This window comes from Marivivens sp. ABH4_498, assembly GCF_056160585.1.
Genome location: NZ_JBSWXL010000008.1, coordinates 1 through 56,355 on the forward strand (window position 1 = coordinate 1; position 56,355 = coordinate 56,355).

The 56,355-nt window shown below is 54.4% G+C and carries 59 protein-coding genes and 1 pseudogene (1 of these 60 only partly in view); 22 read left to right on the top strand and 38 right to left on the bottom strand.

The window, feature by feature from the left end:
• The 3 genes and pseudogenes from ACXAGA_RS14205 to ACXAGA_RS14215 form a co-directional block, all read left to right on the top strand.
• Positions 1–305, top strand: a pseudogene (locus ACXAGA_RS14205) (3D-(3,5/4)-trihydroxycyclohexane-1,2-dione acylhydrolase (decyclizing)); the annotation flags it as partial.
• 1 nt (position 306) lies between these two features.
• Positions 307–1,101, top strand: a complete 795-nt coding sequence (gene iolB / locus ACXAGA_RS14210) for a 5-deoxy-glucuronate isomerase (RefSeq protein WP_475118136.1) — start codon at positions 307–309, stop codon at positions 1,099–1,101.
• On the top strand, positions 1,101–1,877 hold the full coding sequence (locus ACXAGA_RS14215) for a TIM barrel protein (RefSeq protein ID WP_475118260.1): 777 nt from the start codon (positions 1,101–1,103) through the stop codon (positions 1,875–1,877). The genes iolB and ACXAGA_RS14215 overlap by 1 nt, the downstream gene beginning before the upstream one ends.
• 41 nt (positions 1,878–1,918) lie before the next feature.
• Here the strand turns inward: ACXAGA_RS14215 and ACXAGA_RS14220 are convergent, their stop codons facing one another.
• Genes ACXAGA_RS14220 through ACXAGA_RS14255 form a run of 8 tightly spaced genes read right to left on the bottom strand, consistent with a single transcriptional unit; the run spans position 1,919 to position 10,066 of the window.
• Complete coding sequence (locus ACXAGA_RS14220; RefSeq protein ID WP_475118137.1) at positions 1,919–3,064, bottom strand: alpha-hydroxy acid oxidase; 1,146 nt, start codon at positions 3,062–3,064, stop codon at positions 1,919–1,921.
• The gene (locus ACXAGA_RS14225; RefSeq protein WP_475118138.1) at positions 3,064–4,407 is read right to left on the bottom strand and encodes an FGGY-family carbohydrate kinase; all 1,344 of its coding nucleotides are present in this window, start codon (positions 4,405–4,407) and stop codon (positions 3,064–3,066) included. The genes ACXAGA_RS14220 and ACXAGA_RS14225 overlap by 1 nt, the downstream gene beginning before the upstream one ends.
• Positions 4,404–4,718 (bottom strand): L-rhamnose mutarotase, encoded by a 315-nt coding sequence (gene rhaM / locus ACXAGA_RS14230; RefSeq protein ID WP_475118261.1) that lies wholly within the window; start codon positions 4,716–4,718, stop codon positions 4,404–4,406. Before rhaM ends, ACXAGA_RS14225 begins: the two co-directional genes overlap by 4 nt.
• The gene (locus ACXAGA_RS14235; RefSeq protein ID WP_475118139.1) at positions 4,718–5,701 is read right to left on the bottom strand and encodes an ABC transporter permease; all 984 of its coding nucleotides are present in this window, start codon (positions 5,699–5,701) and stop codon (positions 4,718–4,720) included. Before ACXAGA_RS14235 ends, rhaM begins: the two co-directional genes overlap by 1 nt.
• The gene (locus ACXAGA_RS14240) at positions 5,698–6,675 is read right to left on the bottom strand and encodes an ABC transporter permease (RefSeq protein WP_475118140.1); all 978 of its coding nucleotides are present in this window, start codon (positions 6,673–6,675) and stop codon (positions 5,698–5,700) included. Before ACXAGA_RS14240 ends, ACXAGA_RS14235 begins: the two co-directional genes overlap by 4 nt.
• On the bottom strand, positions 6,676–8,190 hold the full coding sequence (locus tag ACXAGA_RS14245; protein ID WP_475118141.1) for a sugar ABC transporter ATP-binding protein: 1,515 nt from the start codon (positions 8,188–8,190) through the stop codon (positions 6,676–6,678).
• Positions 8,191–8,239: 49 nt separating this feature from the next.
• The gene (gene rhaS / locus ACXAGA_RS14250) at positions 8,240–9,232 is read right to left on the bottom strand and encodes a rhamnose ABC transporter substrate-binding protein (protein ID WP_475118142.1); all 993 of its coding nucleotides are present in this window, start codon (positions 9,230–9,232) and stop codon (positions 8,240–8,242) included.
• A gap of 30 nt (positions 9,233–9,262) precedes the next feature.
• Positions 9,263–10,066 carry a DeoR/GlpR family DNA-binding transcription regulator gene (locus ACXAGA_RS14255; protein WP_475118143.1) on the bottom strand — a complete coding sequence of 268 codons (804 nt, stop codon included), beginning with the start codon at positions 10,064–10,066 and terminating at the stop codon, positions 9,263–9,265.
• 188 nt (positions 10,067–10,254) lie between these two features.
• On the opposite strand from ACXAGA_RS14255, the gene ACXAGA_RS14260 reads away from it, so the two are divergent.
• Both ACXAGA_RS14260 and rhaI read left to right on the top strand, forming a co-directional pair.
• Entirely contained in the window at positions 10,255–12,357 is a 2,103-nt protein-coding gene (locus ACXAGA_RS14260; RefSeq protein WP_475118144.1) for a bifunctional rhamnulose-1-phosphate aldolase/short-chain dehydrogenase, read from the top strand.
• A gap of 9 nt (positions 12,358–12,366) precedes the next feature.
• Entirely contained in the window at positions 12,367–13,632 is a 1,266-nt protein-coding gene (rhaI, locus tag ACXAGA_RS14265; protein WP_475118145.1) for an L-rhamnose catabolism isomerase, read from the top strand.
• Positions 13,633–13,671: 39 nt separating this feature from the next.
• On the opposite strand, the gene ACXAGA_RS14270 is transcribed toward rhaI, so the two are convergent.
• Complete coding sequence (locus ACXAGA_RS14270) at positions 13,672–14,070, bottom strand: VOC family protein (RefSeq protein WP_475118146.1); 399 nt, start codon at positions 14,068–14,070, stop codon at positions 13,672–13,674.
• 3 nt (positions 14,071–14,073) lie between these two features.
• Complete coding sequence (locus ACXAGA_RS14275; RefSeq protein ID WP_475118147.1) at positions 14,074–14,667, bottom strand: glutathione S-transferase family protein; 594 nt, start codon at positions 14,665–14,667, stop codon at positions 14,074–14,076.
• Between the two features lie 139 nt (positions 14,668–14,806).
• Between ACXAGA_RS14275 and ACXAGA_RS14280 the strand changes: the two genes are divergently transcribed.
• Positions 14,807–15,730 carry a LysR family transcriptional regulator gene (locus ACXAGA_RS14280; RefSeq protein WP_475118148.1) on the top strand — a complete coding sequence of 308 codons (924 nt, stop codon included), beginning with the start codon at positions 14,807–14,809 and terminating at the stop codon, positions 15,728–15,730.
• On the opposite strand, the gene ACXAGA_RS14285 is transcribed toward ACXAGA_RS14280, so the two are convergent.
• Genes ACXAGA_RS14285 through ACXAGA_RS14300 form a run of 4 tightly spaced genes read right to left on the bottom strand, consistent with a single transcriptional unit; the run spans position 15,709 to position 19,156 of the window.
• On the bottom strand, positions 15,709–16,758 hold the full coding sequence (locus ACXAGA_RS14285) for a 4-oxalomesaconate tautomerase (protein ID WP_475118149.1): 1,050 nt from the start codon (positions 16,756–16,758) through the stop codon (positions 15,709–15,711). The genes ACXAGA_RS14280 and ACXAGA_RS14285 overlap by 22 nt on opposite strands.
• Positions 16,751–17,422, bottom strand: coding sequence for a 4-carboxy-4-hydroxy-2-oxoadipate aldolase/oxaloacetate decarboxylase (locus tag ACXAGA_RS14290; RefSeq protein ID WP_475118150.1), 672 nt, complete (start codon positions 17,420–17,422; stop codon positions 16,751–16,753). Before ACXAGA_RS14290 ends, ACXAGA_RS14285 begins: the two co-directional genes overlap by 8 nt.
• A 1-nt stretch (position 17,423) precedes the next feature.
• Positions 17,424–18,392: a VOC family protein gene (locus ACXAGA_RS14295; RefSeq protein WP_475118151.1), complete on the bottom strand. Its 969-nt coding sequence runs from the start codon at positions 18,390–18,392 to the stop codon at positions 17,424–17,426.
• Between the two features lie 32 nt (positions 18,393–18,424).
• A complete protein-coding gene (locus tag ACXAGA_RS14300; RefSeq protein WP_475118152.1) occupies positions 18,425–19,156 on the bottom strand; it encodes a PIG-L deacetylase family protein in 732 nt (243 codons plus the stop codon).
• 143 nt (positions 19,157–19,299) lie between these two features.
• Here ACXAGA_RS14300 and ACXAGA_RS14305 point away from each other — a divergent pair, with 143 nt between their 5' ends.
• From ACXAGA_RS14305 to ACXAGA_RS14325, 5 genes are all read left to right on the top strand, one after another.
• Complete coding sequence (locus ACXAGA_RS14305; RefSeq protein WP_475118153.1) at positions 19,300–20,478, top strand: LysR family transcriptional regulator; 1,179 nt, start codon at positions 19,300–19,302, stop codon at positions 20,476–20,478.
• A 116-nt stretch (positions 20,479–20,594) separates the two neighbouring features.
• Positions 20,595–21,566 (top strand): TRAP transporter substrate-binding protein, encoded by a 972-nt coding sequence (locus tag ACXAGA_RS14310; protein WP_475118154.1) that lies wholly within the window; start codon positions 20,595–20,597, stop codon positions 21,564–21,566.
• Between the two features lie 6 nt (positions 21,567–21,572).
• The gene (locus tag ACXAGA_RS14315; RefSeq protein ID WP_475118155.1) at positions 21,573–22,076 is read left to right on the top strand and encodes a TRAP transporter small permease; all 504 of its coding nucleotides are present in this window, start codon (positions 21,573–21,575) and stop codon (positions 22,074–22,076) included.
• Between the two features lies 1 nt (position 22,077).
• Positions 22,078–23,382, top strand: coding sequence for a TRAP transporter large permease (locus ACXAGA_RS14320; protein ID WP_475118156.1), 1,305 nt, complete (start codon positions 22,078–22,080; stop codon positions 23,380–23,382).
• Positions 23,383–23,555: 173 nt separating this feature from the next.
• Positions 23,556–25,691, top strand: coding sequence for a malate synthase G (locus ACXAGA_RS14325; protein WP_475118157.1), 2,136 nt, complete (start codon positions 23,556–23,558; stop codon positions 25,689–25,691).
• 36 nt (positions 25,692–25,727) lie between these two features.
• Here the strand turns inward: ACXAGA_RS14325 and ACXAGA_RS14330 are convergent, their stop codons facing one another.
• Positions 25,728–26,600, bottom strand: a complete 873-nt coding sequence (locus ACXAGA_RS14330) for an NAD(P)-dependent oxidoreductase (RefSeq protein WP_475118158.1) — start codon at positions 26,598–26,600, stop codon at positions 25,728–25,730.
• A gap of 211 nt (positions 26,601–26,811) precedes the next feature.
• Here ACXAGA_RS14330 and ACXAGA_RS14335 point away from each other — a divergent pair, with 211 nt between their 5' ends.
• Complete coding sequence (locus ACXAGA_RS14335; protein ID WP_475118159.1) at positions 26,812–27,633, top strand: Rossmann-like and DUF2520 domain-containing protein; 822 nt, start codon at positions 26,812–26,814, stop codon at positions 27,631–27,633.
• A gap of 73 nt (positions 27,634–27,706) precedes the next feature.
• On the opposite strand, the gene ACXAGA_RS14340 is transcribed toward ACXAGA_RS14335, so the two are convergent.
• The 6 genes from ACXAGA_RS14340 to pqqA all read right to left on the bottom strand — a co-directional run bounded on the left by ACXAGA_RS14340 (position 27,707) and on the right by pqqA (position 32,153).
• Positions 27,707–28,750, bottom strand: coding sequence for a YeeE/YedE family protein (locus tag ACXAGA_RS14340; RefSeq protein WP_475118160.1), 1,044 nt, complete (start codon positions 28,748–28,750; stop codon positions 27,707–27,709).
• Between the two features lie 283 nt (positions 28,751–29,033).
• Positions 29,034–30,119, bottom strand: coding sequence for a pyrroloquinoline quinone biosynthesis protein PqqE (gene pqqE / locus ACXAGA_RS14345; protein WP_475118161.1), 1,086 nt, complete (start codon positions 30,117–30,119; stop codon positions 29,034–29,036).
• Positions 30,116–30,391, bottom strand: coding sequence for a pyrroloquinoline quinone biosynthesis peptide chaperone PqqD (gene pqqD, locus ACXAGA_RS14350; protein WP_475118162.1), 276 nt, complete (start codon positions 30,389–30,391; stop codon positions 30,116–30,118). The genes pqqE and pqqD overlap by 4 nt, the downstream gene beginning before the upstream one ends.
• Positions 30,388–31,134 (bottom strand): pyrroloquinoline-quinone synthase PqqC, encoded by a 747-nt coding sequence (gene pqqC, locus ACXAGA_RS14355; protein WP_475118163.1) that lies wholly within the window; start codon positions 31,132–31,134, stop codon positions 30,388–30,390. Before pqqC ends, pqqD begins: the two co-directional genes overlap by 4 nt.
• Positions 31,131–32,027 (bottom strand): pyrroloquinoline quinone biosynthesis protein PqqB, encoded by an 897-nt coding sequence (pqqB, locus tag ACXAGA_RS14360; RefSeq protein WP_475118164.1) that lies wholly within the window; start codon positions 32,025–32,027, stop codon positions 31,131–31,133. The genes pqqC and pqqB overlap by 4 nt, the downstream gene beginning before the upstream one ends.
• 27 nt (positions 32,028–32,054) lie before the next feature.
• Positions 32,055–32,153, bottom strand: coding sequence for a pyrroloquinoline quinone precursor peptide PqqA (gene pqqA, locus ACXAGA_RS14365; RefSeq protein WP_066013526.1), 99 nt, complete (start codon positions 32,151–32,153; stop codon positions 32,055–32,057).
• Positions 32,154–32,560: 407 nt separating this feature from the next.
• Here pqqA and ACXAGA_RS14370 point away from each other — a divergent pair, with 407 nt between their 5' ends.
• The 9 genes from ACXAGA_RS14370 (at position 32,561) to ACXAGA_RS14410 (ending at position 41,336) form a co-directional block, all read left to right on the top strand.
• Positions 32,561–33,406: an AfsR/SARP family transcriptional regulator gene (locus tag ACXAGA_RS14370; protein ID WP_475118165.1), complete on the top strand. Its 846-nt coding sequence runs from the start codon at positions 32,561–32,563 to the stop codon at positions 33,404–33,406.
• Positions 33,407–33,500: 94 nt separating this feature from the next.
• Entirely contained in the window at positions 33,501–34,328 is an 828-nt protein-coding gene (locus ACXAGA_RS14375) for a hypothetical protein (protein ID WP_475118166.1), read from the top strand.
• Between the two features lie 6 nt (positions 34,329–34,334).
• Entirely contained in the window at positions 34,335–34,805 is a 471-nt protein-coding gene (locus ACXAGA_RS14380; protein WP_475118167.1) for a hypothetical protein, read from the top strand.
• The gene (locus ACXAGA_RS14385) at positions 34,802–35,545 is read left to right on the top strand and encodes a hypothetical protein (RefSeq protein WP_475118168.1); all 744 of its coding nucleotides are present in this window, start codon (positions 34,802–34,804) and stop codon (positions 35,543–35,545) included. Before ACXAGA_RS14380 ends, ACXAGA_RS14385 begins: the two co-directional genes overlap by 4 nt.
• A gap of 10 nt (positions 35,546–35,555) precedes the next feature.
• Complete coding sequence (locus tag ACXAGA_RS14390; protein ID WP_475118169.1) at positions 35,556–35,912, top strand: hypothetical protein; 357 nt, start codon at positions 35,556–35,558, stop codon at positions 35,910–35,912.
• A gap of 54 nt (positions 35,913–35,966) precedes the next feature.
• A complete protein-coding gene (locus ACXAGA_RS14395) occupies positions 35,967–36,815 on the top strand; it encodes a hypothetical protein (RefSeq protein WP_475118170.1) in 849 nt (282 codons plus the stop codon).
• Positions 36,815–38,524 (top strand): S8 family serine peptidase, encoded by a 1,710-nt coding sequence (locus ACXAGA_RS14400; RefSeq protein WP_475118171.1) that lies wholly within the window; start codon positions 36,815–36,817, stop codon positions 38,522–38,524. The genes ACXAGA_RS14395 and ACXAGA_RS14400 overlap by 1 nt, the downstream gene beginning before the upstream one ends.
• A gap of 62 nt (positions 38,525–38,586) precedes the next feature.
• Positions 38,587–40,002, top strand: a complete 1,416-nt coding sequence (locus ACXAGA_RS14405) for an OmpA family protein (protein WP_475118172.1) — start codon at positions 38,587–38,589, stop codon at positions 40,000–40,002.
• 194 nt (positions 40,003–40,196) lie between these two features.
• On the top strand, positions 40,197–41,336 hold the full coding sequence (locus ACXAGA_RS14410) for an HWE histidine kinase domain-containing protein (RefSeq protein WP_475118173.1): 1,140 nt from the start codon (positions 40,197–40,199) through the stop codon (positions 41,334–41,336).
• Here the strand turns inward: ACXAGA_RS14410 and ACXAGA_RS14415 are convergent.
• From ACXAGA_RS14415 to ACXAGA_RS14485, 15 genes are all read right to left on the bottom strand, one after another.
• A complete protein-coding gene (locus tag ACXAGA_RS14415) occupies positions 41,333–42,298 on the bottom strand; it encodes an amidohydrolase family protein (protein WP_475118174.1) in 966 nt (321 codons plus the stop codon). The genes ACXAGA_RS14410 and ACXAGA_RS14415 overlap by 4 nt on opposite strands.
• Before the next feature lies 1 nt (position 42,299).
• The gene (locus ACXAGA_RS14420; RefSeq protein ID WP_475118175.1) at positions 42,300–43,256 is read right to left on the bottom strand and encodes an NAD(P)-dependent oxidoreductase; all 957 of its coding nucleotides are present in this window, start codon (positions 43,254–43,256) and stop codon (positions 42,300–42,302) included.
• Positions 43,232–44,524, bottom strand: coding sequence for a TRAP transporter large permease (locus ACXAGA_RS14425; RefSeq protein ID WP_475118176.1), 1,293 nt, complete (start codon positions 44,522–44,524; stop codon positions 43,232–43,234). Before ACXAGA_RS14425 ends, ACXAGA_RS14420 begins: the two co-directional genes overlap by 25 nt.
• Positions 44,521–45,021, bottom strand: a complete 501-nt coding sequence (locus ACXAGA_RS14430; protein ID WP_475118177.1) for a TRAP transporter small permease — start codon at positions 45,019–45,021, stop codon at positions 44,521–44,523. The genes ACXAGA_RS14425 and ACXAGA_RS14430 overlap by 4 nt, the downstream gene beginning before the upstream one ends.
• Before the next feature lie 45 nt (positions 45,022–45,066).
• On the bottom strand, positions 45,067–46,038 hold the full coding sequence (locus tag ACXAGA_RS14435; protein ID WP_475118178.1) for a TRAP transporter substrate-binding protein: 972 nt from the start codon (positions 46,036–46,038) through the stop codon (positions 45,067–45,069).
• 49 nt (positions 46,039–46,087) lie between these two features.
• Positions 46,088–47,017, bottom strand: a complete 930-nt coding sequence (gene kce, locus ACXAGA_RS14440; protein ID WP_475118179.1) for a 3,5-dioxohexanoate:acetyl-CoA acetone transferase — start codon at positions 47,015–47,017, stop codon at positions 46,088–46,090.
• 3 nt (positions 47,018–47,020) lie between these two features.
• On the bottom strand, positions 47,021–48,025 hold the full coding sequence (locus ACXAGA_RS14445) for a branched-chain amino acid ABC transporter permease (RefSeq protein WP_475118180.1): 1,005 nt from the start codon (positions 48,023–48,025) through the stop codon (positions 47,021–47,023).
• Position 48,026: 1 nt separating this feature from the next.
• Entirely contained in the window at positions 48,027–48,887 is an 861-nt protein-coding gene (locus tag ACXAGA_RS14450) for a branched-chain amino acid ABC transporter permease (protein ID WP_475118181.1), read from the bottom strand.
• A gap of 1 nt (position 48,888) precedes the next feature.
• Positions 48,889–49,590 (bottom strand): ABC transporter ATP-binding protein, encoded by a 702-nt coding sequence (locus ACXAGA_RS14455; protein ID WP_475118182.1) that lies wholly within the window; start codon positions 49,588–49,590, stop codon positions 48,889–48,891.
• A complete protein-coding gene (locus ACXAGA_RS14460; protein WP_475118183.1) occupies positions 49,583–50,311 on the bottom strand; it encodes an ABC transporter ATP-binding protein in 729 nt (242 codons plus the stop codon). Before ACXAGA_RS14460 ends, ACXAGA_RS14455 begins: the two co-directional genes overlap by 8 nt.
• Positions 50,312–50,315: 4 nt before the next feature.
• Positions 50,316–51,581 (bottom strand): ABC transporter substrate-binding protein, encoded by a 1,266-nt coding sequence (locus ACXAGA_RS14465; protein WP_475118184.1) that lies wholly within the window; start codon positions 51,579–51,581, stop codon positions 50,316–50,318.
• Between the two features lie 50 nt (positions 51,582–51,631).
• Positions 51,632–52,558 carry a 3-hydroxyacyl-CoA dehydrogenase family protein gene (locus tag ACXAGA_RS14470; RefSeq protein WP_475118185.1) on the bottom strand — a complete coding sequence of 309 codons (927 nt, stop codon included), beginning with the start codon at positions 52,556–52,558 and terminating at the stop codon, positions 51,632–51,634.
• 3 nt (positions 52,559–52,561) lie between these two features.
• Positions 52,562–53,353 carry an SDR family NAD(P)-dependent oxidoreductase gene (locus tag ACXAGA_RS14475; RefSeq protein WP_475118186.1) on the bottom strand — a complete coding sequence of 264 codons (792 nt, stop codon included), beginning with the start codon at positions 53,351–53,353 and terminating at the stop codon, positions 52,562–52,564.
• A gap of 2 nt (positions 53,354–53,355) precedes the next feature.
• Positions 53,356–53,700 carry a cupin domain-containing protein gene (locus ACXAGA_RS14480; protein WP_475118187.1) on the bottom strand — a complete coding sequence of 115 codons (345 nt, stop codon included), beginning with the start codon at positions 53,698–53,700 and terminating at the stop codon, positions 53,356–53,358.
• 63 nt (positions 53,701–53,763) lie between these two features.
• Positions 53,764–54,600: a cyclase family protein gene (locus ACXAGA_RS14485; RefSeq protein ID WP_475118188.1), complete on the bottom strand. Its 837-nt coding sequence runs from the start codon at positions 54,598–54,600 to the stop codon at positions 53,764–53,766.
• A gap of 228 nt (positions 54,601–54,828) precedes the next feature.
• Here ACXAGA_RS14485 and ACXAGA_RS14490 point away from each other — a divergent pair, with 228 nt between their 5' ends.
• Complete coding sequence (locus ACXAGA_RS14490; RefSeq protein WP_475118189.1) at positions 54,829–55,599, top strand: IclR family transcriptional regulator; 771 nt, start codon at positions 54,829–54,831, stop codon at positions 55,597–55,599.
• Here ACXAGA_RS14490 and ACXAGA_RS14495 read toward each other — a convergent pair.
• Positions 55,596–55,883, bottom strand: a complete 288-nt coding sequence (locus ACXAGA_RS14495) for a DUF1330 domain-containing protein (protein ID WP_475118190.1) — start codon at positions 55,881–55,883, stop codon at positions 55,596–55,598. The two genes, ACXAGA_RS14490 and ACXAGA_RS14495, sit on opposite strands and share 4 nt — an antisense overlap.
• On the bottom strand, positions 55,880–56,355 hold the 3' portion of the coding sequence (locus tag ACXAGA_RS14500) for an arylesterase (RefSeq protein ID WP_475118191.1). Its footprint extends 187 nt past the window's final position; only the last 476 of its 663 coding nucleotides appear in the window; its start codon lies off the right edge, out of view; the stop codon is at positions 55,880–55,882. The genes ACXAGA_RS14495 and ACXAGA_RS14500 overlap by 4 nt, the downstream gene beginning before the upstream one ends.

Genomic DNA, 56,355 nt, shown 5'->3' on the forward strand with positions numbered 1-56,355 from the left:
TCGAAGTGCAGCCAGAGATCGACTACGTCATGCACGCAGCATCGATGGGCGCGCATGCGGTCAAAGCGGCGAACACCGACCAGCTAGAGGCTGAAATCATAGCCGCGCGGACCCGCAACATCCCGACCGTGATCGTCATCGACACCATCGCCAAAGACTTCCCCGGCACCGGCATCGAAACCACCGCTGGTTCCCACGGTTACTTCTGGGACGTTGCAGTCCCACAGGTGTCAACTCGTGAAAAACAACAAAAACGGTTCGAAGAATACCTCGGACAGATCATGCAACAATCGCTGGTGAACTGATATGGCAGACCTACTGAAAAAACCGTTCGGTACACACGGAAAAGTCCACGAAATCACCCCGCAGTCTGCGGGGTGGCGCTATGTCGGATTTTCGCTGTACCGTTTGCGTGCGGGTGAATCCATCGCCGAGGCGACCGGTTCGAACGAAGCCATTCTGGTCATGGTCGAAGGCAAAGCCACGATCAACGCCGCCGGTGAAAACTGGGGCGAATTGGGCGAACGGATGAACGTTTTTGAAAAGACGCCTCCGCACTGCCTGTATGTGCCAAATGATGAAAACTGGGACGCGACCGCGACGACAGATTGCACGATTGCTGTCTGTCTGGCGCCTGGCAAATCGGGCCACAAAGCGCGCAAGATTGGCCCAGACGGCATCACCCTGACCCAGCGCGGCGAAGGCGTGAACACGCGCTACATCAACAACATCGCGATGGAAAACGAAGACTACTGCGACAGCCTATTGGTGACCGAAGTCTTTACCCCCGCTGGCCACTGGTCGTCGTTCCCGTCGCACCGCCACGACGAAGATGATTTTCCAAATATCACCTATCTGGAAGAGACCTATTACCACCGGATCAACGCCGAAGGCGGTTGGGGCATTCAGCGCGTCTACACCGACGATCTGACCCTGAACGAAACCATGGCTGTTTATGACGGTGATGTCGTCTGCGTCCCACGTGGTCACCACCCCTGCGGTGCGCCCCACGGGTTCGAGATGTACTATCTGAACGTCATGGCCGGTCCACTGCGCAAATGGCGGTTCATCGCCGCGCCAGAAGTCGAACATTTGATGTGATGATACGTGCACTGAACCAAAAAACCTGTCGCACACTGTCATTTCCAGACTATCTGGACATGGCGGTGGCGACAGGCTGCGGCGGCATCGAGGCTCGCAATGACCTTGGCCGCCCAATATTCGATGGGATGGACCCCGCTGCTGCAAAAGCGCTGATCGCCGAAAAAGGTTTGCACCTTTTTGGCGTATCCGAGGTTTACGGGTTCAACGTTTGGTCCGACGATATCGCTCAACAGATAACAGATTTGGCGCAGCTGGCGGATGCCGCTGGGGCACAAACCATGTCTTTGATCCCGACGGTGGACGATCGGCCAACGCTGACCATTCGTGAAACACTGCGGGAACTCATGCCCATTTTCCGTGGTCTATCTGTCAAACCACTGATCGAACCGATTGGGTTTGAAACGTCTTCGATCAAAGGCAAAGCAGATTTGGTCGCCGCAATTGATGAAATCGCGCCAGAGATGTTCGCGATCGTGCATGACACGTTCCAGCACACAATTGCGAACGAAACCGAAATTTTCCCTGACCATACCGCAATGGTCCATATTTCGGGAATTTCGGATCCTAAGATAGCACTGGATTCCGGCGCAGATGCGCACCGCGTATTTGTTAATCCGGATGACCGTTCCGCTGCGATCCCGCAAATTCGGGCGTTTATCGAACGCTGTTACACAGGCGCGTTTTCGTTCGAATGCACAGAGCCTGCGGTGATTGATATCGAAAATGGCGATCTCATTCGTGGATCGTTCGAATGGATCGAAAGCCAGATTTGATGGCCCGCCCCAATTGGGGCGGACGACCACAAACAGATCGATCAGCGGAACCGCAACATATCGCGGCTTAGCTGATCAATCGACGTACAACCCATCAACTGCATATCCCGCACCAATTCATCGCGCAGCTTACCGACCGCGCGTTCGATACCCGGTTGTCCAGCCGCGGCCAATGGAAACAGATAGAACCGGCCCAGACCAACCGCCTTTGCGCCCAGTGCAAGCGCCTTGAGCACATGGGTCCCCCGCTGGATCCCGCCATCAATCATCACATCCATACGATCACCGACCGCCTGCACGATTTCGTCTAGCTGATCAAAGGCCGTCCGCGATCCATCCAACTGACGGCCTCCGTGGTTGGACAAAACAATTCCCGTACAGCCGATATCTGCCGCACGGATCGCATCCTCCACGCTCATCACGCCTTTTAGACAAAACTGCCCATCCCATTCACGGACCATTTTTTCAACGTCGTCCCAGTTCATGGACGCGTCCAGCATATCGTTCAGATATTTGCCGATGCTAACTGGATCGCCTTTGATATCGATATGCTTTTCCAACTGGGGAAGACTGAATTTTTCATGGGTGACATAGTTGATCCCCCACTGCGGTTTCAGAACAAAATCCAGCATCCCGCGCAGATTCAGACGCAGAGGGATCGAAAATCCAGTCCGCAAATCACGTTCGCGATTTCCGCCCGTAATGGTGTCCACGGTCAGCATCATGACCTTGATACCGTTGTCTTTCGCGGCCTGCATCATCGCGGAATTCAATCCGCGATCTTTGTGGAAATAGAACTGATAGCACTGCGGATTGGAATGCTTTGCCGCCAATTCCTCCATCGCGACAGTGCCAATGGTGGACACACCGAACATCGTTCCGAATTTTTCAGCCGCCGCCGCAGTCGCCCGTTCCCCCTGATGGTGGAACAGACGCTGCAATGCAGTTGGCGACAGATAAACAGGCAGATCAATTTTCTGGCCCATCACCGTCGTCGACAAATCCACATTTTCGACACCGCGCAACACATTCGGCACCAAATCGACGCGATCAAAACTGGCCGTGTTTTCCCGCAGGGTTAGTTCATCGTCCGCGCCGCCTGCGATGTAGTTGTACAAAGGCGATGGCAAACGACGTTTTGCCAGTTTTTGAAAATCGTGAAAATTATGGCAATTTGAAAGACGCATCAGCTTTCCTTTAGCAGTCGAGCCCAATCTTGAGCATATTGGGTAAATCTATCATCAACGGGATTTTCGATGGGTTTGGTTTCGGGGCTTTGCGGGCTATCCATAGCCAACAACGCGGCGCCAACACTAGTCCCTGTTGCCGAAGCGGCAATCCGCACATTTGGACGCAGCGCCGCAAGCATCTGCAGATAGTCGGTGTTACGACCAAACGGACCTTCGACAATCACAGGGCCCGTGGCATCGATCAGCGACAAACAGGTGTCCGTCATCAAAGCAAGATAATAGGACAGCGCGATCATTTCCTGACCGGCGGTCGCTGGCGTTTTGGACCAAGCCATCTGACGCCCAATAAATGGCCCCGACGTAGGTTCGACCGCTGGCAACAGGTGGATACCATCTAAAACAGCGTTTCGATCGGCATCGGTCGGTATTATATCGCGGCCCGCGCGGATCAGTTCAAATTCGCGCCCGCCCATAAAACGGGCCGTTGGGACCGCCTGCCCCAACGCATTCACATTGATTAACGTATCGCGAGACGGGTCCAGTGTGGGAACCGTGCCGCCCATGGACATACAAACCACCCAAGTGCCCGTAGACACGACAGAAAATGGCCCCTTCGCGTCCAATAAATACGGATACAAAGACGCGTTTGAATCGTGAATGCCGCAAACCACAGGAGTTGACGCTGAAAGACCCGTTTGTTCGGCGACTTCGGCCCGAACAGTCCCCAATATGTCGGTAGATTTTCGTGCTGGTGCGATCAGGTCCGCGATGCCCAGATCATTCACCAATTTTGAATATTGGCCCGAATGCGGGTTCCACAGATCGGTGTGACAGCCCAAGCTTGTCACATCGGTCGCCACCTGTCCTGTCAACCGATACCCCCAATACTGCGGATAGGTGACAATGGACGCAACGCGATCGCGCAGCGATGGATCATTTGCGAACAGCCAATGCAACTGCGCCCCCGCGTTCAACCCCATCGCCAATCGCGGAGACCCTGTTTCAGCAAACTCGGGACGCAGGACATCATAGCCCTTGGGATCCAATCCGCCAAATTCGTAATCCAACATCGGGATGGCCTGCCCGCCTTGATCGATCAACGTGACCGCCGCGCCATGCGTGGTAATGCTGATTGCATCAACGCCATGCTGCGATTGGAACTGCGCCAGCGCATCAACGAAAAAACCCCAATGCCCGTCCAGATCAAAATGCGGATACGGTCCGTCGGTCAAAACTCGGTTTGGACGGGTAAGAACTGCGATTTCTTGCAACGTCGTGCTATCAACCAACGCCAGCTTGGCATTGGTTTTACCGACATCAATGACAGCAATATGAGTCATGGCATGTGAAAGACGTTGATCAGCGGGGTCGCCACAGGTTCGTTGTTTGGGTGGGTCGCCATGATATCTGCCATATGCGCCCACCATTTTTGCATGACTGGTTGGTTTGGCAGGTCGTCCATGCCGTGATCATCCGTGCGCCATAAAACGCCGAACAACACATTCGTATCGGCATCCAGATGGATCGAATAATCCGACACGCCCGCCTGTCTCAGCAGATCAACCAATTCAGGCCAGATTTCATCGTGACGACGTTGGTATTCGTCCAACTGACCGTCGTGCAGCTGCATTTTGAACGCGTATTTTTGCATCATGCCCTCCACATCGCCCATAGGCGCGGCAGTGCGATCACACCGATCAGCAGTGCGCCGATAAAGATCGACATGACGATACCGGGTACGTTCAACAGACCCAAACCAAAGGTCACCATACCCATAACAAAGGCCGCGATCACAACGCCTGGAATAGACCCCGATCCGCCCAAGATATTGACGCCGCCCAAAACGACCATGGTGACGACCTCTAGCTCCATCCCCAACCCGATGGACGGGCGGGTGGACCCTAGGCGCGATGTCAAACACACCGCCGCAACGCCGGACATTAGGCCCGTTAGAACGAACAGGATGAATTTGACGCGGTTGACGCGGATACCTGAAAATAACGCTCCTGTCGCGTTATTGCCAATGGCGTACACCGCGCGGCCAAAGTTGGTTTTGTGTAGCAAAACACCATAAATCACGGCCAAAACAACGAACAAAACGAATTCAAAGCTGATCACCCAGAACACGTATCCCTGCCCGAAAAAGGCAAAATCGCTTGGGTAACCACGGAACGCCTGATCGCCCAAAACGATATAGCTGATGCCGCGAAATAGGCTCATTGTACCGATGGTGACCACGATGGACGGCAGGCCCATCACCGTGACCAAAACAGCGTTGAACGCGCCGCAGATAACCCCGACGGACAGGCCCGTCAGAACAATGGTCAGCGTGGTTACATCAAACTGCGCCACGGCCCCCATCGCGGTCGATGACAACGCGATGATCGACGCGACCGACAGATCGATTTCACCCGCCACGATCAACAGCGCCATGGCAAAGGCAATCATCGCCTTTTCCGTAAAATTGAATGTCGCGTCAGACAAGTTCCACGCATTAAGAAAATAGGGGGACGCAAAACTGTTCGCGATGAAAATCCCGATAGCGACAGCCAACAACAGGCTTTCCCAGCTTTTGATCCGTTTCTGAAACGGCGATTGCAGGCGGTCGGGAATGATGCGTTCGACGTGGCTCATTGGGTGGCCTCTGCTTTTTTCAGGATGATGCGGCCTTTGGTGCGGCCAGCGCGGGTGTTCACGGCGATTGCGATAATGATGGCAGAGCCAGAGATCGCCATTTGCCAAAACGGGCTGATATTCACGACAGGCAGCGCATTTTTAATGACGCCCAGAAACAGCGCGCCCAGAACGGCTCCGCCGATGGACCCGATGCCGCCGGAAATGGCGATCCCGCCAATAACGCAAGCGGCGACCACGTCCAATTCAAACCCCAGCGCGATATCGACATAGGCCACCGCATAGCGCGACACCCATAGGTATCCGACCAACCCTGCCAAAGCGCCCGAAAAGGTGAACGCCCAGAACTGCGATTTACCAACGTTGATGCCCGTATAGACCGCCGCGTGCGGATTGCCGCCGACAGCGTAGAAAGACCGCCCCAGCGTCGTCCGCGTCATGATCGTAAAGAAAATTACGGTCATCAAAATAGCAGTCCAACTTAGCATAGGCAGGCCCAACAATTCAGCCCGCGGGAATGCCTTGAACGCGGGGGACATTTCGTGGGAATTGACCCATTTCCCGTCGGAAATCAGGAAAATGATACCACGGAAAATGGTCATCGTACCCAAAGTCACGACGATCGGCGGAATATCCAATTTCCACACAAGGATGCCGTTGAACGCACCCAAAATCGCGCCCAGACCGATGGCCACGGCCACGATCACAACGACAGGCACACCCGGCACCGCGACGTTGATCATAGCGCAAACCATCCCCGTCAGCGCCAGATTGGCGGCAACCGACAGGTCGATACATTTGGTCAGAATGACAATCATCTGACCAATCGCCAGTAGGATCAGGGGCGACGTGTCATTGAACACAGCAACCAGATTGGATGGCGCAACAAACGCCGGAAAACGGGTCGCGACCAGACCCAGCAGCACGACAATCGCGCCAGTCAGGATCATTTCGCGGGATTTAAGGATATTCATCTACGCCTCCGCAATGCCCGCAGCGTGGCGGACCAGAGTTTCGGGGGTCATGTCATCGCCGGACACTTCGGCGGCGATACGGCCTTCGCGCATGACAATCACGCGGTCGGACATGCCTAGGACTTCGGGGATTTCGGAACTGACCATGATGACGGCCAACCCTTGGGACGCCAGTTCAGCCATGAAATCATGAACGGCGGCTTTGGATCCGATATCGATGCCTTTGGTCGGTTCGTCCAGAATGATGACTTTTGGCTTTGTTGCCAACCATTTAGCGATGACGACTTTTTGCTGGTTGCCGCCCGACAGATTGCCCACAGGGGTATCCAAAGACGCCGCGCGCAAATCCAAACGCTGGGTATATTCACGCGCCATTGCGAATTCTTCGGCCAGTCGAATAAACCCGTTTTTCGACGTCTTTTTCAGCGACGCAAGCGACACGTTTTGAAAAATCGGCATGGGGCGAATAGCGCCTTGCAAACCGCGATCTTCGGGGACGTACACGATGCCAGCCTCAACTGCAGCCGCGGGGGACCGGATGACGGTGATTTTGCCGTCGACTTTCGTCACGCCTTTGGACGGTTTGGTGATGCCGAACAGGGACTGCATGAATTCAGACCGCCCTGCCCCAACCAGACCGTAGAAACCTAAAATCTCGCCTCGGTGCAGTTTGAAATTGATACCTTCGAATTCGGTCGGGTGGTCATAACCGACGACTTGCAAAACTTCGGTCCCCAATAGGCTTTCGCGTTTTGGAAACACCTGATCAACAGACCGGCCCACCATCATCTGAACCAATTCGCCTTCGTTAATGTCGGCGATTTTGCCGTTGGCGACATACTGACCATCGCGGAAAACGGTGTAGCGATCGGCAATTCGGAAAATCTCGTCGAATTTGTGGCTGATAAACAGGATCGCTTTGCCCTGTGCCTTTAACTGATCGACCAGATCGTAAAGTTCGTGAATTTCCTTGTGCGACAGCGCTGCGGTGGGTTCGTCCATGATGACAACCCGCGCATCAATCGACAGCGCGCGCGAAATCGCAACAAGGTGTTTCGACGCAATACCCAGATCGCGCAGACGCGTTTGCGGATCAATGTCCGCGCCGATGCTGCGCAAAATTTCAGTCGCGCGGCGGGTTTGGGTTTTCGTGTCGATCAAACCCCATTTGGTTTTGGGCGCGTGACCCAAGAATATGTTTTCGGCAACCGTCAGATCGTCAAACAGGACGGTTTCCTGATGGATCGCTGTGATGCCATGGGCAGCGGCGTCTTGGGCGGTCGGAAATGTAACCTGTTCGTCGCCCACATAGATCGCGCCGCCATCGGGCTGATAGATGCCCGTCAAAATCTTAACCAGCGTGGATTTACCCGCGCCGTTTTCCCCGACCAGCGCAGTCACCTGACCCGGAAATAGGCCAAGCTGCACCTGATCCAGCGCCTTAACGCCCGGAAATGTTTTGGTTATTCGGTCGAGCCGCAAAACCGGCGCGTCCGTTGAAACACGTTGTTGCATTGATAGTCCAATAGGCGGGCCGGCACCCATGATGCCGACCCTTGGGAGATTAGAAAATGTCGACGAAGTCAGCGATGTTCGATGCGTCGTACACAAACGGATCGGCCATAGCGCCCGAGTTGGTGTCATCCAACGTTACTTCGCCCATGCGGCCCATCGGGATCGACGCGCCTGGTTCTGCGGTTGCTTCGCCAGTTGCCAGAGCGTGCGCAATCATTGCAGCCGAATAGCCCAGATCAATCGGGTTCCAGATCGCAAAGGATTTCGATGCACCCGATTCAATCGCGCCAGCCATTTCCGATGGCAGACCCAGACCTGTCACGTTGATTTCGCCTGCTTTGCCAGCATCAGCTACGGCCTGCGCAGCCGCCACGATACCAACCGAAGTCGGCGCGATGATCGCGTCCAGATCAGGATAAGACTGCATGAGGCCTTGGGCTTCGCGATAGGATTTATCGGCAAGGTCATCGCCATAAACAGTCGCCACGACTTCGACGCCTGGGTAGTTGCCCATGACTTTGTTCATTTCGTCGATCCAGATGTTCTGGTTCGTTGCAGTCGCCGAAGCGGATAGAACCGCGACTTCGCCGCCCTCTGGCAGATGGTCAGCCGCCAGTTTGATGATCATATTACCGATCAGTTCGTTCGACGATGGGTTCAGGTGCATCATGCGGCCTTCGGGGGCGACGCCAGAATCCCACGAAATTACGGTGATGCCGCGCTGCATTGCACGTGCCAGCGCAGGTGCAACCGCATCAGGGTCGTTTGCGGAAATTGCGATCGCATCAACGCCTTGGGCGATCAGGCTGTTGATCACTTCGATCTGGCCTTCGGCGGTGGTGTCGGTCGGACCGGTGTAAATGATTTCTACATCGCCCAGTTCGGCAGCAGCCTCTTCGGCGCCTTTTGCAGCCGCTTCAAAGAAACCGATGCCCAGTGCTTTTACCACCAGTGCGATGCGCATGTCTTCGGCCTGTGCAGCCGTACCTGTAAACGCAGCCGCAACAGCCACAGTCGACAGAATTTTCTTCATTACACTCATTGTATCCTCCCTAAAGTGTAACCAGCGGGTCTAAGAGGCCGCCTCCTCTGCTTCCGCAGCCTCGACAGGGGCTACGATCAGCTTAACCTCTGCTGCCTCCAACATGGCGGCAGTTTTGTCCGTGATGCCTTCGTCGGTGATCACGGTGTCGATCCGGTCCAGCCCACACAGCACAAGGCTGCTGCGCTGATCGAATTTCGAACTGTCCACCAAAACAACCAATTCATCCGCCTGACCGATCAGTTTCTGTTCGGCTTGAATCAGCAGCGGGTCCGCCTCCATCAGACCCAGCGGTCCGATGCCTTGGGCGCCCATGAACATGCGGCGGGCATAGAAATTGCGGGTCACGTCATTTTCAAATGGCGACAACACAATGTTCTGTTCGCGGTAAATAACCCCGCCCGACAGCATGATGGTGTTTTTGGTGTTCTTCAGCAGATGTTCGGCAATCGGGAACGAATTGGTGAAAACCTGAACACGGCGCGTGGCCAACGGATGCACCATCTGGAACGTCGTTGTGCCGCCGTTGATGATGATAGGATCCCCGTCATCGCACAATTCAACGGCTGCGCGCGCGATTGCTTGTTTCTGCTTGATATTGATCGTTTCGTTGATCGAAAATGGCCGCCCCGCCAGCCCAACCACTTGTGGTGGGGTCAAAGCTTCGGCGCCACCGCGCACACGGCGCAGTTTCTTCGTTTCATGCAACGTCGCAATGTCGCGACGAATGGTGGCTTCGGACGCACCGGTCAGGCCACACAGGTCAACCACCGTCACGACCGGACGGTCCTGAACAGCAGATAAAATAACCCTATGGCGTTCTGTTTCGTGCATTGAGTCCTCCCTCGGATTTGGATGTTGCGGGATTTTGACGCGCATTGTCAATCATTAAAAATCATTTTCAATCATTCTGCAGGTGCAAACGATCTTTTATGATTGTTTGTGATTGACATTCGGTCGCAGTCTCGTCAGTTTTGATTGGAAAGTTATTACCGCGTTTTTCAACGCGAAGGGAGGATATCATGTCGAATTCCGGTGCAAATCAGCGCCTTGTTAACGGTTGGGATGACGCCAAAGCCGCATCCATGTCCGAGTCGGAAAAACTTTTGTACCGCTCGAATTTGCTGGGCTCCGACAAACGGATCACCAATTACGGTGGCGGCAACACATCGGCAAAAGTCATGGAAAAGGACCCTTTGACTGGGGAAGAGGTAGAGGTTCTGTGGGTCAAAGGGTCGGGCGGCGACGTCGGTTCGATCAAAATGGACGGGTTTGCCACCCTATACATGGACAAACTGCGCGCGCTGAAAGGCGTCTATCGCGGCGTCGAATTCGAAGACGAAATGGTCGGCTATCTGCCGCACTGCACGTGGAACCTGAACCCGCGCGCGGCATCCATTGATACCCCGCTGCACGCTTATGTCCCGCGCAAACACGTAGACCATATGCACCCAGATGCGATCATCGCGATTGCAGCATCCAAAAATTCGCGCGAACTAACGGCCGAGATTTTCGGCGATGACATCGGTTGGCTGCCTTGGAAAAAACCAGGCTATGAATTGGGCCTGTGGTTAGAAAAATTCTGCGTCGAAAACCCGAATGCCAAAGGCGTCGTGCTGGAATCGCACGGGTTGTTCACTTGGGATGATGACGCAAAGACGTGTTACGAACTGACGCTGGACATCATCCAAAAAGCAATGGACTGGTTCGCCGACAAAACCGCAGGTCAGTCCGCATTTGGTGGCGCTATTCACACGTCGCTGGACGCAGATGCCCGCCGCGCTGTTGCCGCGAAACTGATGCCTGCGATCCGCGGCATGGTGTCGGGCCAACAGCATATGGTCGGTCATTTCGACGATCAGGATGCGGTTCTGGAATTCGTAAACTCCAAAAACATGGAGCCTTTGGCCGCGCTAGGCACATCCTGCCCTGACCATTTCCTACGCACCAAAATCCGCCCATTGGTGGTGAATTTTGACCCAGCCAAGAATAACATCGACGACGTGCTGGCGGGTCTGCCCGATCAGGTTGCCGATTACCGCGCGGACTATGCGGCCTATTATGACCGCTGCAAACACGATAACTCCCCTGCTTTGCGTGACCCGAACGCGGTGGTCTATCTGGTGCCAGGCGTTGGCATGATCACCTTTGCCAAAGACAAAGCAACTGCGCGGATCTCCGGCGAATTCTATGTGAATGCGATCAACGTGATGCGCGGATCGTCGGCTGTGTCCGAATATTGCGGCCTGCCCGAACAAGAAGCGTTCGACATCGAATATTGGCTGCTAGAAGAGGCGAAGTTACAGCGCATGCCAAAGCCGAAATCGATGGCGGGCCGTGTGGCATTGATCACCGGCGGCGCGGGCGGCATCGGCGCGGCAACGGCCCACCGTTACCTGACCGAAGGCGCATGCGTCATGCTGGCCGACATCAACGAAACGGCATTGGAAGAAGTGCGCGCAGGTTTCGCGAAAACGTTCGGTGCTGATGTCGTGCGCACCGTGCAGATGAACGTCACCGACGAACAGGCGATCATTGACGCCTATGCCTATACAGCAGTCGAATTCGGCGGCGTTGATATTCTGGTGTCGAATGCGGGCATCGCGTCGTCGGCGCCGGTCGAAGAAACATCGCTGGATCTGTGGAACAAAAACATGGACATCCTGTCCACGGGTTATTTCCTAGTCAGCCGCGAAGCGTTCAAGGTCATGCGCCAACAAAACATCGGCGGATCGATTGTCTTTGTTGCATCCAAAAACGGCTTGGCGGCATCGCCAAACGCGTCGGCCTATTGCACGGCCAAGGCATCTGAAATCCATCTGGCCCGTTGTTTGGCGCTAGAAGGTGCAGATGCAGGCATCCGCGTGAACGTCGTGAACCCTGATGCCGTCCTAAAGGGTTCGAAAATCTGGGAAGGCGAATGGCTGGAACAGCGCGCAGGCACCTATGGCACGGACAAAGAAGGCCTAGAGGAAATGTACCGCAATCGTTCTATGCTAAAACGGTCCGTCCTGCCCGAAGACATCGCCGAAGCGGCCTATTTCCTTGCGTCCGAAGCATCGGCAAAGTCCACTGGCAACATCATCAACGTTGACGCTGGCAATGTCCAAGCGTTCACACGCTAAGGTGCGGCTATGAAGACCTTTATCGAATCCGAAAACGCAAAACGCATCGACGATCTGAATGCCGATTACGATGCCATCTGCGAACAGCTGGATCGCCGCGGTATTGACGCCGCAGCGATCAAAGAACGCGCAAAGACCTTTGGTGTTGCTGTCCCGTCATGGGGCACCGGCACCGGCGGCACCCGTTTCGCTCGTTTCCCGGGCGAAGGCGAACCGCGCGATATTTTTGACAAACTAGACGACTGCGGTGTGATCCACACCCTGACCCAAGCCACGCCAAAAGTGTCCCTGCACATTCCATGGGACAAAGCCGACCCAAAGGCCATGCTGGAAAAAGCAGGCGAATACGGTCTGGGCTTTGACGCGATGAATTCGAACACGTTCCAAGATCAGCCCGATCAGGAACATTCGTATAAATTCGGGTCGCTGTCCCACAATGATGCCGCGACACGTCAGCAAGCCGTAGATCACAACATCGAATGCATCGAAATCGGCCAGGCCATTGGGTCGAACGCGTTGACCGTGTGGATCGGCGACGGATCGAATTTCCCTGGTCAAACACACATGGGCCGTCAGTTTGATCGCTATATGGCGTCGATGCAGGACATCTATGGCGCGCTGCCAGATGACTGGCAGTTGTTCAGCGAACATAAAATGTACGAACCCGCGTTCTATTCCACTGTCGTACAGGATTGGGGCACATCCCTGATGATCGCACAGGAATTGGGTGACAAAGCCAAATGTCTGGTCGATCTGGGCCACCACGCGCCGAACGTGAACATCGAAATGATCGTGTCGCGCTTGATCCGCGCAGGCAAATTGGGCGGCTTCCATTTCAACGATTCCAAATACGGGGACGATGATCTGGATAGCGGCACAATCGACCCCTACCGCATGTTCCTAGTTTGGAACGAACTGGTCGATGCAGAAAGCCCTGACCTGAACCTGTCACATATGATCGATCAATCGCATAACGTGACCGACCCGATCGAAAGTCTGATGATTTCCGCCATGGAAATTCAACGGGCCTTTGTTCAGGCATCGCTGGTCGATCGTGAGGTTCTAACAGGATATCAGAACGATAATGATGCGCTGATGGCATCGGCAACCCTGCGCCGCGCCTTCCGCACGGACGTTGAACCGATCCTGCAAATGGCGCGTCTGGAAACGGGCGGCGCGATTGACCCGATCATGACCTATCGTCAATCGGGGTATCGTGCGCAGGTCGCCAGCATCCGCCCCAAAGTATCCGGCGCGGGCGGCGGTATCGTGTGATAAATGAAAGGCCCGATTGATCATCCAATCGGGCCTTTTTTATAGGATTTCGTTAAACTCTAACACGTTACCATCTGGATCGCGGATAAAGATAACCCGCCGGCGATCGCTATAAATCACAGGCCCTTCGGTGATTTTGATCGCATTATCGTCAAACATCGCGATCAAATCATCCATATCGGTCACCACAAATGCCGCATGGGTAAATCCCGCCCATTTGATGGGTTCGTCTTGCAACACGTTGCGATTGTCAGGTCGCTTTGCACCATTGAAAATCAGGTTGATATAAACGCCCGCGTCATTGACCATTTCATTCGCATGATATTGCGGCAGGTTCTTTTCTTCGCGCCAACCAAGTGATTGGTAAAAAGCAATCGCACGATCGCGATCAGTGACGCGTATCCCGACGTGTTCATAGCGCGTGATCGAAAACCCCATGATTTACAGTTCTGGCATGGTGACGAAACGCGGCAAAGATTTGATGCGGTCGATCCATGCCGCGACATTCGGATGATCGCCCACGGGAATGCGGCCTTCGTGACCCAGTGCGACGTAGGGGAAACACGCAATATCCGCGATTGTTGGCCGATCTAGCGCCAGCCATTCCTTGCCCTCTAGCTGGGCCTCTAGCAGCGTTAGCACGCGTTTTGCTTTTTCGACGGCCAGCCCGTGGTCCAATTCATATCCGAATTTGTCGTGCAAACGCGCGTCATTCGGACCGCGTGCAATTTCATTTTCGGCCATCATTACCCACTCCATGACCTGAGCCATCGATGCGGCTTCGGTCGGCAGCCACGCTTCGCCGCCGTATTGACGCGCAAGGTAAATCAGAATGGCCTGACTGTCGCGTAGGGTCAGCGCGCCGTCCGTCAAAATCGGGATTTCACAAAATGGGTTCATGTCCGACAATGGCGGCCGTTTATGAGCGCCACCCAAAAAATCAACTGGGATCAGTTCATAGGACTGACCAATCAGCGATAAAAACAGGCGTACTTTGTAACAGTTACCCGATAGTTCTAGGTCGTATAATTGCATCGTTTTCCTCCCAATCGGTGCAAGTGTTGCCGCATCTAAACGTTAAGGCGACAGGACTAAGGTAGTGTTTCGCCTTTGCACGCATTCCGATAGTCGGTTGTAACGGATTGTATGTTTCCGATTTTTGGAAAGGTCGTAGATGGACAAATTGCGCGCCATGCAAGTTTTCAGCACCGTCGCAAGGGCGGGCAGTTTGTCGGCCGCAGCCCGCGAAATGGACACGCCCCTGACAAACATCAGCCGCCAGCTTAGCCAGTTGGAACATCACCTTGGCGTTGCATTGATAACGCGTTCGGCCCGCCGAATGGAATTAACGCCCGAAGGCCGCGAATATCTGACGGCCTGTCGTTTGATCATCGACGACATCGATCAGGCCGAGGCGCGAATTTCGGGGCAAATCAGCGCGCTGAACGGCACAATCACAATCACTGCGCCTGAAACCTATGGCAAAATGCATATCCTACCAATCGTCACCGATTTTTTGGAACAGCATTCCAATATCGATATCCGTTTGCTGTTACAGGATCGTCGGGTTGATATGATCGAAGAAGGCATCGATCTGGCTGTCCGGATCGGAACCCTACGCGATTCAGGTCATTTGGCGACATTTATCGGAACACAGCGAATGGTGACCTGCGCCGCGCCATCATACCTAGCCCGACACCCTGCGCCGCAAAATGCGACAGACCTAAACAATCACGTCTGCATTTGTTTTGCTGCACCGCCCAGTGGGCTGCGTTGGGTCTATGACCATTCCGAACACGGCCGCAAAACGATACGGGTGCGGCCCCGCCTTACTGTCAACTCTGCCGAAGCCGCCGTTCGCGCGGCAATTAACGGATTGGGCATAACGCGCGTCATCGGGTATCAGGCGGCAGACGCCATAGCAAAAGGCCAATTGGTTCCCGTTATTCCCGATGCGGACAATACCGAAATTCCAGTAAACATTTTGCGCTGGCCAAACCGAACCGCCCCACGCCGCGTTACCGCGTTTATAGAATTTGCTGCAGCTAGATTGCGTGCCAACGCAAACGCGACCGTTTACCCGAAAACCAGTCCCTGAAACAGTTTTCGCGCTGTACGTAACGTCCCCGCCCCTATCACAGCACCGTTTTCATCACGTCTAATCACGACATCAGCAGCGCCGGTCGGATGTTCGATGGAAAACACGTCGCCTTTGGGCCAATTGGCCAAATCCGCCGCCGGAGAATTCGGTAAAGTGCAGGCCGTCGCGACAGATACAGCCGCAAAAACGCCGATCGTTGCGTGACAACGATGAGGGATAAAGCTGCGCGTGTTAATGGCACCACCGTTTTGTGCAGGGCTGACCAATGTCATCTTAGGCACTGATTTTCCGGCCACATCGCCCAACCCCATCATGGGGCCAGCCTTAAGCCGGATCGCTTCGATCTGCGATTTCAGTGAAATGTTAGAATCTAATTCTTCGCGACTTTCATATCCGGTCAAACCGAATGCATCGGCACGCATGACAACAATGGGCATTCCATTATCAATCAACGTGCATTGGACGTCATCAATCAGGTCAACGCTGTTCCCTGTGGGCAATAACGCTGGACACATAGACCCAGCCAAACCCGAAAACATCAATGAAACTGGCGCGTGCGATCCTGGAACCCCATCAATGCGCGCCGTACCGTCATAGGTTAAAACCCCGTTCGGTGTTTGGACAATCGCGTCAGACGATTCGCCTGTGTTTTCCATGAAAATACGTACGCGGGTTTCATTGCCGCTGGGATTCACCATGCCCATTTCGATCGCTGCGGGGCCAACGCCCGCCAAAATGTTCCCACATGCCTGCGCCCCCGACACAATCGGTTCATCCACAAACACCTGTAGAAACAGGTAATCGACATCTGCATCATCGCGCATGGACGGAGACAATATCGCAACCTTGGAACACAGAGGATCGGCCCCGCCTATACCATCAATTTGGTTGGGATCGGGGCTGCCCATGATACGCAACAACAGCGCATCACGATCCGCATCGTTCGCTGGCAAATCCGCGGCGTTGAAATAAGCGCCTTTGGACGTGCCCCCACGCATCCAGATGCAAGGGATGCCATTAGACATATTTCAGGCCCATTGCCTCTAGCCGTGGACGCATATCGTAGATATCCAGCCCCAATTCACCTGCGGCCAGTCGCACGCGCTTTGCCTCTTCGGCATCCAAACGTTTTTGCGTCGCTGCAAGCACAGCTTCGGCATCTTGGCGACGAACGACACACACACCGTCGTCATCTGCGCAGATGATATCGCCCGCATTGATGGTTTGGCCTGCGCACACGATTGGAACGTTCACGTCGCCCAAGGTCGCTTTGACTGTGCCTTGGCATGACACCGCTTTGGACCACACAGGGAAACCCATTTGTTCCAGATCGACAGTGTCGCGCACGCCTGCATCAATAATCAGACCCCGACACCCACGTGCCTGCGCCGAAGTTGCAAGCAAATCGCCGAAATAGCCATTATCGCACGGGGACGTAGGCGCCAGCACCAGAACATCACCCGGTTGCAGCTGTTCGATCGCAACATGAACCATCCAGTTATCACCCGGAGGCGCCGAAATAGTGATAGCAGATCCCGCAATTTTCGCACCCTTATAGATCGGGCGCATATAGGATTGCAGACAACCGATGCGCCCTTGGGCTTCGTGTACGGTTGCGACGCCTGCATTGCCTAGGGCATCAATGACAGCCTGATCTGCCCGTTCAATATTTTGAACAACTACGCCCATATCAATGATCCTTTTCAACTGGAGGCGTGCCGTGGGTGTGGAACGATTCAATCGTTTTCAGCCCCCAGGCTTGACCCTTCATTCGGTCGGCTTGCGTCCATTTGATCGGTTTCCAATCAGGCGCCATGATCAAACGCGCACCGGCGTTTGCCAATTCGACGCGATTGCCCGCAGGTTCCCAAACATACAGGAAGAAAGTGCCCTGAACCGCGTGTTTATGGGGGCCCGTTTCAATATGGACATTGTTTTGCAGGAAAATATCAGCGGCGCGCAGGATATCTTCGCGCTGGTCCGTTGCGTATGTCACGTGGTGCAAACGGCCCGTTGCGTCGGTATGATCTTCGGTACAAGCAAGATCGTAGGTTTTGTTGTTCACTGTGAACCAGCAACCACCCATACGACCATTATCCAGTTCGATATATTCGGTCACACGGCTGCCCAGACAGGTTTCCATAAACCGTTTGAATTCGCGCACATCGGTCGACAACAAATTTAGGTGGTCGATACGGCGCGGGGCGGCACCTTTGAACGCCGAAGCGGTATTTTTCAACGCAGCGCGTTCTGCTTCGATTTGTGGTTCGTACCAGTTGGTTTCGTAGAAAATTTCAAAGACGTGACCAAATGGGTCTTCGAACCGAAACGCGCGGCCATGGGACAGATCCCCGTCGACCCAGCCGTGCACTTTATATTCGCTGTCCTGAATGACCTGCACGCGGCGCTCTAACGCTTCGGGCGATGCAGCGCGATACCCGATATGTGCAACACCCGTAGTATCGGATTTAGTCAATTTCAGCGTGCAGTATTCGTAATCATCCCAAGCCCGCAGATAGGCGGACGTTTCATCCTGACCCGACAGGACAAGCCCGTAAACTTCGGTAAAAAACGCAAGGCTTTCATCGAATTTGTTCGTGAGCATCTCGACGTGGCTAAGATGCGCCAGATCAAAGGACGGATTGGTTGGATCGGACATTTCGTTTCCTATCAGTTCAGACCGCAAAGCGATTATAGTTCATCAACAGTGCGCGGGAAAATGCTTTGGAAACCTTCGGCGTATTGGCAATCACGCCCGCCCGATTGCCCACCAGAGTTGCGTTTGAAATGGTTAGCACGCTGCTGTGCAACACGCGTGTAGTATTCCCAAAGGTGAATTTGACCTTCGTTACATTCCATGGCTTTGCGCTTTTTGTCCCATACAGAGGTGATGTCCAGGAAATGGTCCGGCTTCCACCCCATCTGTTCGGTCTGATGCGGTTCAAACAGATACAGCTGCGGCGCACCCAGTACTTTTTGACCTGGGTTATGGCCCCACGCCTGCGCAATCATGCGCGCTTCTAGCGCGATCTGCGTCATGTACATGTGGTCAGTATTATAGGGGTCGTATTGGCTGTGGCTTAGCATAAACGACGGCTGCACGTCGCGGATAAGATCGACAAGCTTGAACTTGTCCTCTCTTTCCAAATGCAAAGGATAGTCGCCCAGATCAAAGCATTCCAAACGCGCAACGCCCAATGCATCGGCTGCTGCCTCTGCTTCGCCGCGCCGGATCGCTTTGACTTCGTCCAGCGATTTGCCTTCTTTCCACAGACGGGCGCTTTCGCCGCGTTCGCCAAACGACAGGCAGGCAACGGTCACATCATACCCTTTTTCAGCATGCAGCGCGATGGCCCCGCCACACCGCCAAACGAAGTCAGCAGCATGTGCAGAAATTACAAGTGCGGTCTTTTTTGTGGTCATTGCATACTCCCTAAGCTGCGCACATCTGTCCCATGCCATAGCGGTACAGGCAATTTGGTTTATTGCCTGTTAAGATAATTTTTGGTTATAAGGCCGAATTACCTTGGCCTTATCGACAACGCATAAACGGATGAAACACTGACATGCCGATTTCACGAAACCTTCGACATTTAAGGGTATTTTTGACGGTTTCTGACGTAAAATCGCTGACTCTTGCGTCTGACATTTGTTCGGTGTCGCAGCCTGCCGTCAGTCAAACATTACATAAGTTAGAAACCGAAGTCGGTGGACAACTGTTCAAACGCACGCGCCAAGGTGCGTTCCCAACAGAACGCGGAGAAGCGTTAACAAAACGGGTCAGACGGGCCTTTGCATTACTGGATCCCGTTCTGAAAACCTTGTCTCCGCGGCTACCTGTCACGGCCACGCACACGCAGCTTCAGGCGATGGTGGCCGTTGCGGATGCCGAAAACTTTACGCTCGCCGCCAAACGTCTGGGCCTGTCTCAGCCTTCGATCCATCGCGCGGTCAGCCAGCTGGAAACAGAATGCAATTCTGCCCTATTCGAACGGGCGCAGCATGGGATTATTCCGACCAAAGCGGCGCTTGCATTGGTTCAAGCCACGCGACTGGCTTTTGCCGAATTCGATCAGGCGGACGCTGATCTGGCCGAATTCGACGGACGTGACGCAGGTAAAATCGTCATTGGCGCCCTACCGTTGTCGCGATCGGCTATATTACCCAAAGTTTTGGCCAAATTCCGCGAATTGCGGCCACGCATTGCCATAGAAATAAACGACGGCCCTTACGAAGACCTACTGACGGGCCTACGGCGCAGCACGGTTGACGTCATTGTTGGCGCATTGCGGACACCAGCGCCAATCGGCGATGTAAACCAGCAGGAACTGTTCCGTGACTATCTGGCGTTTGTATGCGCACCAGACCATCCGTTAGCCGGCCAAAACGTTGAATTGACGGAATTGTCGGACCACTCTTGGGTTGTGCCGCGGCTGGGGTCACCATCACGGGACCAGTTTGATGCCTATTTCAAACGCACGAATTCCCCGCGCCCCGCATCCATCATTGAAAGCGGTTCGGTGCTGTTTATGCGTGAAATGCTTTTGACCGCCGATTTTATCGCCTGTGTTTCAGGCGTCCAAGCACAAGCAGAGATAGAAAAGGGGCTGTTGGCGCGCATCCATGTCGCGGGAAATTGGCCGGGCCGCGCGATCGGCATAACAACACGAAATGATTGGGAACCTACGAAATCTCAGTCTATTTTGCTTGATTTATTACGCTCAGCGGCGCCAATCGAAAATTAACTATAGCTAAAAATTATACCGAAAACCAACAATTGAATTGGTTTTATTGACGGCCCTCTCTCACAAACTGACAGCGAACGGGCACATGCCCAAACTGTCTGATTGGGAGGAAAGACATGCGTAAATTTACTGCTATCGCTGCGACCGCTGCTACCGTTTGGGGCGGCGCTGCAATGGCCGAAGACCTGAAATTCGCCAACTTTATGCCACCGATGCACCCATACGTCGAAGGTGCGTTCCAGCCATTTGCTGATATGGTCAGCGAAGCCACTGGTGGCGACGTCACAGTGACCATTTATTCGGGCGGTGAATTGGGCCCAGGCCCCGTAGAACAATACAGCCGCGTTGTTGACGGCGTGGCCGAATTGGCGATTTCGCTGGCGGGTTATACCGCATCGCAATTCCCAATGACTCTGGTTGCCGAACTGCCTGGCGTCACGAACGAAGAAACAGGCACAGTCGATCTATGGGAAAACATCGATCTGCTGGCAGATGAATATCGCCGCGTGAAGCTGGTGTCGCTGTGGTCCAGCGCAGGCAACGCATTGTACATGCGTGATGTTGCCGTGGATTCGCCAGACGATCTGGCCGGTCTGAAAATTCGCGTTCCATCGCGCAACGCGGGCCTAGTGATCGAAGCATGGGGCGCAACGCCAGTTTCGATGCCTGTCACCGAAATTTATAACGCAATGCAAACTGGTGTGATCGATGGCGCTTACATCGACACCACTGCCACCCGCGCATTCCGTCTGGGCGAAGTCGCAAATTACCTGACCATGGGTATGGACACGACCAATTCGCCATTCTTCATCCTGATGAACCGCGACGCTTATGCAAACCTGAGCAGCGAAGAACAGGCCGCAATCGTTGAAGCCGGCAAAGCCGCGTCAATCCTAGCGAACCAAACCCAGCTGTCAGTAGCTGCAGGCGGCGTTGAAGCATTCGCATCGACCGAAGGCAAAGAGGTGATCGTTCTGACCGAAGAACAAGCCGAAGCCTTTAACGTTCTATCCGCCGAGGTTACCGCCGCAGTCGTCGCCGAAACAGGTGGCAACGCGCAGGCGATCGTCGACGCGCTGGCAAAGTAAAGAACGATGTTCGGATATCAAACCACGGCATGGGCGAAACTATTCGCCCGTACCAACTTTATCCTCGCGGTTTTTGGCGGCATTTGCCTGATCGGGCTTGTCGTCATTATCGCGGTCGGCGTGATTATGCGATACGCGCTGGGTACGCCGATCTTGGGCATCAACGAAATCGTACAGCTGACTGCGCTAGCTGTTGTAATGTCGTCCCTGCCGTATGCGACGCAGCATCGTGTCCATGTCTCTGTCGATGTTTTTGACCCGTTTTTGGGCCGAATTGGCCGAAAAATCGGCGACATCGTTTCGCGACTGATTTCTGGCTATGTGCTGTTCCTGTTGGCCCGCCGCGCATGGCTGAAATCGCTAGATGCGTTTGAATGGGGCGACGCGACAAATATGCTGAACCTGCCGATCTGGCCACTCTATGCCATTTTGTCTGTCGGTGCTGGCTTATGTGTCGCTGTGTTCGCGGCAGACATCGTTTTGATCCTGACGAACAAGGACTCCGAATAATATGACCGATACAACTGTTGGGCTGTTGGGCATTGTCGCCCTGTTTGCCCTGATGATTCTGCGCACACCTGTGGCATTTGCCATGCTGATCGTCGGTTTCTTCGGCTATGGCATTTTAGAAGGCATGCGGTCTGCATCGGCCCTGTTGCTGACAGAAAGCTATTCGGCGGTGTCCAACTATTCGTTGATCGTTGTGCCTATGTTCATTCTGCTGGGCAACGTATCGTCCGTGGCCGGATATTCGCGCGGCCTATATGATGCTGCATTTGCATGGGTCGGACGGTTCAAAGGCGGCCTGGCATCTGCCTCTGTCATCGGTTGCGCGGCTTTTTCGGCAGTTTCGGGTTCATCCGTTGCAACAGCCGTCACATTGGGCAAAGTCGCCCTGCCAGAAATGAAGCGCGTTGGATATGCCGATAGACTGGCAACGGGATCCATCGCTGCGGGCGGCACATTGGGGTTCCTGATCCCGCCGTCGACCGGTTTCGTGCTATATGCGATCCTGACCGAAGAAAGCATTGGTCGCCTATTCATGGCAGGCATTCTACCGGGCATGCTGCTGATGGTGCTGTTCATGGCTGTGGTCTGGATTATCGCCACGCTGGATGAAACAGCAGGCCCATGCGGCGAAAAAGTCCCATTTGGACAAAGGTTCAAATTGTTGATCGCCGCCGCACCGCTGCTATTTGTTATCGTTGCCTCGATCGGCGGCATTTATCTGGGTGTCTTTTCACCTGTCGAAGCATCGGGCATCGGCGCTGGTCTGGTTATCCTGCTGGCTGTTTTGCAACGCAAATTGACCTGGGATAGCTTCAAAGAAGCCGTGATGGGCACGCTGCAAACGTCATCCATGCTGTACATGATCGTGATCGGCGCAAACATCCTGAACCCGTTCTTTTCGGTCACACACATCCCGCAAACTTTGGGCGATGGATTGGGCAATCTGAATTTGGGGCCTTATGGTACATTGGCCGTGATTTTGCTGGCCTATGTCGCGTTGGGTATGTTCATGGATGGCCTGTCGATGCTGGTGATTACCATTCCGATCGTATTTCCCGTGATTACTGGCATGGGTTTTGATCCGATCTGGTTTGGCGTTGTCGCCGTGATCGTTATCGAAATGGGTATGATCACACCGCCAGTTGGATTGAACGTCTTTGTGGTGCGCGGCGTCGCAGATGGCGTGCCACTGACAACAGTGTTCAAAGGTGTCTTGCCATTCCTAGGCGCCATGCTGGTTGCGCTACTGCTGATCATAGCCTTTCCGCAGATCGCGCTATTCATTCCGAACTCTATGTTCGGTTGAACACATCGCTACTAATAATGCGGCGTTTCTAGGTACCCCCTAGGAACGCCAGCCCAATAATCGGGCATTTATCAATACATTGTCACCATTGCCCGTGCTGTGATGATTTTCGGCAAACACCTCTTTTCGTTTTTTCAGGGATAGGCCACAGTGCCCCCAAAAGGGGTGTCAAAATGGCAGATTATGTAAAACGCGCAGGATTGGACGTATCGGCGGATCTGGCGGCGCTGGTTGAAAACGAAATTCTATTGGGCGTATCATCAGACGATTTCTGGGCTGGCTACACCGCAATTTTGCGCGACCTCTTACCCCAGAACAAAGCGTTGATCGAAAAACGCGATCACTTACAGCGGCAGATTGATGATTGGTACCGCCGTCAGAATGGGCGCGATTTCGATGTCGCCGCATCCAAAACATTCCTGACCGACATCGGATATTTACAGCCCGACCCCGCGCCTTTTGAAATTCACGTTGAAAATGTCGACCCTGAAATAGCGACTGTCGCAGGCCCACAGCTGGTCGTGCCTGTCATGAACGCCCGGTTCGCATTGAATGCTGCGAACGCTCGCTGGGGATCGCTGTATGATGCGCTGTACGGCACCGACGCGATTTCCGGCGCGCCGCAAGGATCAGGCTATGACGCAGAACGTGGCGCAAAAGTTGTCAGCTGGGCACGTGCGCATCTGGATGCAGTCACCCCATTGGCGCAGGGATCATGGGCTGATGTGACAAAATTGGACGCTGGCGAAACGCTGACTGTTTACATTGGTGACATGCAAACTGCGCTGGCGGACGACAGCCACTATGCAGGATATCGCGAAAATGGCGATGTGATACTGCAGGTGAATGGTTTGCTCATTCACATCTGTATCGACGCCAACAGCCCAATCGGTTCGACGGATGCCGCGAACATTGCAGATATCCGTTTAGAAAGCGCCCTAACCGCGATCCAAGATTGCGAAGATTCCGTCGCCGCTGTGGATGCTGAAGATAAATGTATTGTCTACGCAAATTGGCTGGGCCTAATGCGTGGCGACCTGTCTGAATCCTTTGAAAAAGGGGGCAAAACGGTCACCCGCCAATTGAATGACGATGTGACCTATATCGGGCGCGACGGTGCGCAGGTGACGCATCCGGGTCGTGCGCTGATGTTGGTGCGCAATGTGGGGCACCTGATGACAAATAGCGCCGTTCTAATGGACGGCGAAGAAACCCCCGAAGGCATCATGGACGCCGTCATCACAGTGGCTGCGGCAATGCATGATCTGCAAAAAACAGATGGCATTCGCAATTCGCGTACGGGGTCGGTCTATGTCGTCAAACCCAAAATGCACGGCCCCGAAGAAGTCGAATTTTCCAACACCCTATATGGTCGCGTCGAAGATTTGCTGGGCCTGCCGCGCAACACCGTAAAATTAGGCATCATGGACGAAGAGCGACGCACGTCGGTGAACCTTGCTGCCTGTATCGCCGAGGTGCAATCGCGCTGCGTTTTCATCAACACCGGTTTCCTTGATCGCACAGGCGATGAAATCCACACGATGATGTACGCCGGTCCCGTCATTCCGCGCGGACAAATGGCCAGTACCGGCTGGCTTGGTGCTTATGAAAATGGAAACGTCGATACTGGGTTAGCCGCTGGATTGACCGGACAGGCCCAGATCGGCAAAGGCATGTGGGCCAAACCTGATGATATGGCCGAAATGCTGAGGGTGAAAATCGGCCACCCCAAATCTGGCGCAACGACCGCTTGGGTACCATCACCAACGGCTGCCACACTGCACGCCACGCATTATCACCACGTGAATGTCGCTGATGTTCAAAAATCCCTGATGAACCGCGAAAAAGCATCCAAAGACGCGCTGCTAACGCCGCCTATTATGATGTCGCATGATCTAACACCTGATCAGATTACACGCGAATTGGACAATGCCTGCCAATCTATTTTGGGCTACGTTGTGCGGTGGGTCGATCAGGGTGTCGGATGTTCCAAAGTTCCCGATATCGACGATGTTCCCCTAATGGAGGACCGCGCGACACTGCGGATTTCGTCACAGTATCTGGCGAATTGGATCGAACACGGCATCTGCACGAAAGATGATGTCGAACAGGCGTTCAAACGAATGGCACCCAAGGTCGATGCCCAAAATGCGAACGATCCAAACTATATCCCTATGGCCCCGTCGTTCACGGGCGAAGCATTCAATGCAGCGCGAGCTCTTGTTTTCGAAGGCATTTCTCAGCCGTCAGGCTATACCGAACCATTGCTTTATGCCGCACGCTTGCGGGTAAAAGCTGCGCGATCATAAATCAAAAACGGCAGGGAATTCCCTGCCGTTTTCACATCAGCCCAAATGACGCATTCGTTTGAACAAGGCCGATGTATCCCACCGACCGCCACCCATTTTCTGAACATCTTTGTAAAATTGATCGACCAGCGCAGTGACCGGCAGGCTTGCGCCGTTTTCATCCGCAGTAGACAGGCAAATCCCCAAATCTTTGCGCATCCAATCCACCGCAAACCCGTGTTCGAAATGATCGTCCAACATCGTTTTATAGCGGTTGGACATTTGCCAACTGCCTGCCGCGCCTTGGCTGATGACTTCGACGACGGCCTCTCCGTCCAGTCCAGATTTTTCGGCGAAATGCAGGGCTTCGGACAATCCTTGAACCAATCCTGCAATCGCGATTTGATTGCACATTTTGGTCAATTGACCCGATCCGCTATCGCCGATGCGGCGACAAATTCGGGCATAGGCCGCAATGATGGGCTCTGCCGCGTTGAAATGATCCTGAGCGCCACCACACATGACCGATAGAACGCCATTTTCGGCGCCGGCCTGACCACCGGAAACTGGCGCGTCGACAAATCCGATATCGTTTTGTTTCGCCGCCGCAAATAGGTCACGTGTAACCGCAGCGGACACTGTCGTGTGGTCTACGAAAACAGAACCCGCGTCCATGCCCGCAAATGCGCCATCATCGCCCAAACAAACGCTGCGTAGGTCATCATCATTCCCCACGCAGGCCATGACAAACTCTGCACCCATAGCTGCCTCGCGCGGGGTCAGCGCATGGGCGCCGCCATGTTCTGCGACCCATTTTTCAGCCTTGGATGACGTGCGGTTGTAAACAGTCACCTCGTGGCCTTTGGATTGAAGGTGCCCCGCCATCGGATACCCCATCACCCCAAGGCCAATAAACGCCACTTTCGCCATTCTGAGTCTCCGTCACTGTGTTATTTGGCAACGGGCCGTGTGGTAGACTGCCAAACTGAACCCGGTCCCGCGCATGTTGGACCAGCGCTTTGCGTTGTTCAACCTTTGTTGGGATTTACGTTCACAGGTCATTCATCGGCGCTGATTGCCCCATTGTTGATGCGCTCTCATGGCTCTACTGTTTGCACATCAACTGCATGGATAGTCGATTATGATCACAGTCAATATCATTGGTGCTGGCAAAGTGGGCGCAACCTTTATCCAATTGATCAGCGCCCATTCAAAATTTGCGTTAGGAGACGTCTACAGCCGTCGACCAGATGCCGTAGTAGATCTATTAAAAGGTCGTTCCACTGGCCGCGCCGCGACGACAATCACGGACATGCAGCCTGCCGATTTGTGGTTGATCACGGTGCCCGACGACCAAATCAGCGCCGTTGCCGATACGCTATCGAACGTAGGCCACCCTCCATCGGTCGCGCTGCATTGTAGTGGGTTTTTATCATCCCAGGCTATGGCATCGCTTGCGTCACACGATTGGCATGTGGGCAGCTGCCATCCTGTGCGCAGTTTTGCAGACCCCGCGACCGCAGCCGCAGATTTTGCAGGCACCTACTGCGGGATCGAAGGCGATGTTGCAGCCACGCAGTTGGCACATTCATTTATCAGCGATTTAGGCGGTAATCCGTTCCCTGTCACAACGGATAGCAAAGCGATCTATCACGCCGCAGCGGTGTTTTCGAACAACTTTACCGTGGTCTTGCAAGCGATCGCGCAAGAAGCATGGGCAGAGGCTGGCGTGCCGGCAGAAATAGCGAAATCTTTGGGTGATGGTTTGTTGAATAACGCGGCTGTCAATGTCGCCAAAACAAATCCCCAAATGGCGCTGACCGGACCCGCGGCACGCGGCGATACGAATGTTTTGCAGCAACAACAGGCGGCCTTGTCCAACTGGAACGGTGACATCGCCAATTTATACGCCGAGATGAGCAAAATGGCGGGTCGGCTGAAAACAAACGGGCAAATCACATAAGCCCCACGTCCACCAAACACGAACGGCACCATGCATTCGTGGTGCCGTTTAGTCAATCATCCCAACCTTTAGCTTAGGCTTTGGCGACGACCGAGGCTCCGCGCATTTGCATCAAACGGCGTGTCATCATCGCCCCAGCGATAATCGAACCCAAAGCAAACAGCGCAGACAGGCTCAGCGTCGAGCCGCCCGTTAGGCCCGCGCCAATCGTGCAACCGCCCGCCAAAACACCGCCGGCGCCCATCATCGCACCACCGGAAACATAGCGCAGCGTTTCTGCGCCGTCCGAAAAGCTGACAAGACGCAATTCCGAACGAACAGCCGCGCTAAAGAACGCACCGACCAGTACCCCGCCGATCAGGCCGACCCCGAACCCTGCGGGGATTGCCGTCGATGCGATCACCCAAAACAAGCTATCCGCCCAAGGTTGGGTAAACGATATCGACTGCACAGGCGTGGGATCAAATTCATCCATCAACAAAGTCGACGTGCCGACCCATCCCGCGACGATGACCAGCCCGATCACAGCCCCGAACGCCAATTGAACGACCGACGCCTTGGATTTTCGGGCGATCATAATCGCCACCACCAGCAGAACGGTTGGAAAGACAAAGGTTAGTGCAGGCAATTCGGCCAAGCTACCAAACGGCAGCGTTGTTGTGACCGATGACAGCCCCAGACGTACGGGTGCCAAAACGCCCTTCATCATGGCATGGGCAACCACGGCCACGACGACCAACACGGTTGCGGCGCGCAAATTACCCGTGGCTGACAAAACCGTTAAACGCGTGATGCACCCACGGGTCAAAACCATTCCCGCGCCAAAAATCAAACCACCGAAAATAATGGCCGAAACCGCTATGTCAGATGCCAAAAACCGATGATCGCCCAATTCGATCCAATCCGTCGCGATACCGATCTGACTGCCACCGATTGCAACCGCAAAGGCCAACAGCCAAACAGAAAGAGCAGACAAATCTGCACCATCTTCGCCCGCAACGGCGCGCCGTAGGCAAAACCGCGATACCTGCGCTGCGATTCCAAATAGCAGGCCCAGCAACAGTCCAAACAGAACCTGAATGTTCAGATCAGAATTGACGTATTCCAGCAGCATCATCGCACCTTTTGATGTTATTTCGGCGTGATGTGCGTTCCAAAACGGACAGAGTCAAAGCCCCCGTCCAGAACATTTAGCCTACACTAGACGGCTATCAGGAATAATTTTCCGCAATCGACAGGAAGCAAAGACAGCGTCTACACAACGTTTCCAATCCCGAAAAACTCACCCTTTGTTGCCAATTTTTGCGAAAATTCACGCAAAAAATTGGTAGAAAACATGTGTACGGAAATATTGCTGTCAGCGCGGATACTTAGCGGTCACCCTTAAAAATTGACCATTTTTACGCGGGCGATCGATATGTCAATTTATCAGGCTCTCCATCGGAAAATTGCATCGCAAGTTCCTGCAACTTTCCGTGGTCTGGCGATTTGATACACACAGGATCAGCGGCTGCGGGATCGCCCGAAATCGCCAACGCCTGACATCGGCATCCCCCCAAATCCTTGAGCTTGTGTTCACAGGACCGACACGGTTCTTTCATCCATTCGGTGCCGCGATAGGCATTAAAGGCAGGGCTGTCATACCAAACCTCAGACAGCGAATGATCTGCCACAGACCAGAATTCTAAATGTTTTATGGTCTGTGCCGCATGACAAGGCAAAACCGTGCCTTCAGGTGTGACATTCAACCCGACCGATCCCCAACCGTTCATACAGCGTTTCGGATAATCTCCGTGATAGTCGGCAGGCACAAAATCGATCACCAAAGTGCCCTTCAAACGGTCGCGCGCCTCGGTGACGATCATCTCGGCCTCGCGGGCCTGTTCGCGGGTCGGCATCAAGGCATTTCGGTTCAACATCGCCCAACCATAGAATTGCACAATCGCAACCTCGATCCGGCGCGCGCCCATGTCTACAGCCATCTCGATCGCGAGGGGCAATTGATGCAGGTTCTGCCGATGCAACACGCAATTCAACGTCAGCGGAAACCCGATGTCCTTGATCCATCCAGCAACCTGCATCTTGCGGTCGAACCCACCACGATAGCCGCCAATACGGTCAGCCGTTTCCGCATCCATCCCCTGCAACGACAACTGAACATGATCCAGACCAGCGGCATCCAATTCATCCAATCGCGCGCGCGTTAACCCGATCCCGGATGTAATCAGATTTGTATATAGGCCCGCATCGCGCGCGCCTTTGACCAATTCCACCAGATCGCGCCGCGTCGCAGGTTCACCGCCCGACAAATGCAGTTGCAAAACGCCCAAATCTGCCGCCTCGCGGAACACGCGCAACCACTGTTCGGTGCTTAACTCGCGTGACCGTTGCTCCAATTCCAAAGGGTTTGAACAGTATGGACAGGACAGCGGGCACCGATGCGTCAGTTCCGCCAACATTGCCATAGGCGGCGGCGGTTGGGTCATATCACCTCCAGAATGCGGCGGGCCGCTAGCGTGTTGATGAACCCTGCAACATCCGGTCGGATGTGTTCAACAGGCGCATCGTATTTCGACGCCAAACACGAAACGATTTCGCCAAAATCAGACCGATTATCGATCTCAGAGATAATGGCCTGTCCAATCTTATCCAGCGCGATGGTTTTTTCGGGCGCCAATAGAACCCAACGGTTCCGCGCGCGATCATTGTGCAACCGTACACCGCGCGGAACGATCGGGATCGCGCCATCGGCAATCATGCGGCCACCGCAATAATATGCGTGCCTGGCTGCCAGCCTCCGGGCGGGATACGACCAGGCGCAACATAGGCCGAATGCAGTGCATCAAGCTGGGCCCACAAAACATCGGTTTTAAATTCTAATGCCGCTGCGGCTGCGTCCTGTTTTTCTTGCGTATCGGCATGATCCAATACCCACCCCAAACCAAAGGCCACGTCTTTGGGCGCCTCATTCAACCGCCGTTTAAAATAGGACAGCGATCTATCATCTGCGAAATCATAATTCGCCAACAAACCTTCAATCCGGTTCGCGTGAATTTTCGGCGCGAACAATTCAGTCAAAGACGACGCGACAGCCTCTAGCAAAGTTTTGTCGCGCACAAACCGCACATAGGCATCACAGGCAAATTTTGTTGCAGGTAGAACGCCTTGGCGCGATGCAACATAGTGCCGATCCAGCCCGACGGCATCGGCCAACCGCAACCAACGTTCAATCCCGCCTTCGTTTTCGCCATGACCGTCATGGTCTTCGATCCGCGAACGCCACGCACGGCGCAAGGCTGGATCTTCGACACGCGACATGAATGCCGCGTCTTTCATCGGGATCGTATGTTGATAGTAATATCGATTAATGACCCAAGCCCGCACTTGATCGGGCGTACAGCCGCCCGAATGCAGCAAATCGTGAAACGGATGTTTGTCGTGGTACCGATCTGCCCCGATTTGGCGCAATCGGGCTTCGAACTCTGCGCGGCTTTGCGTCATATCGTTATCTCCATCCCATCGCGGCCAATGATCCATCCGCCCTGCTCTGCCTGTTGGGTCTGATCTGACCGCGGGTCCAGCACAGGGTTACTGTTGTTCATATGGACATAAATCTTTTGTTTGATGTTCAGATCCCGCATCGCGGCCATGCTGCCATTAGCGCCCGAAATCGACATATGTCCCATGCGCTGGCCTGTCTTTTGACTTAGCCCTGCGCGTACCATTTCATCGTCCGACCAAAGCGTGCCATCAAACATAACCAGATCAGCACCGCGCAAACGGTCTGCCAGATCGGCGGGCACATGGGCACAGCCCGGAATGTAATAGGCTCTTTTGTCGCCCGCGACTAATTCGACGCCGACCGTCTGTTCACCGACCAAATCCGTTTTGACAACTTCGCCCTCTAGGTACAGCGGCACTTTGCCAGGTACGGCAAATAAGGTTGCAACTAGGTCGGGCACCAATTCAAACGGCTGGCCTAGGGCAATCCGGTTTCGCGCCACGCAATCGCCGCGCAGTGCGTCAAAAATGGGATTTGCCGCCAAAACATCGTGAATTTCAGATGTCGCGAACAACGCAAACGGCTGACTTTCACGCAACACTAGCAATCCCGCAACGTGATCAATATCACCGTTCGTCACCAGCACCGATTTCAACGGCAACTGTCGCAAACCGGTGGGATGCAGCGCCGGACATTTCGCCATTTGGTCGCGAATGTCTGGGGATGCGTTCAGAATTGCCCAACCGCGCCCATTGCCGCTCACCGCGACTGAACTTTGCGATTGTGGCGGGATGTGCCCCGCTCGGGCTGCGTTGCAATTGGCGCATCCGCAATTCCACTGAGGGAGACCGCCACCAGCGGCCGCCCCCAATATGCGCGCGTTGATTGTCATGTGTGTATCTTTGCGCGGGGTGGGTTCTTAGAACAGAACGCCACCTTCATCGCCCGAATCTGGGCCGTACATGTTGATTTCCATGCCGCAGTCGATTTCACGCAATACAGGTTTTGCCCAAGCCATGATGTTTCCTCCCTCTTGGCTGTCATGATTGGTCGATTGGTGCAAATAACAGGGGCCACGGGCAATTATACGATAGTCGCATTTTCGGCATCTGAACCGAATCTCAGCATGTGATTTGCGAAGCGAACACAATGAATATCCACGCAAATTCAGCTGATTACCCGCAAGGTGGCGGATCAATAGCCGCGCGCGAAAATAGGGGGCATCCCCCATATTGGGGAAGCCGTCCAACGCAGTTTCCACAAATTTGCGAATTTTTGACCAACCATACAACTTCTATAGTTGCGTCAGTCAGCAAACCCTTACTTGAGCCGAATCCGCGCTGCCTCCAGCGTTTTGCGCAATTTAAGACCATTCATTTTATCATGCCGATTTCGGCCAACACATTGCCCAAGGAGGAACAGGCAGTGACTGGCGAAGTACGTTTATTAGGCCCGATTACAGCCAAATCCCAAAACGGCAGCCCCATCGCGTTTGCCAGCAAACGCGAAAAGGAACTGCTTGCGACTTTGGCCGTGAAACAAGGCAAACCCGTAAGCCGCGATTTCATTTTGGATCGTATTTGGGGGCGCGACGACCTGACCGCCAAAAAGGCGCTGAACACATCTCTGTGGCGATTACGATCTGCCATTAAGGACGCAGGTTGCGCCCCCGATCATTGGGTGGCCTCCGACAGCGACGCACTATGCCTGCTGTACGATGACGGGCCATGGGTCGATGTCGACACTTTCCTAAGGCATAGCAAAACGCCGAATTGTCTATCCAGCGTTATGGAAACCGTAAACCTATACCGCGGGGACTTTGCCAATGATCTGACCTCTGACTGGATCGAAGACGAACGGCGAAATCTATGTGACGCCTATACACAGCTGCTGTCACTTACCGTTGAGATGCTGCACGACACTGACGACCTGAAAACTCTGCAGGACTATGCCAGCCGTCTGATCAGCCATGACCCATTCGAAGAACAAGGCTGGCGCGCTTTGATCCACGTTCATCTGGAACGCGGAAATCGGGGTCAGGCGCTGCGCCTGTATCAAGACCTTGAAAAAAGGTTGCAGGACGAATTGGGCGTTTCGCCGTCGGTTCAGACGCGGGCTTTGTATCATTTTTGCTGTGACGAAGGCCTGGAAACCACGAATGTCGCCCGTCAGATGCAAGACCTAAGCGACGAGGTCAAAGACCTAAGAACGGCGCTGCGGGCGGCACTATCTGACCTGCGGGCCGTATGCGATTCTTTGGCAAACCTATGATTTTATTGGGTTGTGTCTGATTTGTGATCCTATGTGACCCCCCTGTATCCGCCCTGTGACACCTTAAACCTGTTCTTATTTAGGAGGTATTAAGGTGTTCAAAATTACCAATGACGATCAGGCCGAAGGTTTTGGCGAATTTTTCGACCAGTCCTACGCCGATGATTACAATGAAATCCCTGAAATGTGCGCTGACAACGCGGACTGGGAAGCATTGTATGCAAATGGCATCGACTACCGCGGCGCTGCGCGACTTGCGCTGACTGGTTTCGAAACGCTAGATGACGAACAGGTCGATCAGGCGCTGGCTGATATGTTCGACACGATGTCGCCCGAAGATGTCGAAAATTTCATGCGGACCTTGGGCCAATTGGGCCGCACCGCTGCGGGGATCGCGTCCAAGGCAATGCCCGTTGTGGGACAGGCCGCAGGAACGGTTCTGGGCGGTATCATCGGCGGCCCAATCGGCACGACGATTGGCGGGCACGTCGGCGGTGCTGTCGGCAATCTGGCTGGCGCCGGTCTGAATCAGCTGGCCACACAACAACCGCGCCAACGACGCCCACGCCCGAAACGTATTCGCATTCGTCCGCGTCGCCGCACCATGCGCAATATCGGCCGCCGCGCCAACCGTGTGGGCCGTGCCGTGGGCCAAGTCGTTTCCCAACAAGCCACACGCGGTGTTTCGCAGTTGAATACCCTTTTGCAAAATCCAAACGTTCAGCAGGCAATCGGATCCGCGACGACCAATTTTGCGGGGCAAATTACAAATGCCGCAGGTCAGGCCCTGTCCCAAGAAGAAGCGAACATCGCGATCATGAATGCCATCGCTGACATCGCTGCGGAATACGAACAGGCGCTGGATGTCGAAGGTGTGGCCTATGACACCTCCGAAGCCGAAGAGTTCCTCGCCTCGGACTAAATCATCATGACCGATACCCCCCACCACGACCGGACAGCCGCGATCATTAACGCGATGACAAACGGTCAAGGCGATAGCCAGTTAGAGGAAACGCTCGCGCTGCTTCGTCAGGTACGCGATTTGCGCGACGCGGCCACCGCTCCACGCAAATCGTCCCGCACCTCGGCCAATGTTGTTCGGTCCATGCAGCGTCAAATTCGCAGAATGGAAGAGCACAGCGAAATGTTGGCCTGTGCGCTGGGGGCGTGTCCTGCGTGCTGGGGCAGCGATCCCGACTGCCGACAATGCGCAGGCGAAGGATCACCGGGTTTCTTTTTACCAGACGAGGCCTGTTTCGACCGTTTCGTCCTGCCGGTGATCCGAAAACTAACCCAGACCGACCGGCGTCCTGCCGCTCGGTTCACCCAAAATCGACCTGCCAACCCATTTCGGCAGGACATCCCGAATGCGTTCAAATTCAAAGGAGATTTAGAATGACTAGCGCAATTGATCAGAACCAACTGCTACGCCTAATGGCCATGCAAGGTGCCATGCAAGAAAGCGACGATTGGGACGACGAAGACGATTATTACGACGACGAAGATGACTTTGAATTCGCCGATTATGACGATGATGATGACGACGAAGGTTTCATGTTCGATTCCGATGACGACTATGATGACGACGATGAAACCTGGGATGGCGAAGCCCGTCGTCGTCGCCGCCGCCGTGGGCGCAAAACCAGCTACCGCAAGGTCCGCAGCCGCAACTTGCGCAAGATGAAAGGCGCCAAAGGCACAACACTAAAGGCCCCGAATGGCCAACAAATGCGGGTCAAATTCGGCGAAAGCTTTGCCAAAGCGAAAGACGTCAACAAACTGATCGCTGACACAGAATCCAAATTTAAAGCCGCGTTAAAAGAACGCCGCGAAAACCACGCCGCATTGTCGAAAAAAATCGCGACTGTGGATGGCGACGTCAGCAAAGTATCGGGGCGCGTCAAAAAATTGGAAGGCAACGCCCAAACATCCCAATTGATGTCGTTGCTGTCATCCCCGCCCAAGATCGAAAGCATGACATTCGAAGACGTCCCCGGCGCAGACAATCAGGTCAAAGTCAAAAGCGTCAATTACGCCAAACAAGACATGATGCTGCCCCTGATCCTGAGTGGTGCGTTGGGCGATACGGGTGGTGACAATTCTGCGCTTCTTCTGATGGCGCTAAGCCAGAACAAATAAGGATCCGGATATGTCTATTGATATTGCAACCATCTTGCCGCTGATGAAACTCACCAGCGACACCCCCGATGCGGTTCGGACCTCGGCCATGTTGAACATTATGGCGCGGAACAACCCGACCGTTGCTGCCATCGCCAACGCACAGGTTGTGGAAACTGCATCTGATCTAAATGCAGAGAAAACAACATTGTCGTCCGAAATCACGACTTTGAAAAAACGCGAAGACCTGTTGCTAAACCATGCGGTCACCAAAGCTAAATTAGCACTGGCGAAAGAAACGTTGGTCAAAGCAGTGGATCTGGCAGTGAAAAACGCGGCGACAAATATGACAATCGACGACGCGCTAAAACAGATCGCATCAGAATGACAAACCCGCGTGCAGGGCCAATCACGGCCCTGCACCAAATAGCGGAGCATTCCCATGAAACCCGAAAAACTAGGCTTTGCCTTTGCCGCACAACGGCTAGGCACCGAAAAAGCTGTGCCATTCCTTGCGCTTGATCCTGACATGCCCACGGCGGCAAAGCTGCTGTTGGTCCAGCGTTTGATCGACGATCTGGAAACCAAAGATGTCGCCGTCCAAACGTCAGATACGGTCACCCACCGCATCACAGAACTGGAAACCCAGCTGAAGCAGTCAGAAGATTTGGCTGCGCAATACGAAACCATAGCGGCTAATGAAACCGAACTTTTGGCTCGTTTCGAAGGCCCCCTACGCGCCATGTTCGCAGCAGATAGCGATATGTCTCGGGCTGATCTGGCTGGTTTTCTAGAAAATATTTCCCGCGAACCGCCCGACCTTGCGCGCGAACAATTACTGAATTTGCCATATTTCGACGGCATCATTGACGCAAAAAAATCGTCCCCAAAAACGATCAAAGCGATTGCGCAAAAATTGGTCGGTCGCGACGACCTGACGGCAAAACAAATCCGCACGGAAATCGACCACCTAATCACAATCGAAAAAGCGTATTCCAAGTTCATCCAATCAGAGGATTCAACCCGCGCTGAATTGATTGAACGCATCGCAGAGATCGACGCCAAAATGAAAGAAATGGGCGGCGAAACCGGATTTTATGCACACGCCATTCTTTCCACTGATCCAGAAGCGGAAGACGTGGCCGAATTCATGAAGTTGATTAGCGCTGACACCCCGATAGCTACCAAAGCCCGCGCGGAGCTAGACGCATTTTTTGAGGCCTCTCGCCCTGAAGTATCAAAAATCATGGCTAAATATGTGGGCAAAAAATCCGCCCGATCGGGGGACTAATGGACCCTGCATTACGTGAACTGCTAGCCGAAGGCGACCCCATTGAAGAAATCGAAGCAATCTTGCGCCTTACCCCCGGCGCGACAGAATTACCTGCCGAAGCAACGGAAATAGCCCGTTTCGCTGAAATCATTACGGTGCGCATTCAACGTCAGGCGATTGAAACGGTTTGGTCCCATCCGTCCGTACAATCGCTCAAAGCGCCACGCGCACTGCAGTTCGATGAACCGTCTGATGACGGGTTAGGCGAATGGTTCGCAGGAACATCGGGTCGCCGCAGCTTTGGCAATCAAGGCAAAGGCGTTGTTGTCGGCGTCATCGATTGGGGATTTGATTTTGCGCATCCCGCGTTTTTAGACAAATCTGGGAAATCCCGCATTTTGGCCCTTTGGGATCAAAGGAACCAAGGCCCCAATCCGCCGCGTTTTGGGTATGGCACGGTCCACACACAGCGGGCGATCAATGCCGCCCTTGGCCATCAACGCCCCTATCAGGTTTTGGGCTACCACCCCGGCGATTCCGATCGCGGGATGGGCGCGCATGGCACACATGTCGCTGATGTTGCTGCGGGATCATGCCGCCCAAACGGCGGCGGCATGGCGCCTTTGGCTGACCTTGTGTTTGTGCACCTCGCCTCTGCGCCGCTAACGGGGCTTGCCAGTTTGGGCGACAGCGTTCGCCTGCTCGAAGCGTTGAAATTCATCGAAGAAACCGCTGCGGGGCGGCCTTTTGTTGTGAACATGTCTATCGGTCGGCACGGCGGACCGCACACAGGGCTCACGCTGGTCGAACAGGCCATTGATCGGTTTTTAGAAACGGGCCCCAATCGGTTGGTGGTACAGTCGGCTGGCAATTACTACACCGCGAAATCCCATGCCTCGGGCCGTATTCTACCGGGCGGGCGCGGTGATTTAACCTGGGTGACACGGGCCACGGACAAAACGCTGAACGAATTAGAGATTTGGTATTCAAACCGCGACGCGTTTCGTTTGGAACTGACCCCACCAAACGCCAGCACCCCGCTCACGGTCGATTTGGGCGGCGCGCGCGGCATTTTTCAGCCCGATGGCCGCGAAGCCGCCCGCATTTACCACCGCGCCTATGATCCCAACACACCAGATCACCATATCGAAGTTTTTCTGAAACCCGACGCACCGGCTGGCGAATGGAAATTGTCTTTGGTTGGCGACACCGTCGAAGACGGTCGATGGCACGCGTGGATCGAACGCGATAGCGGCAATCCAAAATTTAGAACTACATTCCAGACCGATCAAATCGATCCGTCAGGTACGATCGGGTCCATATGCAACGGGTTTTTGCCGATCGCTGTCGGCGCAATGCAACAAACAGCGGCAGGTCCGCGGCCCGCGGCCTTTGCGTCGGCAGGTCCAACGCGGGACGGGCGGCAAAAACCCGACCTTTGCGCCCCCGGCTATCGCATACGTGCCGCGCGTTCGACCCCCCGTTGGAGCCATCGCCCCCGCCCGGGCGTCACAACGATGTCCGGCGCGTCCCAAGCATCCCCATACGTCTGCGGTATCGCGGCCTGCTATCTGTCAAACAGCACCGCACCGCAATCGATCCACGACATTCGCGCTGGCCTGATGTCCATGGTCACGCCAGCTGCGTCTTTAGCACCCCATTCGGACCAACGCATGGGTGCCGGTTTCATTTCCCCACCACGATTTTCAAGAAAGGATAAGTTATGACATTTCATCGTTCCCATGAATGCGGATGCCAAACGGGCCCGCAGCAAATTTTGGATTCATTGATGTCAGCCAGTGAAGCCACGGGTTTGCCACCCGCTGATCTGATTTCGGCGGCCTCTGTTGGGACAGGCCCGTTGGCGGGCAAGGTTACAGCCATCACTGAAAATCTGACCGATGGCGATATTCTAATCGCCCGCAATCCATTCGACGAAAATGACCCCCATATGGAAATCATTGGCCTTAGCGTCAGTGCCGAAGCCGCCGAAACCTATAACGGTCCAATGGAATTTGATGCCTATCGCATAGACCCCGAATGGCTGGCACCTTTGCTAACCCAAGCCGCCAAAGCCGCCATTCCCGGTGCCGTTAGCAGCCTACTAAACGGTGCATCGGGGTCAGTTTCGTCTTTGATCACCGATCCAACGCTGCCAGTTCGGAACACGCTAAAAACAACGCAAACAGCAATTCAAACGGCCAGTCAGGGGATCGATCTAGGCGTCAAAGTCTACAATATCGGCAGCGCCGTTCGCAGATCACTGAAAGGTTTGAACTTCAGCGCAAAATCAATGGAACTACGTTCTGATTACGAAGCCCCCAATAGTGGCTACCATACCGATGTCTGGCGGTTCGAATTGCGGTGCAAATATGAACGCGGCGGCAGTGAATATGCGACCTATCCATTTCAAATTCAGGTCGAACACGATTGTTATTCCATTCGCAAAGCTGTGGTAACAGAACTATCCCCAACGGTCGGGTATCTTGGCCACGAACTGACCATCGATTTTTCGCCCGCACGGTCCCCCAGAAATAACTCTATCCCATTGTCGGGTCAGATCAGCGTGATGGGGCAATGGGACCCTGCCGATATGTTGGGCCGCATCCAAGAAGGTTTTTCAGGCGCCATTACGGTCCATGCGAACGGCAAGGTCGAAATACACAACATGCGATCCGATTTGGTTCGCCCCTATGGTCTACGCCATCTGAGCGGCCCATGGCGCAATCGGTGTGGATCAGCCTATGATCGGTTCCGCCAAGCACCTTCGCGCCCGTCGCCGCGACCTACGGGGGGCACGTATCGTCCACCGGCTGCATCCATCCGCGATCCGCTGAACGGGAAACACATCTTTTTCGGATCGGGCAGATCAAACAGCACGGGCGAAATCCGCGCGCTTGTCCAACAATGGTGGGGCACCCTGCGCCCGAATTTGCAATCCATGATCGCGAATGGCCAAATCGCCGTACGTGTCACAGGGCACGCCGACCCAACCGGCAGCGAAAGCGGCAACCGCGCCCTGTCCCATCGGCGGGCATCATTGGTTGGCGGACTGGTACAAGCACAGACAGGCAACAATGCGCGGGTTCATATCGCAGGACTGGGATCGTCCGAGGCCCGCCGCGCAGGCGTGCCATCTGGTCGGTCTGATCCAAATTGGCGACGCGTGACGATCAGTTTGGACAATGGAAATTCATTTCGGTGACGCGCTGGCCCTGCAAATTGCAGGGCCTTTCGTCCCAATTTTTTCGGAATAGTTGACCCTTGGTTAACTCCAAAAATCGATGCGCAAAAAATCATTAGTCTTAGATGTCGAAATTGATTATCACTTTGTCTACTAATGAAAATTAACCGATTAATGGACATCGCTCTTTGATCCGGGGCATGCAAGAAAGTGATATGATGACGAAAAATTTGAATGTCACAGACGCAGACCGTTTGGCCGCGCTATACGGTACGGGCCTATTGGACAGCCCATCCGAAGAAGTGTTCGATCGCCCCGTCCGGATCGCGTCTCATATCTTTGGCACGCCGGTCGCGTTGTTATCATTCGTTGATGAACGCCGCCAATTTTTCAAATCCCAACTCGGGCTCCCGACAGATGTAGCAGAGGCCCGCGAAACGCCTTTGTCCCATTCGTTTTGCCAACACGTCGTTGCGAACCAAGAACCATTGGTCGTCACGGATGCACGAAACGTGCCCGAACTGCGCGACAACAAAGCCATCAACGATTTAGGCGTCATTTCCTATCTGGGTGTTCCAGTCAAAGAACCGGGCGGCGAAATTTTGGGATCGTTTTGCGTCATTGAAAATGAGCCACGCAAATGGACCGATGACGAATTGGAAATCCTAGAAGATTTGGCAAAAGGGATCGAAACAGAACTGAAACTACGCGCACAATTGCAGCGCGCCGAAGCCGCCGAAGAACAGACAAAGCTATTGACGCAGGAACTAAACCACCGCGTCAAAAACCTGTTCACGATTGTGTCGGGCATTGCCAGCATGACCCTACGCTCTGCCGAAAACGTCAAAGAGGCGCGCAAAACACTGGTTGATCGTATCCAAGCGCTTGCAAGCGCACATTCGCTGATCCAACCCGCGTTGTCTGGGCGCCCAACTGACGATAAGGGCGCAACCTTTGATGTATTGCTGACAAATATCATCAAACCCTATCTGCATGACGGATTGAACGTCCGCGTGCAGGGGCCAAGCTTTGCGTTAACTGGACCGGCCACGACCGCGATGGCACTGATCATTCATGAATTGGCCACCAATGCCGCAAAATATGGGGCCCTTTCTGTAGACTGCGGCACCTTGGACCTAACTTGGACCCTAAGCGACGACACACTTACGTTCGTTTGGCATGAACAAAATGGCCCTACCATTGCCCAAGCGCCGACAAGCAACGGGTTTGGGTCCACGTTGATCAATTCAACCATTCGTCAGGATCTAGGCGGATCATGCGATAAAATTTGGGACGCGGACGGTTTGAAATGCACAGTGACCGTACCGCGTGATCGCCTAACCAAAGATAATTAGGCCCATTTCAAAACGGACTTGGCCGAACCATGGCAAACCATGTCCCGTTCCTGATCTGTCAGCGGTGCCGCATCAATCCAATCACCAGCCTCTGACGTTGATTCAAATGGATAATCGGCGCTGAACATCACACGGTCAGCCCCCAACATATCAATGGCACACCGCAAAGGCGCATCCGCGCACATCCCCGACGTTGTCACCCATACATTGCGTTTGAAATATTCGGACGGCGCCATGTTCAGCGACATCTCCCCCCGATTGGAAATGCCCCAACGGCTGTCCAGACGCCACAACAGATAAGGCAGCGTTTCGCCCAAATGCCCAAGAATGATCCCCGCATTCGGATACCGATCAAACAATCCCGAAAAAACCAAACGTAGCGCATGCGTCGCCGTTTCGACCGTCCAAGACCAAAGCGGCCCGAACAATTCAGGATGGTCGTTGTACATATGGACGCGTTCAGGCGGGTTATTGGGGTGAATATACACCGCGACACCCAGATCGCTTGCCCGTTCCCAAAATGGCGCATACCGATCATCGTCCAGATACGTGCCGCCCGTTTGGCCGTTTACCATCGCACCTTGCATGCCCAACTCTTTGATACAACGTTCCAATTCGTCGGCAGCAGCCGTCGGATCCTGCATAGGTAGATGGGCCAAGCCACCAAAACGACTTTGGCGGGCCATCTGTTCGGCCAAATAATCGTTCACTTTATGCGCCAGTGTGACGGCCTTTTGTACGTTTTTTTCCGCCTGCACGCCTGGTCCCGCCAATGACAAAACCGAAGTTTCGATATTCACGGCATCCATCGCCTCGATCCGTCTGTCACCGAAATCCAACAAAGCCTCTTTCGCTTTACCAAACAGGTTCGGACTAATGTTGATAGCCGTCGTCCCGAAGTAGTCGAAGAAATCGGGGTGCATGAAATGTTCTTCCAATGCGATTTTGGGTGTCTTTGTCATATCAGGATCCTTTGTGATCAATCGGGTCGATGCGGCGTGCCAAACGATCCAAATCGTCCGCGCAAAACGCCGCCAAATTTTCAGAAATGATATCGATGTCTGCTGCGCTTGGGAAAATCGGGAACCGCCCCAAACATGGCGAAACAATCAGATTTGGCACAGACCAAAGTGGATCATCACCGCGCAAAGGCGAGGTTTGAAATTCATCCAAAGCAGCACCAGCGATGCGATTTTGGGCAAGCGCGTCGATCAGAGCATTTTCATCGATCACACCGCCATTGGCCAATCCGATCAGATGCGCATCAGGCCGCATGGCGGCGATGACTGTATCATCGATGATCTTGTGCGTTTCAGCTGAATTTTCGCACAGCGCAATGACGATATCCGCGTTTGATACAGCCGCATGGATGCGCGCGCGCGGGAAAATTTCCGAAAATCCCGTCACCTCGGTTCGGCGCGTCACGCCTGTCACCGTTGCGCCGAAAACCGACAGCATCGACGCCAGCTTTTCCGCAACTGCGCCCACGCCCACGATGCATACTGTTTTGCCTTGGATCAACGGCTGCGCCCAACGGTCCCAAACGCCCATCCGCTGGTTCATCATGGACCGCGACAATTTACGAACAGAGGCAAGCATCAACAGCATCGCCAGCTCTGCCATTTGCGCAACAGCATCCTCGCCGGTTACGGTCAGCACAGCGTTGGCTGGCGCAACATAAGGCGGCGCGACCAGATGCACCCACCGTAATCGGCTGGCGTCGTCGTATAGCTTTGACGACATCATCGCCCCCTGAGCAATCAGCCCCGTCGCATCCCCGATGGCACGTTGGCAATCGGCCGAAACGGTCGCTGCGATCAATTCCGCCTGCGGAACGCGTTTCGATAGCTGATTTACAATGTCATCCGCTGCGGGATCAAAAACGACAACGCGCATCAGTACAGCAGCCCAGGTAGCCACAGCGCGATATTCGGCATCGCAAATAGCAGTCCGACCAGAATAACAGGCGCGATCAGAAACGGTATGACGCCTTTGTAGATCGCTTTCATGGGCAGGTCTGGAACCTGAGCCCGAATGATAAACAAATTCATACCCACGGGCGGCGTAATTAGACCCAATTCCACCAGAACTGCGACCAAAACACCGAACCAAATCGGATCAAATCCATAGCCAGCAACCACGGGTAAAAACACGGGAACGGTGATCAAAACCATTCCGATGCCTTCTAAAAAGCACCCCAGTACCAGATAGATCGCCACGATCAGGCCCATCACGACCCAAACCGACAGATCCGCCCCTTGCGCCAGATTTAGCAATTGATCTGGCAAACGCGTCTGGACAATGAAATTGGCAAACATTTTCGCGCCGATGATGATCATCAATAGCGCACAAGACACCAAGACAGAGCTTTGGATCGATTTCTGCAGACCATCCCATGTCAAACTGCGCCGGAAAAACCCCAGAGCGATTGCGCCACCTGCGCCCACCGATGCGGCCTCGTTCGGGGAAAATACACCCGTGTAAATACCGCCGATCGTCAGTAGGAACAGAACCACAAATTGCCACGGTTTTTTCAGCGCGCTTAGGCGTTCGCGTAGTGTTGCGGGTTGATCCGTCGGGGCGGATTTTCCTGCCACAAAGGCCGCGACGATCAAATACAATCCCAGCAAAGCCAGACCCGGGATCATTGAGGCCGCAAACAATTGCGCCACCGATGTTTCCGTAACAGATCCGTAGATCACCAAAATAATCGACGGCGGGATCAGGATACCCAGCGACCCACCTGCCGCAACAGAACCGGATGCAAACCCACGGTCATATCCCGCCTTGTTCATTTCTGGCATGGCGATGCGGGTCATGCTGGCCGCCGTGGCCACCGAACTGCCGCACAACGCGCCAAAGGCCCCTGACGCAGCGATTGCCGCCATCGCCAAACCGCCGCGAATACCTGACAGAACGGTCCGCGCCGCGCCAAATAGTTCTGCCGACATGCGCGATTGACTGGCGATTTCCCCCATCAGAATAAAGAGCGGAATAACGGCTAAATTATAGTTTGATGCTTCGTCGAAAAACGTTGTTCCAGCCACATATTGTGCGCCAAACGATCCATTCAGGATGTAATTTCCGACAATCCCGATAACAGCCAACGCAAGCCAAACCGGCTGCCTTAGGAACAACATGATCAACATTGTTCCCAGCCCCGTCATCCCAATCGCAAAACTGGTCACAGCGCGCCCTCCTCTGATGTGGCGGCGATTTTGATCGGGTCACGTAGCAACGATCGCATCTGCATTAGGTACCCCCAAAACGCACAGGCGATCCCAAAAATCGCAACAGACCATAAAATCCAAAGAGGCAATCCCAGTTCAAGAGACCTATCGCCATAGCTCCACGCATCTTTCGCGGGGGTCAGCATCGCCCAGCCAATGTAGGCGAAAATCGAAACGCCTAGCAGTGACGCGACAATGCCCAAACCGCGCACGACGACAGGCGGAACAATGTCATCGATCAAATCAATCGCAATTTCGGCCCGTTGCGCGATGACAGCCCCAATGCCAAAAGCCGTCATGACCAGCAAACAAATGCTGACGACATCATAGGCGCCGCGCACGGGCATATTGATAACAGCCCGACATAAAATATCAGCGATGACAACGATCACCATGATCATCAGCGCAACGCCGGCAATGCCCAGCATAATTCGAATTAGTGGATCTTTTGACATGGTCCCTCCGATCAGACGCCCCCCGCTATACAGGGGGCATCAAAATTATTCGGTATATGCGGCTAGAAAATCAGCTGCGGTTGGACCCGCCGCCGACACAGCAGAGTCGACTATGCCACCGAAAGTTCCCTGCATCCCCGCCAACTGATCGTCTGACAGTGACACAATGGTGGTGCCTGCATCGGACATGTAGGTGCGTCCTTTGGCTTCGCTTTCGTCCCACATACCGCCGAACCATTCTGCACGGTCAGGCCCGGTCGTTTGGGTGATTGCCGCCCTTTGTTCATCGGACAACCGGTTCCACGCCTGATCAGACATCACCAACGCAAAGGTCATGGACGCAATGCCGGGTTCTAGCGTGTATTTCGTCACCGGTCCCAAATGGAACGGCATTGTCGCCTCGAACGGGAATGTTGAAGCGTCAACCACACCCTTGCCCATTGCATCTGCAGTTTCTGCCGGTGGAACAGGAACGGGCGACGCGCCCAAGGCTTCGATGATTTGTTGCCACGTCAGCCCAGCGTACCGAACACGGGTGCCCGCAATATTTCCAACGTCCGACGGGTCAACATCGGCGAAATGCATTTTCAATGGCGGCGTCACGCCCATCCACAAAATATGCGCGCCACGATGTTCGTCAGCCAGCTGGTCTGCCAGCTCTGTCAAACGACGGGATGTGACTGCACTGTTATTTCCGGCGCTGGGATGCGTCAGAGGCAGCCCCGCCAATTCGGACAACGGGAACCGGCCCGGCGTTGCCGAATGCAAAATAACTGCAATGTCCGCCGCACCAGCGCGGATTAGATCGAACTGGCGTGGCGGCGGCCCTAGTTGCGCCGACGAATACATCTCTAATGTCAGCTCTCCGCCTGTTGCCTCTGTCAATTCGGCACCCCACGCTTCGATCGCGCGGTTAAAGGTGTGCATCGGCGGCAAATAGCTACTGACCTTGAGAGTTTCTGCCGCGACCGGCGCGGCCAGCAGCGCAATTGCCGCTGCAGTCGTGAAATAGTTCATCTTTTTTCCTCCAAGTGAATGTCCTTCGGGCCTCCTCTCCCTCGGGACGTTAGAACAACGTTTTATCTGCTCCTTTCAGGCCCAAAATGTCGCGTGCCTCGTCTGGTGTGGCGATTTCGCAGCCTAAATCTTCGACGATGCGACGTATTTTCTGAACTTGCTGCGCGTTGCTTTCCGCCAATTTGCCACGGCTGATGAACAAACTGTCCTCTAGTCCAACGCGAACATTTCCGCCCATTTGACTGGCCGTGGTCGCCAACGACATCTGTGCGCCGCCAGCCCCCAAAACAGACCAACGGTAATCGTCCCCGAACAAACGATCAGCAGTGCGTTTCATAAACACCAGATTGTCGATTTCAGGCCCGATGCCGCCCAGAATACCAAAGATAAACTGGATAAAGATCGGCGCCTTGAACAACCCGATATCCATGCAGAATTTCAGGTTATACAAATGCCCAACATCGTAACATTCGTGTTCGAATTTGATGTCATGTGGCGCCAATTGGCTCGCCGCGTTTTCAATGTCTGCGAATGTGTTGCGGAAAATGTAAGTATCTGAATTTTCCACATATTCCTTTTCCCAGTCGAATTTCCAATCGTCGTACCGTTTGGCCAGTGGATGAAAGCTAAAGTTCATCGACCCCATGTTCATCGAACACATTTCGGGTGAAAATTTCAGAGCCGGCGCGATACGTTCATGGATCGTGTTTTTCAGGCTGCCGCCCGTGGAAATATTGATGACGGCGTCAGTCGATCCTTTGATACGAGGGAGAAACGCGCCAAACGTTTCCGGATCGATACTAACGCCGCCATCGCCAGGCCGCCGTGCGTGCAAATGCAGGATGGACGCACCAGCGTCAGCTGCGGCAGTGGCCTGATCTGTGATGTCATCAGCGGTATACGGCAGTGCATCCGACATTGTTGGCGTATGAATTGCGCCCGTAATCGCGCATGTGATGATGGTCTTTTGTTTGGCCATTGGTCAGTCCTTTGGTGATTGCACACGGCGGGACAACGGGAATAATTCGATGCCACGATTACCGCGGACCAGTCCCCACAACCCTTTGGGTGCTTTAAGCATGATGATGATTGCGACAGCGCCTAATGCGATCAGGTAGATGGTCCCCAAATCAGCCAGCGTTTCGCGCAGCGCAAAGAAAACGATGGTGCCAACAATCGGGCCTTCGATTGTACCGATACCGCCGATGACAACGATAAAGATCACAAAGGCTGTCCAGTCGTTTGCCGAAAACGCAGCATCGGGCGAAATTCGCAATTTTTGCAGGAAAATCAACGCTCCGACCAGCGTCGTAAGCGCGGCGGTGATGACATAAACAGTGAACTTTGTCCGCCAGATATCGATGCCTAACGATTTTGCCGCCAATTCATTGTCGCGAATGGCCATCAGGGCCACACCCTTGCGGGACCGCAGTAGAAAGAACGCCGTTCCAACGACCAACACGGCCACTGACAAAGCCAGCCAATAGGCGGCCGCGTCACGGGCATCACGGCCATCGGCCAACTGTTTCACGATAGAAACGGGCAACGACGTTCCCGACCCGCCGCCCAATGCCGTCATCTGCGCAAAGGACAAACGGAACACTTCGGCGGCGACCCAAGTGCCAATCGCAAAATAGGCCCCCCGCAAACGAAACATCAGGACAGCAACTGGCGCGGAAACGGCGGCCCCTAAAACCACGACGATCGGCAGTGCAACAAAGGGATGAACGCCCCATAGGATCGTCGCAGCGAAAAACATGTAGCCGCCAAAACCGACGTAGGCTTGTTGACCAACGGATACCAGGCCAGCATACCCCGCCAGCAGGTTCCACAACGTGGCAAGCGATAGGTACAAAAACACCTCGCCCAATAGTCGCAACTCTGCACGGCCAGCCCAAAAGGGTGCGGCAACCATGACCACGACAGCAAACGCCAAAATGATCATTGCGGTACGGGACAGATTTGTTGAACGCGAAACTGTATGCATCTCAGTCAATCCTTGGGAATAGGCCGCGCGGACGCACAGCGAGGATGATCAGGAAAACGATATGGCCAGCAAGGATCTGAAAACCCGGGTGCAGTTTTGCGCCCAGCGTTTGCGCGACACCCAAAATGACACCGCCCGCCAATGTGCCCCATAGGTTCCCCAAACCGCCGATGATGACGGCTTCGAACCCGAAAATCAGACGCGATCCCCCAACGGCCGGATCAAACGAGGTACGCATCCCCAAAAAGACGCCCGCCAGCGCGGTCACAGCCAAAGACAACGCCATGGCCAATCCGAACACATGCGCGCGGTTAAGGCCCATCAACTGCGCGATATCCTGACGGTCCGACGTTGCACGAAATGCTCGGCCAAGTGCGGTTTTATAGAAAACCCACTGAAGCCCACCAATCACCGCAATCGCTGTCGCGAAAACGATCAAAGGCATCACTCCGACGTTCAATTCGCCCATCGGCACACTGGCCGTTTCAATCGAACCGGCATTCAATTTTTGTGGATCCGCCGTATAGACCGTCAGTAACGTGTTTTGCAGGATCACCGACAATCCAAAGGTCACCAGCAAAGGTGGCAGAATGTCGTCGCCCATCGTTTGGTTTAGCACCAACCGCTGCAACCCATACCCAAAGGCAGCCATAGCAGGGACAACAACAATCATCGCCAAAATCGGGTTTACACCCAAAGCGATTGTGACAGTCAGCGCCAAATACGCGGACAGGACAATCAAATCGCCATGGGCGATGTTTACCAGTCGCATCACGCCAAAAATCAGGCTCAGCCCTGCAGCGAACATAGCGTACAGCCCGCCCAGCAAAGTGCCTTGAACAATTGCATTTACCCAATCCATGTCAGACTCCGAAATATGCGGCAGAGATGGCGTCGCGATCCAAATCGTCTGATGGACCCGACAAAGACACCCGCCCCTCTTGCAAACAAATGACCCGAGACGACACGGACAGCGCTTTGGCGATATCCTGTTCAACGACGATGGCGGTTAGGCCTTCTCCGACAATTCCGGGCAACGCGTCGTAGATTTGGCGAATGATAACGGGCGCCAAGCCTAGGCTGATTTCATCCATCATCAGCAAATCAGGGTTTGACATCAGGGCGCGACCGATTGCGACCATCTGTTGTTGTCCCCCAGACAGCGCAGTTGCAGGCACGTTGCGCCGTTCTTTTAAAATGGGGAACAGGTTATATAGTCGATCAAGATTCCAAGGCCCCTTACGACCCATTTGACCGCCGATGATCAAGTTTTCTTCGACGGACAGGGATTGGAACAGCAACCGACCTTCGGGCACCAATGCAATACCTTGCGCCGCGATTTGATCGGCGCGATCAGCCCCAATGGTACGACCCCGCCATTGGACCATATCGGAACCGTTTTTGATCAATCCGCAGATCGACCTCATCAGTGTGGTTTTACCAGCGCCATTCGCACCGATTACGGCCATAACTTCGCCCTGAGCGACGGAAAAATCGACACCGTATAGGGCCTGAAAATCACCGTAATGGGCTGTTAAACCGTTGATTTTTAATAGATCAGGCATCTGCTTCGATCCCTAGATAGATTTCTTTGACTGCGCGGCTGTCCATGATTGTACGGGGGTCGCCGTCAGCAATTTTTTTTCCGAAATCAATGACAATCAAACGGTCCACCACAGCCATTAGGGCGTGAACCACATGTTCGATCCAGACGATCGAAATGCCTGTTTTTCGAAGGTCATTGATCGTTTCGATCAGGCTTTTGCATTCCCGTTCGGTCAGTCCACCTGCAATTTCGTCCAGCAACAAAACCTGCGGCTTTGCACACATCGCACGGGCCAGTTCCAACCGTTTACGGTCCAGCAAGGGTAAACCGCCGGCAATAACATTGGCTTTTGGCATCAACCCTGTCTGGGTCAAAACCTCGAGACAGGTTTTTTCAGCCTCGGCGCCGGATAAACCGGCGCCTTGGGTTGCCGCCACATAGGCGTTTTCGAAAATAGTCATTGCGCCGAACGGCTGAGGCACCTGAAAACTGCGGGCGATGCCAGCGCGGCAACGACGTGCCGCAGACCAGCCAGAGATATCCTGACCACCCAAACGAATGATCCCGCTATCTGCAGGCAAAGTACCCGTTACCAGATTGAACATCGACGTTTTGCCAGCCCCATTTGGGCCTAAAACGCCCAAAGCTTCGCCTTTTTGCAAAGTCCAGCTTTGATCATCCGCCACAGTGACCGCGCCGAATGATTTTTGAACGCCCGACAGTTCCAGAATTGCCGTCATACCATCAGCCCAACAATTGCAGTTCGCCAGTGACAGGAATATCGGGCGCTGTGGCGTTCGATACGATTTTCAGGTCGATGCCATCGCCGTCCGCCTGCCATTGTCCCGCGACCAAAGGCGTTTTAGTGACGTTTTTGACCGGACCGTTCGACCAATTTACCGACCCCACGATCGTATCGATATTCGTACCCGCAATGGCCGACACGATTGCCGCTGGATCATCTAGATCTTCGGCCCGAGCGACGACGTCGGCGACGACTTCGAACAGCGCGTGTTTAAACCCGATCGGCTGCGTCCACGGGCGGCCCGTCGCGGCGGTATATCCGTTGGCCAAATCACCCGCAGATGCGCCCGTCAGCGACGATGCAAATGGGTGCGATGGCGACCACCAAACCTCGGAGCTAAGCCCCAAACCACGGTCACCCAAACCTTGGATCACAGACGGGAACAGCAATGCTTTGCCGATGGTGACGATCTTTGGGTTGAACCCTTGCTGCGCCGATTGTGCCCAGAAGGTCGCAAAATCAGGGGGGATCATATTGCCCGTTACGATTTCGCAACCGGCCTCTTTGAATGCATTGATCTGGTTGCTGAAATCGTCCGACATCGGCTGATAGCGGCCCGGATCAATCAGATCGTAACCCGCTGCGGCCAGTGGTTTTGGCAGACCCAATTCAGCATCGCCCCACGCATTGCCATCGGCATCATTGGGGAACAGACCGCCGACCTTTTTAGCAACACCAGCGGCGTCCCACATATTCAGGAATGCGCCGATAACGTCCTCTAGCCCCCAAAAGAAATGGTAGGTGTTTTCGAACCCTTCGGCTGGATTGCCCCCACGGCCAAAGAAATACGGCTGCCACGGGCAATCGGTGGTGATGCATGGCACTTCGTTCAGTTCGGCCTGATCAGAGACTGGATTAACCGTATCGGGGGTAGACGCCGCGACGATAATATCGACTTCGTCCGATAGGATCAGTTCACTGGCGACTTCGGCGGCGCGGTTCGGGTTGGATTGGCTGTCCTTCGAGATGATTTCGATCTGATAGGATTTGCCGTTGTTATCGATGCCCGCACCGAATTTTTCCATAACGGCCTGTAGGATGTAATCATCCGCTTCGGCAAAACCGGCCAAAGGACCAGTGCGCGGGCTAACGTGACCAACGCGGATAACTGGCGATGCGGCATACGCGCGGCTGGATGTCAGAATAGCGGGTGCGGCCAAAAACGAGGCCGAGCCTGCCAAAAAATGACGGCGATTGGTTTTCATTGTTCTCTCCTCCCTAAAAATGCGCGGTTTTCCCGCCGCGCGGCGGGCCTTTAGTCGTTCAGTATGGTTTCCAATTTTTGCAGATGGGTCGTGACACGGTTGCGGACCTTTTCGGCCTCTTCCGGTGTCCAATTGCGGAACCCCTGCCCTGATTTCATGCCCAGTTTCTGATCCGCAACCAGCTGCTGTAGATAGGGCGACGGTCCTTTGCGATCCTCCAAATCGGCAAGAACCGTGTTGTGGATATCCAGCGTCAAATCCGTCCCAACAAGGTCGGCATTTTCCAAAGGTCCCAACACGGACAAGCGGCGCCCGAAACAGGATTTCACAACAGTATCAACGGATTCCGCGTCGCAAATTCCACGTTCAACCAGCGACACCGCCTCGCGCCATAGCGCATGTTGCAGGCGGTTACCGATGAACCCAGGCACATCGCGTTCAACGCGGACAGGCGTTTTGCCCGCATCCGCCAGCAACGCCACCATCTGATCCATGGTGTCATCATCGGTCCATTCTGTGCGGATGATTTCGACCAGCGGGATCATATGCGCGGGGTTCCACCAGTGCGTTCCGACAGCGCGATTGCGCATGGTTAGACCCTGCATAATCTGCGTGATCGGCATCACGGATGTGTTTGACGCAAGGATCGCCGTCTCTGGCGCGTGCTGTTCAATCTCGGCAAAGATTTGACGTTTCAGGTCCAGCTTTTCTGGGGCTGCTTCGAACACGGCATAGGCATCTTTCACGGCGCCCTGAATGCTGTCGAAAATTTCGATCTTTTTCAGGATTTTGGCGATGCGTTCTTCGGTTTCGCCCATCAGCCGCAGGCTGTCGGTCACGCGTTGCGGCAGAGCCGCGCGAGCGGCGGGCACCGGATCAGTGATCGCAACGTATTGCCCCGCACGGGCCAAGGTCAGGGCAATGCCATGCCCCATCAATCCCGCGCCGATAACAGCGATTTGCAGGTTCTTGTTCATACCCTAGCCCGCCGTATAGCCGCCATCGGCGTATAGAATGTGGCCTGTGTAGAAATCCGACGCCTTGGACGACAGGAACAGCAATGGACCCGCCAAATCTTCTGGCTCGCCCAGACGGCCCTTGGGAACGCGGGCTAGGAAACCGTCGCGGACCTTTGTTGCTTCTTCGGTGTCTTCAAACATCCAAGCGGTCAGCGGGCTGCGGAACACGGTTGGCGCGATGGCATTCACGGTGATCCCCGTTTGGCCCAATTCGCAACCCAACGCTTTGGTGATGCCATCAACAGCGGCCTTGGACGCGCAATATGCGGTGTAGCCGTTGGGGTGCCCCAGCAAACCGCGGGCCGACGATACCAGAACGATTTTGCCGCCCGACCCTTGGGATTTCATCTGTTTCGTTGCGGCACGCGCCAATAGCCACGACTGCGTGACGTTCGCATCCATGACCGACAGGAACGTATCTGGCGACATGTCTTCGATTTTGGCGACTTTGTTCATGCCCGATGCCACGACCATAATGTCCAGCGCGCCAAAGGCATCAACCGTCTGCGCGATCAGATCATCAACCGCGCCTTCGGAATCTGGTCGGCAGTTGACCGTGGCCACGTCAGCCCCGCCTTCGCGGCATTCGTTTGCAATTTCGTTCAATGCGTCCGCATTGCCCGCCGCCAAAACCAATTTGCACCCCGCGCCCGCCAGAATGCGTGCCGCAACAACACCAAACGCCCCAGACGCGCCCGTAATCAACGCAACCTTGCCTTTGACGTCAAACATGGAAAGAGGATTATCAAGCATTGTCAGGCCTTTGGAGGATAGGGGATCACCACCAGCATCGTGCAGACGTGGTTCGATCGGTTTTCAATTTTACGGACTTCGTTCGGCGGAATGGTGCAGCTGTCGTATTTGCCCAGCACAGTTTCTTGCCCGTCCACGATGACGGTCATTTCGCCATCCAACACGACGTAGACCTTTTCAAACGGGGTGCTGTCGGGGCCTGCGCCACCGCCCGGCAGGAACTGAGACAGTCCAACCCATTGGTTTTCTGGCCCGCCTTGTTCAAACCCCTGTAGCCGCAGCCCAACAACTCCGAAATGGTTCGGCGCGTCATAGGGCGCAGCGTCGTCAAAACGCTTTAGATGCATGGCATCTCTCCTCCCAATCGATTGATGGGGCCGCCGTCTCCAGTCAGCGGCCCCAAAAGCGGCTTAGAATTCTTCGCCGGATTCGATGCGGTACTGCTGGTCTTTGTCGATCATCGCGACCAGACGTACGATACAGCCGTCACCGCGATCCCAGTTCCATGGGAAGAACGCAAAGGTGCAGCGTTTGCCAGTGACCGCGTCCAGATCGCCGCCCACGTTTTCGATGCCCATAATGCCGTTCTTGAACAGGATGTTGTGGCATGGTTCCCATTCGGGGAAATCGTCTTTCCAATCGCGGCCGCCGGACCATTCTTTGTATTCTTCGGCCAGATGCGGCAGCAAAGGGCCGTTGCGCTGCGGGCCAATCGCGGTTGCCAGCGGGTGGTCGTTTGCTTGGGTATCGTGGCCGACGACTTTGATGCCTTTTTCCACCATCCATTCAGCAGCCGACGGCACAAAACCGGGGCAGTACGCGAAATAATCACCGTCTTCGTAATCGTGGTGCCAACCGGTGTTTACGATCAGAACGTCACCTTTGCGGATCGCGTGACCGCAGGCTTTTTCCAGATCTTCGCCAGTGATCGGTTCCCACTTTTTCTTTGGGATCGACACAACGATGCCCGAACCAAAGAAATGCGGCAGCGGAACTTCGTCGATGAATGGAGTGCCCTGCACCACGTGCGCAGGGGCGTCGATGTGAGTGGTCGCGTGCATGGTGGTCGTGATGCGTTGCGACAGCACGCCAGATTTGGCCATGTAATGGATGCGTTCGATTTTCGTATCCTGAAAATACGGCCAATTCGGGTTCTGGAAACCGAAACGGTGGGACAGGTTGTAGAACTCTACGCCCATCGAGTTGTCAGTGTTTCCTTCGAATTCAATCCCGCGGACTGTAACCATTTTGCACTCCTCCTCTGTTCGCGGACTCCGATCAATTCGGCCCGCGGTCGTGCGATTTAAAATGTCTTGGGGGCCTCCTCGCCCGTCCCGCATAGTGATGCATACGCACCGCATTACGGTCAACAAAAAACTGTAATTCGGTTTGACTGTACCGCATTGCGGGAATAACCTGCGATTTGACCGTAATTTTGCCCACCTCAAATCGGCAAAACGTAATAAAGTGATCAAATGACCGAAATTGAGCCCGAAAAATCCCAGTCGAAAAATGGCATTCAGGTAATTGCACGCGCGGCGTCGATCCTCAGAACGCTAAGAGATTCGCCCAAAGGCATGTCGTTGGGCCAGATCGCGGATCAGGTTGGATTGGCCCGCAGTACGGTGCAGCGGATCATCGCAGCGCTGCAGGATGAACGAATGGTGGTCAGTACCGGCAATGGCGGGCTGCGGTTAGGGCCAGAGATTACATCGCTGGCAACAGGCGCCCACTTTAGCGTCGTTGATTTATGCCGACCTCATTTAACGGAACTTGTGCGGTCTACGGGTGAAACCGTGGATTTATCCTGCTTACGCGGCACTGGTATGATTTTCCTGGACCAGGTCGCGGGCACGCATCGTCTGCGCACCGTGTCCTTTGTTGGCGACATCTTTCCATTGACCGACACAGCAAACGGGCGCGCGGTTCTAGCGCTGATGCCACGTGATCAGGCGAAGAAGATGACAATCGCGGAATGGTCGGCACGGGGCATAGACGGCGATTGGGATAGATATTCAATGATGTTAGACCGTGTTTCAGCCACAGGCATCGCCTATGACGAAGATGAACACAGTATGGGCGTTTCGGCGATGGGGATCGCCTTTGCCGACTGGAGCGGTGACCTGCACGCGATATCCGTCCCAATGCCCAGCAGTCGCTACGAGCGGCTAAAGCCAGTCGTCGAACATCACCTGGCTACGTTGAAACGCACAATTTCTGACACCGTAATTGGCAGCAAAACCTAACGTCCTTCGACGATCGATAGATCAACATCAGCGCCTTTGTCGCGTTCAGGGATCGTCGCCTGATAGCCGTCCCCGAAATAACAGTCGCGCGCGGCCTGCATCGATGGAAATTCCACGATCACAGTGTGCGGTCGCATGTCGCCCGATACCGTTTGCTGTTCGCCGCCCAAGGCCAAAATTCGCGCGCCAGCCTGTTCCAACACAGGCGCTGCCGCCGCGCGATAGGATTGATACGTCGCTACGTCCGAGACTGTGACATGCGCAATCCAGTAGGCTTTGGTCATTGGTCCACCTTTTGTATCAATTCCAGAACAACGGGCCCGATTTCATCAACGATAACCGACACACCCCCAGCGTTCGGATGGATGCCATCCGGTTGAAAAAACGCCCGAGCCGCAGAAACATCACGTTCTGCGACCAGCGGCCCCAAGAAACTGGGAAAAAACAGCGCGTCATAGTCTGATGCCAATTCAACATACATGCTGTCGAACGCTGATTTATAATCGGGGCCATAATTGTTTGATGCCTGCATCCCGACCAACAAAACAGGGATTTGTGCATTTTCCGCCGCCTGCATAATGCCGTCTAGGTTGGCACGGCTGACGGCAGGGTCGATACCGCGTAGCAAATCGTTACCGCCCAAGGTCACAATCATTGCATCAACGTCCGGCGACAATGTCCAGCCGACCCTAGACAGACCGCCCGCTGTTGTATCGCCCGACACGCCCGCATTCAGCACAGCAGCATCCGCGCCTT

What these genes read in the sequence shown, in the direction of transcription:
- ACXAGA_RS14465 (WP_475118184.1), bottom strand. Translation starts at nt 51,581, where the DNA reads ATGAAAACCAATCGCCGTCATTTTTTGGCAGGCTCGGCCTCGTTTTTG.
- ACXAGA_RS14320 (WP_475118156.1), top strand. Translation starts at nt 22,078, where the DNA reads ATGACCGATACAACTGTTGGGCTGTTGGGCATTGTCGCCCTGTTTGCC.
- ACXAGA_RS14460 (WP_475118183.1), bottom strand. Translation starts at nt 50,311, where the DNA reads ATGACGGCAATTCTGGAACTGTCGGGCGTTCAAAAATCATTCGGCGCG.
- ACXAGA_RS14280 (WP_475118148.1), top strand. Translation starts at nt 14,807, where the DNA reads ATGGACAAATTGCGCGCCATGCAAGTTTTCAGCACCGTCGCAAGGGCG.
- ACXAGA_RS14380 (WP_475118167.1), top strand. Translation starts at nt 34,335, where the DNA reads ATGACCGATACCCCCCACCACGACCGGACAGCCGCGATCATTAACGCG.
- ACXAGA_RS14295 (WP_475118151.1), bottom strand. Translation starts at nt 18,392, where the DNA reads ATGTCCGATCCAACCAATCCGTCCTTTGATCTGGCGCATCTTAGCCAC.
- ACXAGA_RS14495 (WP_475118190.1), bottom strand. Translation starts at nt 55,883, where the DNA reads ATGACCAAAGCCTACTGGATTGCGCATGTCACAGTCTCGGACGTAGCG.
- ACXAGA_RS14470 (WP_475118185.1), bottom strand. Translation starts at nt 52,558, where the DNA reads ATGAACAAGAACCTGCAAATCGCTGTTATCGGCGCGGGATTGATGGGG.
- ACXAGA_RS14390 (WP_475118169.1), top strand. Translation starts at nt 35,556, where the DNA reads ATGTCTATTGATATTGCAACCATCTTGCCGCTGATGAAACTCACCAGC.
- pqqD (WP_475118162.1), bottom strand. Translation starts at nt 30,391, where the DNA reads ATGATTGCCGATGGCGCGATCCCGATCGTTCCGCGCGGTGTACGGTTG.
- ACXAGA_RS14300 (WP_475118152.1), bottom strand. Translation starts at nt 19,156, where the DNA reads ATGACCACAAAAAAGACCGCACTTGTAATTTCTGCACATGCTGCTGAC.
- ACXAGA_RS14435 (WP_475118178.1), bottom strand. Translation starts at nt 46,038, where the DNA reads ATGAACTATTTCACGACTGCAGCGGCAATTGCGCTGCTGGCCGCGCCG.
- ACXAGA_RS14480 (WP_475118187.1), bottom strand. Translation starts at nt 53,700, where the DNA reads ATGCATCTAAAGCGTTTTGACGACGCTGCGCCCTATGACGCGCCGAAC.
- ACXAGA_RS14305 (WP_475118153.1), top strand. Translation starts at nt 19,300, where the DNA reads ATGCCGATTTCACGAAACCTTCGACATTTAAGGGTATTTTTGACGGTT.
- rhaS (WP_475118142.1), bottom strand. Translation starts at nt 9,232, where the DNA reads ATGAGTGTAATGAAGAAAATTCTGTCGACTGTGGCTGTTGCGGCTGCG.
- rhaM (WP_475118261.1), bottom strand. Translation starts at nt 4,718, where the DNA reads ATGCAAAAATACGCGTTCAAAATGCAGCTGCACGACGGTCAGTTGGAC.
- ACXAGA_RS14275 (WP_475118147.1), bottom strand. Translation starts at nt 14,667, where the DNA reads ATGCAATTATACGACCTAGAACTATCGGGTAACTGTTACAAAGTACGC.
- ACXAGA_RS14255 (WP_475118143.1), bottom strand. Translation starts at nt 10,066, where the DNA reads ATGCACGAAACAGAACGCCATAGGGTTATTTTATCTGCTGTTCAGGAC.
- pqqE (WP_475118161.1), bottom strand. Translation starts at nt 30,119, where the DNA reads ATGACCCAACCGCCGCCGCCTATGGCAATGTTGGCGGAACTGACGCAT.
- ACXAGA_RS14290 (WP_475118150.1), bottom strand. Translation starts at nt 17,422, where the DNA reads ATGGGCGTAGTTGTTCAAAATATTGAACGGGCAGATCAGGCTGTCATT.
- pqqB (WP_475118164.1), bottom strand. Translation starts at nt 32,027, where the DNA reads ATGACAATCAACGCGCGCATATTGGGGGCGGCCGCTGGTGGCGGTCTC.
- ACXAGA_RS14315 (WP_475118155.1), top strand. Translation starts at nt 21,573, where the DNA reads ATGTTCGGATATCAAACCACGGCATGGGCGAAACTATTCGCCCGTACC.
- ACXAGA_RS14220 (WP_475118137.1), bottom strand. Translation starts at nt 3,064, where the DNA reads ATGCGTCTTTCAAATTGCCATAATTTTCACGATTTTCAAAAACTGGCA.
- ACXAGA_RS14450 (WP_475118181.1), bottom strand. Translation starts at nt 48,887, where the DNA reads ATGGATTGGGTAAATGCAATTGTTCAAGGCACTTTGCTGGGCGGGCTG.
- ACXAGA_RS14395 (WP_475118170.1), top strand. Translation starts at nt 35,967, where the DNA reads ATGAAACCCGAAAAACTAGGCTTTGCCTTTGCCGCACAACGGCTAGGC.
- iolB (WP_475118136.1), top strand. Translation starts at nt 307, where the DNA reads ATGGCAGACCTACTGAAAAAACCGTTCGGTACACACGGAAAAGTCCAC.
- ACXAGA_RS14270 (WP_475118146.1), bottom strand. Translation starts at nt 14,070, where the DNA reads ATGGGGTTTTCGATCACGCGCTATGAACACGTCGGGATACGCGTCACT.
- ACXAGA_RS14405 (WP_475118172.1), top strand. Translation starts at nt 38,587, where the DNA reads ATGTCAGCCAGTGAAGCCACGGGTTTGCCACCCGCTGATCTGATTTCG.
- ACXAGA_RS14490 (WP_475118189.1), top strand. Translation starts at nt 54,829, where the DNA reads ATGACCGAAATTGAGCCCGAAAAATCCCAGTCGAAAAATGGCATTCAG.
- ACXAGA_RS14260 (WP_475118144.1), top strand. Translation starts at nt 10,255, where the DNA reads ATGTCGAATTCCGGTGCAAATCAGCGCCTTGTTAACGGTTGGGATGAC.
- ACXAGA_RS14325 (WP_475118157.1), top strand. Translation starts at nt 23,556, where the DNA reads ATGGCAGATTATGTAAAACGCGCAGGATTGGACGTATCGGCGGATCTG.
- ACXAGA_RS14340 (WP_475118160.1), bottom strand. Translation starts at nt 28,750, where the DNA reads ATGATGCTGCTGGAATACGTCAATTCTGATCTGAACATTCAGGTTCTG.
- kce (WP_475118179.1), bottom strand. Translation starts at nt 47,017, where the DNA reads ATGGCCAAACAAAAGACCATCATCACATGCGCGATTACGGGCGCAATT.
- ACXAGA_RS14245 (WP_475118141.1), bottom strand. Translation starts at nt 8,190, where the DNA reads ATGCAACAACGTGTTTCAACGGACGCGCCGGTTTTGCGGCTCGACCGA.
- pqqC (WP_475118163.1), bottom strand. Translation starts at nt 31,134, where the DNA reads ATGACGCAAAGCCGCGCAGAGTTCGAAGCCCGATTGCGCCAAATCGGG.
- rhaI (WP_475118145.1), top strand. Translation starts at nt 12,367, where the DNA reads ATGAAGACCTTTATCGAATCCGAAAACGCAAAACGCATCGACGATCTG.
- pqqA (WP_066013526.1), bottom strand. Translation starts at nt 32,153, where the DNA reads ATGGCTTGGGCAAAACCTGTATTGCGTGAAATCGACTGCGGCATGGAA.
- ACXAGA_RS14225 (WP_475118138.1), bottom strand. Translation starts at nt 4,407, where the DNA reads ATGACTCATATTGCTGTCATTGATGTCGGTAAAACCAATGCCAAGCTG.
- ACXAGA_RS14410 (WP_475118173.1), top strand. Translation starts at nt 40,197, where the DNA reads ATGATGACGAAAAATTTGAATGTCACAGACGCAGACCGTTTGGCCGCG.
- ACXAGA_RS14385 (WP_475118168.1), top strand. Translation starts at nt 34,802, where the DNA reads ATGACTAGCGCAATTGATCAGAACCAACTGCTACGCCTAATGGCCATG.
- ACXAGA_RS14215 (WP_475118260.1), top strand. Translation starts at nt 1,101, where the DNA reads ATGATACGTGCACTGAACCAAAAAACCTGTCGCACACTGTCATTTCCA.
- ACXAGA_RS14430 (WP_475118177.1), bottom strand. Translation starts at nt 45,021, where the DNA reads ATGTCAAAAGATCCACTAATTCGAATTATGCTGGGCATTGCCGGCGTT.
- ACXAGA_RS14240 (WP_475118140.1), bottom strand. Translation starts at nt 6,675, where the DNA reads ATGAATATCCTTAAATCCCGCGAAATGATCCTGACTGGCGCGATTGTC.
- ACXAGA_RS14235 (WP_475118139.1), bottom strand. Translation starts at nt 5,701, where the DNA reads ATGAGCCACGTCGAACGCATCATTCCCGACCGCCTGCAATCGCCGTTT.
- ACXAGA_RS14330 (WP_475118158.1), bottom strand. Translation starts at nt 26,600, where the DNA reads ATGGCGAAAGTGGCGTTTATTGGCCTTGGGGTGATGGGGTATCCGATG.
- ACXAGA_RS14285 (WP_475118149.1), bottom strand. Translation starts at nt 16,758, where the DNA reads ATGTCTAATGGCATCCCTTGCATCTGGATGCGTGGGGGCACGTCCAAA.
- ACXAGA_RS14485 (WP_475118188.1), bottom strand. Translation starts at nt 54,600, where the DNA reads ATGGTTACAGTCCGCGGGATTGAATTCGAAGGAAACACTGACAACTCG.
- ACXAGA_RS14400 (WP_475118171.1), top strand. Translation starts at nt 36,815, where the DNA reads ATGGACCCTGCATTACGTGAACTGCTAGCCGAAGGCGACCCCATTGAA.
- ACXAGA_RS14335 (WP_475118159.1), top strand. Translation starts at nt 26,812, where the DNA reads ATGATCACAGTCAATATCATTGGTGCTGGCAAAGTGGGCGCAACCTTT.
- ACXAGA_RS14475 (WP_475118186.1), bottom strand. Translation starts at nt 53,353, where the DNA reads ATGCTTGATAATCCTCTTTCCATGTTTGACGTCAAAGGCAAGGTTGCG.
- ACXAGA_RS14415 (WP_475118174.1), bottom strand. Translation starts at nt 42,298, where the DNA reads ATGACAAAGACACCCAAAATCGCATTGGAAGAACATTTCATGCACCCC.
- ACXAGA_RS14310 (WP_475118154.1), top strand. Translation starts at nt 20,595, where the DNA reads ATGCGTAAATTTACTGCTATCGCTGCGACCGCTGCTACCGTTTGGGGC.
- ACXAGA_RS14455 (WP_475118182.1), bottom strand. Translation starts at nt 49,590, where the DNA reads ATGCCTGATCTATTAAAAATCAACGGTTTAACAGCCCATTACGGTGAT.
- ACXAGA_RS14445 (WP_475118180.1), bottom strand. Translation starts at nt 48,025, where the DNA reads ATGCATACAGTTTCGCGTTCAACAAATCTGTCCCGTACCGCAATGATC.